Source organism: Patescibacteria group bacterium, from assembly GCA_016784145.1.
Lineage (GTDB): Bacteria > Patescibacteriota > Patescibacteriia > UBA2591 > UBA6264 > BS150m-G65.
The window spans coordinates 173,015-230,685 of record JADHVF010000001.1 but is presented as its reverse complement, the minus strand read 5'-3'; the positions used below and the strand labels follow the sequence as shown (position 1 = coordinate 230,685).

57 protein-coding genes, 1 tRNA gene, 1 other RNA gene and 1 other annotated feature (2 of these 60 running past the window's edge) are annotated in these 57,671 nt (G+C 30.1%); of the genes, 45 read left to right on the top strand and 14 right to left on the bottom strand.

Going from position 1 to position 57,671, the window contains the following annotated elements; all coding sequences use genetic code 11:
* The 16 genes from ISS06_01170 to ISS06_01095 all read left to right on the top strand — a co-directional run.
* A protein-coding gene (locus ISS06_01170) for a histidine--tRNA ligase (protein ID MBL7053799.1) crosses the window boundary here: on the top strand, window positions 1-390 show its 3' end. 1,260 nt of this gene lie to the left of the window's left edge; 390 of the gene's 1,650 nt are visible here — the last part of the coding sequence; its start codon lies off the left edge, out of view; its stop codon occupies window positions 388-390.
* Window positions 387-1,625, top strand: coding sequence for a tRNA (N(6)-L-threonylcarbamoyladenosine(37)-C(2))-methylthiotransferase MtaB (gene mtaB, locus ISS06_01165; GenBank protein ID MBL7053798.1), 1,239 nt, complete (start codon window positions 387-389; stop codon window positions 1,623-1,625). The genes ISS06_01170 and mtaB overlap by 4 nt, the downstream gene beginning before the upstream one ends.
* On the top strand, window positions 1,618-2,445 hold the full coding sequence (locus tag ISS06_01160; GenBank protein ID MBL7053797.1) for a nucleoside phosphorylase: 828 nt from the start codon (window positions 1,618-1,620) through the stop codon (window positions 2,443-2,445). Before mtaB ends, ISS06_01160 begins: the two co-directional genes overlap by 8 nt.
* A gap of 6 nt (window positions 2,446-2,451) precedes the next feature.
* The gene (locus ISS06_01155) at window positions 2,452-2,787 is read left to right on the top strand and encodes an HIT domain-containing protein (protein ID MBL7053796.1); all 336 of its coding nucleotides are present in this window, start codon (window positions 2,452-2,454) and stop codon (window positions 2,785-2,787) included.
* A gap of 17 nt (window positions 2,788-2,804) precedes the next feature.
* Window positions 2,805-3,056 (top strand): YtxH domain-containing protein, encoded by a 252-nt coding sequence (locus ISS06_01150; protein MBL7053795.1) that lies wholly within the window; start codon window positions 2,805-2,807, stop codon window positions 3,054-3,056.
* A 5-nt stretch (window positions 3,057-3,061) separates the two neighbouring features.
* Entirely contained in the window at window positions 3,062-3,268 is a 207-nt protein-coding gene (locus ISS06_01145; protein MBL7053794.1) for a ferredoxin, read from the top strand.
* 6 nt (window positions 3,269-3,274) lie between these two features.
* Window positions 3,275-3,706 carry an rRNA maturation RNase YbeY gene (gene ybeY / locus ISS06_01140; GenBank protein ID MBL7053793.1) on the top strand — a complete coding sequence of 144 codons (432 nt, stop codon included), beginning with the start codon at window positions 3,275-3,277 and terminating at the stop codon, window positions 3,704-3,706.
* Window positions 3,675-4,904, top strand: a complete 1,230-nt coding sequence (gene ftsA, locus ISS06_01135; GenBank protein ID MBL7053792.1) for a cell division protein FtsA — start codon at window positions 3,675-3,677, stop codon at window positions 4,902-4,904. Before ybeY ends, ftsA begins: the two co-directional genes overlap by 32 nt.
* A 4-nt stretch (window positions 4,905-4,908) precedes the next feature.
* Complete coding sequence (gene ftsZ / locus ISS06_01130) at window positions 4,909-6,054, top strand: cell division protein FtsZ (protein ID MBL7053791.1); 1,146 nt, start codon at window positions 4,909-4,911, stop codon at window positions 6,052-6,054.
* Between the two features lie 14 nt (window positions 6,055-6,068).
* Window positions 6,069-6,425 carry a hypothetical protein gene (locus ISS06_01125; protein ID MBL7053790.1) on the top strand — a complete coding sequence of 119 codons (357 nt, stop codon included), beginning with the start codon at window positions 6,069-6,071 and terminating at the stop codon, window positions 6,423-6,425.
* The gene (locus tag ISS06_01120; protein MBL7053789.1) at window positions 6,415-7,539 is read left to right on the top strand and encodes an amino acid permease; all 1,125 of its coding nucleotides are present in this window, start codon (window positions 6,415-6,417) and stop codon (window positions 7,537-7,539) included. Before ISS06_01125 ends, ISS06_01120 begins: the two co-directional genes overlap by 11 nt.
* A 79-nt stretch (window positions 7,540-7,618) precedes the next feature.
* On the top strand, window positions 7,619-8,116 hold the full coding sequence (gene greA / locus ISS06_01115; protein MBL7053788.1) for a transcription elongation factor GreA: 498 nt from the start codon (window positions 7,619-7,621) through the stop codon (window positions 8,114-8,116).
* A gap of 78 nt (window positions 8,117-8,194) precedes the next feature.
* A complete protein-coding gene (gene lysS / locus ISS06_01110; protein MBL7053787.1) occupies window positions 8,195-9,664 on the top strand; it encodes a lysine--tRNA ligase in 1,470 nt (489 codons plus the stop codon).
* 12 nt (window positions 9,665-9,676) lie between these two features.
* Window positions 9,677-10,996 (top strand): serine--tRNA ligase, encoded by a 1,320-nt coding sequence (serS, locus tag ISS06_01105; protein MBL7053786.1) that lies wholly within the window; start codon window positions 9,677-9,679, stop codon window positions 10,994-10,996.
* A 1-nt stretch (window position 10,997) separates the two neighbouring features.
* The gene (gene recJ / locus ISS06_01100; GenBank protein ID MBL7053785.1) at window positions 10,998-12,683 is read left to right on the top strand and encodes a single-stranded-DNA-specific exonuclease RecJ; all 1,686 of its coding nucleotides are present in this window, start codon (window positions 10,998-11,000) and stop codon (window positions 12,681-12,683) included.
* The gene (locus ISS06_01095) at window positions 12,680-13,078 is read left to right on the top strand and encodes a ribonuclease HI family protein (protein ID MBL7053784.1); all 399 of its coding nucleotides are present in this window, start codon (window positions 12,680-12,682) and stop codon (window positions 13,076-13,078) included. Before recJ ends, ISS06_01095 begins: the two co-directional genes overlap by 4 nt.
* Here ISS06_01095 and rnpB read toward each other — a convergent pair.
* Window positions 13,071-13,462: RNase P RNA component class A (rnpB, locus tag ISS06_01090), an RNA gene on the bottom strand. The genes ISS06_01095 and rnpB overlap by 8 nt on opposite strands.
* A gap of 67 nt (window positions 13,463-13,529) precedes the next feature.
* Here rnpB and ISS06_01085 point away from each other — a divergent pair.
* Together ISS06_01085 and gatB are read left to right on the top strand one after the other, a co-directional pair.
* Window positions 13,530-14,912, top strand: coding sequence for a sugar transferase (locus ISS06_01085; GenBank protein MBL7053783.1), 1,383 nt, complete (start codon window positions 13,530-13,532; stop codon window positions 14,910-14,912).
* Window positions 14,913-14,923: 11 nt separating this feature from the next.
* Window positions 14,924-16,435 carry an Asp-tRNA(Asn)/Glu-tRNA(Gln) amidotransferase subunit GatB gene (gene gatB, locus ISS06_01080; protein MBL7053782.1) on the top strand — a complete coding sequence of 504 codons (1,512 nt, stop codon included), beginning with the start codon at window positions 14,924-14,926 and terminating at the stop codon, window positions 16,433-16,435.
* A gap of 7 nt (window positions 16,436-16,442) precedes the next feature.
* Here the strand turns inward: gatB and miaA are convergent, their stop codons facing one another.
* Window positions 16,443-17,369, bottom strand: a complete 927-nt coding sequence (gene miaA / locus ISS06_01075; GenBank protein ID MBL7053781.1) for a tRNA (adenosine(37)-N6)-dimethylallyltransferase MiaA — start codon at window positions 17,367-17,369, stop codon at window positions 16,443-16,445.
* A gap of 8 nt (window positions 17,370-17,377) precedes the next feature.
* Here miaA and ISS06_01070 point away from each other — a divergent pair, with 8 nt between their 5' ends.
* Window positions 17,378-18,100, top strand: a complete 723-nt coding sequence (locus ISS06_01070) for a PrsW family intramembrane metalloprotease (protein MBL7053780.1) — start codon at window positions 17,378-17,380, stop codon at window positions 18,098-18,100.
* On the opposite strand, the gene miaB is transcribed toward ISS06_01070, so the two are convergent.
* The 6 genes from miaB to ISS06_01040 form a co-directional block, all read right to left on the bottom strand.
* A complete protein-coding gene (gene miaB, locus ISS06_01065) occupies window positions 18,097-19,350 on the bottom strand; it encodes a tRNA (N6-isopentenyl adenosine(37)-C2)-methylthiotransferase MiaB (GenBank protein ID MBL7053779.1) in 1,254 nt (417 codons plus the stop codon). The genes ISS06_01070 and miaB overlap by 4 nt on opposite strands.
* 245 nt (window positions 19,351-19,595) lie before the next feature.
* The gene (locus ISS06_01060; protein ID MBL7053778.1) at window positions 19,596-21,716 is read right to left on the bottom strand and encodes a hypothetical protein; all 2,121 of its coding nucleotides are present in this window, start codon (window positions 21,714-21,716) and stop codon (window positions 19,596-19,598) included.
* Window positions 21,713-23,503 (bottom strand): threonine--tRNA ligase, encoded by a 1,791-nt coding sequence (locus ISS06_01055; protein MBL7053777.1) that lies wholly within the window; start codon window positions 23,501-23,503, stop codon window positions 21,713-21,715. The genes ISS06_01060 and ISS06_01055 overlap by 4 nt, the downstream gene beginning before the upstream one ends.
* Window positions 23,496-24,641, bottom strand: coding sequence for a hypothetical protein (locus ISS06_01050; protein MBL7053776.1), 1,146 nt, complete (start codon window positions 24,639-24,641; stop codon window positions 23,496-23,498). The genes ISS06_01055 and ISS06_01050 overlap by 8 nt, the downstream gene beginning before the upstream one ends.
* Window positions 24,642-24,644: 3 nt before the next feature.
* On the bottom strand, window positions 24,645-27,848 hold the full coding sequence (locus ISS06_01045) for a DNA polymerase III subunit alpha (protein ID MBL7053775.1): 3,204 nt from the start codon (window positions 27,846-27,848) through the stop codon (window positions 24,645-24,647).
* A 15-nt stretch (window positions 27,849-27,863) separates the two neighbouring features.
* Window positions 27,864-28,130: a hypothetical protein gene (locus ISS06_01040; GenBank protein ID MBL7053774.1), complete on the bottom strand. Its 267-nt coding sequence runs from the start codon at window positions 28,128-28,130 to the stop codon at window positions 27,864-27,866.
* A gap of 127 nt (window positions 28,131-28,257) precedes the next feature.
* Here ISS06_01040 and ISS06_01035 point away from each other — a divergent pair, with 127 nt between their 5' ends.
* Genes ISS06_01035 through ISS06_01020 form a run of 4 tightly spaced genes read left to right on the top strand, consistent with a single transcriptional unit; the run spans window position 28,258 to window position 31,930 of the window.
* Window positions 28,258-29,097: a hypothetical protein gene (locus tag ISS06_01035; GenBank protein MBL7053773.1), complete on the top strand. Its 840-nt coding sequence runs from the start codon at window positions 28,258-28,260 to the stop codon at window positions 29,095-29,097.
* 8 nt (window positions 29,098-29,105) lie between these two features.
* Window positions 29,106-30,215, top strand: a complete 1,110-nt coding sequence (gene rodA, locus ISS06_01030) for a rod shape-determining protein RodA (protein ID MBL7053772.1) — start codon at window positions 29,106-29,108, stop codon at window positions 30,213-30,215.
* A 1-nt stretch (window position 30,216) separates the two neighbouring features.
* On the top strand, window positions 30,217-30,885 hold the full coding sequence (locus tag ISS06_01025) for a 50S ribosomal protein L25 (GenBank protein ID MBL7053771.1): 669 nt from the start codon (window positions 30,217-30,219) through the stop codon (window positions 30,883-30,885).
* A gap of 7 nt (window positions 30,886-30,892) precedes the next feature.
* On the top strand, window positions 30,893-31,930 hold the full coding sequence (locus tag ISS06_01020) for a DUF3048 domain-containing protein (GenBank protein MBL7053770.1): 1,038 nt from the start codon (window positions 30,893-30,895) through the stop codon (window positions 31,928-31,930).
* 3 nt (window positions 31,931-31,933) lie between these two features.
* On the opposite strand, the gene prfA is transcribed toward ISS06_01020, so the two are convergent.
* Together prfA and rpmE are read right to left on the bottom strand one after the other, a co-directional pair.
* The gene (gene prfA / locus ISS06_01015; GenBank protein ID MBL7053769.1) at window positions 31,934-32,971 is read right to left on the bottom strand and encodes a peptide chain release factor 1; all 1,038 of its coding nucleotides are present in this window, start codon (window positions 32,969-32,971) and stop codon (window positions 31,934-31,936) included.
* Between the two features lie 9 nt (window positions 32,972-32,980).
* Window positions 32,981-33,235, bottom strand: a complete 255-nt coding sequence (rpmE, locus tag ISS06_01010; protein ID MBL7053768.1) for a 50S ribosomal protein L31 — start codon at window positions 33,233-33,235, stop codon at window positions 32,981-32,983.
* A 115-nt stretch (window positions 33,236-33,350) separates the two neighbouring features.
* Between rpmE and rpsB the strand changes: the two genes are divergently transcribed.
* The 9 genes from rpsB (at window position 33,351) to rplL (ending at window position 40,800) form a co-directional block, all read left to right on the top strand.
* Window positions 33,351-34,037 carry a 30S ribosomal protein S2 gene (gene rpsB / locus ISS06_01005; GenBank protein ID MBL7053767.1) on the top strand — a complete coding sequence of 229 codons (687 nt, stop codon included), beginning with the start codon at window positions 33,351-33,353 and terminating at the stop codon, window positions 34,035-34,037.
* A 4-nt stretch (window positions 34,038-34,041) separates the two neighbouring features.
* Window positions 34,042-34,620, top strand: coding sequence for an elongation factor Ts (gene tsf / locus ISS06_01000; GenBank protein ID MBL7053766.1), 579 nt, complete (start codon window positions 34,042-34,044; stop codon window positions 34,618-34,620).
* 4 nt (window positions 34,621-34,624) lie between these two features.
* On the top strand, window positions 34,625-35,452 hold the full coding sequence (locus ISS06_00995; protein ID MBL7053765.1) for a hypothetical protein: 828 nt from the start codon (window positions 34,625-34,627) through the stop codon (window positions 35,450-35,452).
* Complete coding sequence (locus tag ISS06_00990) at window positions 35,439-36,083, top strand: DJ-1/PfpI family protein (protein ID MBL7053764.1); 645 nt, start codon at window positions 35,439-35,441, stop codon at window positions 36,081-36,083. Before ISS06_00995 ends, ISS06_00990 begins: the two co-directional genes overlap by 14 nt.
* Before the next feature lie 3 nt (window positions 36,084-36,086).
* A complete protein-coding gene (gene gap / locus ISS06_00985; GenBank protein MBL7053763.1) occupies window positions 36,087-37,094 on the top strand; it encodes a type I glyceraldehyde-3-phosphate dehydrogenase in 1,008 nt (335 codons plus the stop codon).
* A 15-nt stretch (window positions 37,095-37,109) separates the two neighbouring features.
* Window positions 37,110-38,849: an arginine--tRNA ligase gene (gene argS / locus ISS06_00980; protein MBL7053762.1), complete on the top strand. Its 1,740-nt coding sequence runs from the start codon at window positions 37,110-37,112 to the stop codon at window positions 38,847-38,849.
* A 93-nt stretch (window positions 38,850-38,942) separates the two neighbouring features.
* On the top strand, window positions 38,943-39,632 hold the full coding sequence (locus tag ISS06_00975) for a UMP kinase (protein MBL7053761.1): 690 nt from the start codon (window positions 38,943-38,945) through the stop codon (window positions 39,630-39,632).
* 34 nt (window positions 39,633-39,666) lie between these two features.
* Window positions 39,667-39,795 (top strand) — a sequence feature (ribosomal protein L10 leader region).
* Window positions 39,796-39,806: 11 nt separating this feature from the next.
* Window positions 39,807-40,319: a 50S ribosomal protein L10 gene (locus ISS06_00970; GenBank protein ID MBL7053760.1), complete on the top strand. Its 513-nt coding sequence runs from the start codon at window positions 39,807-39,809 to the stop codon at window positions 40,317-40,319.
* Between the two features lie 37 nt (window positions 40,320-40,356).
* Window positions 40,357-40,800, top strand: a complete 444-nt coding sequence (gene rplL / locus ISS06_00965; protein ID MBL7053759.1) for a 50S ribosomal protein L7/L12 — start codon at window positions 40,357-40,359, stop codon at window positions 40,798-40,800.
* Window positions 40,801-40,929: 129 nt separating this feature from the next.
* Here rplL and ISS06_00960 read toward each other — a convergent pair whose 3' ends face one another.
* The gene (locus ISS06_00960; protein ID MBL7053758.1) at window positions 40,930-42,915 is read right to left on the bottom strand and encodes a hypothetical protein; all 1,986 of its coding nucleotides are present in this window, start codon (window positions 42,913-42,915) and stop codon (window positions 40,930-40,932) included.
* An 82-nt stretch (window positions 42,916-42,997) separates the two neighbouring features.
* Here ISS06_00960 and ISS06_00955 point away from each other — a divergent pair, with 82 nt between their 5' ends.
* On the top strand, window positions 42,998-43,465 hold the full coding sequence (locus tag ISS06_00955) for a hypothetical protein (protein MBL7053757.1): 468 nt from the start codon (window positions 42,998-43,000) through the stop codon (window positions 43,463-43,465).
* 89 nt (window positions 43,466-43,554) lie between these two features.
* Here the strand turns inward: ISS06_00955 and ISS06_00950 are convergent, their stop codons facing one another.
* Window positions 43,555-44,742 carry an MFS transporter gene (locus ISS06_00950; GenBank protein MBL7053756.1) on the bottom strand — a complete coding sequence of 396 codons (1,188 nt, stop codon included), beginning with the start codon at window positions 44,740-44,742 and terminating at the stop codon, window positions 43,555-43,557.
* Window positions 44,743-45,173: 431 nt separating this feature from the next.
* Here ISS06_00950 and ISS06_00945 point away from each other — a divergent pair, with 431 nt between their 5' ends.
* From ISS06_00945 to ppsA, 8 genes are all read left to right on the top strand, one after another.
* Complete coding sequence (locus ISS06_00945; protein MBL7053755.1) at window positions 45,174-45,776, top strand: hypothetical protein; 603 nt, start codon at window positions 45,174-45,176, stop codon at window positions 45,774-45,776.
* A 54-nt stretch (window positions 45,777-45,830) separates the two neighbouring features.
* Window positions 45,831-46,643, top strand: coding sequence for a metallophosphoesterase (locus ISS06_00940; protein MBL7053754.1), 813 nt, complete (start codon window positions 45,831-45,833; stop codon window positions 46,641-46,643).
* On the top strand, window positions 46,633-47,199 hold the full coding sequence (locus ISS06_00935; GenBank protein MBL7053753.1) for an MBL fold metallo-hydrolase: 567 nt from the start codon (window positions 46,633-46,635) through the stop codon (window positions 47,197-47,199). Before ISS06_00940 ends, ISS06_00935 begins: the two co-directional genes overlap by 11 nt.
* Window positions 47,171-47,446 carry an acylphosphatase gene (locus tag ISS06_00930; protein ID MBL7053752.1) on the top strand — a complete coding sequence of 92 codons (276 nt, stop codon included), beginning with the start codon at window positions 47,171-47,173 and terminating at the stop codon, window positions 47,444-47,446. Before ISS06_00935 ends, ISS06_00930 begins: the two co-directional genes overlap by 29 nt.
* Window positions 47,447-47,457: 11 nt before the next feature.
* Window positions 47,458-47,736 (top strand): hypothetical protein, encoded by a 279-nt coding sequence (locus tag ISS06_00925; GenBank protein ID MBL7053751.1) that lies wholly within the window; start codon window positions 47,458-47,460, stop codon window positions 47,734-47,736.
* Window positions 47,737-48,129: 393 nt separating this feature from the next.
* Window positions 48,130-49,773 carry a ribonuclease J gene (locus tag ISS06_00920; protein ID MBL7053750.1) on the top strand — a complete coding sequence of 548 codons (1,644 nt, stop codon included), beginning with the start codon at window positions 48,130-48,132 and terminating at the stop codon, window positions 49,771-49,773.
* Window positions 49,774-49,830: 57 nt separating this feature from the next.
* Entirely contained in the window at window positions 49,831-50,190 is a 360-nt protein-coding gene (locus ISS06_00915; GenBank protein ID MBL7053749.1) for a hypothetical protein, read from the top strand.
* A 6-nt stretch (window positions 50,191-50,196) separates the two neighbouring features.
* The gene (gene ppsA, locus ISS06_00910) at window positions 50,197-52,635 is read left to right on the top strand and encodes a phosphoenolpyruvate synthase (GenBank protein MBL7053748.1); all 2,439 of its coding nucleotides are present in this window, start codon (window positions 50,197-50,199) and stop codon (window positions 52,633-52,635) included.
* A gap of 494 nt (window positions 52,636-53,129) precedes the next feature.
* Here the strand turns inward: ppsA and ISS06_00905 are convergent, their stop codons facing one another.
* Window positions 53,130-53,357, bottom strand: a complete 228-nt coding sequence (locus ISS06_00905; protein ID MBL7053747.1) for a hypothetical protein — start codon at window positions 53,355-53,357, stop codon at window positions 53,130-53,132.
* A gap of 238 nt (window positions 53,358-53,595) precedes the next feature.
* Between ISS06_00905 and ISS06_00900 the strand changes: the two genes are divergently transcribed.
* Both ISS06_00900 and ISS06_00895 read left to right on the top strand, forming a co-directional pair.
* Window positions 53,596-53,683 (top strand) — tRNA-Ser (locus ISS06_00900).
* A 136-nt stretch (window positions 53,684-53,819) separates the two neighbouring features.
* The gene (locus ISS06_00895; protein MBL7053746.1) at window positions 53,820-54,290 is read left to right on the top strand and encodes a hypothetical protein; all 471 of its coding nucleotides are present in this window, start codon (window positions 53,820-53,822) and stop codon (window positions 54,288-54,290) included.
* Window positions 54,291-54,386: 96 nt separating this feature from the next.
* Here ISS06_00895 and ISS06_00890 read toward each other — a convergent pair whose 3' ends face one another.
* Window positions 54,387-55,484 carry a Fic family protein gene (locus ISS06_00890; GenBank protein ID MBL7053745.1) on the bottom strand — a complete coding sequence of 366 codons (1,098 nt, stop codon included), beginning with the start codon at window positions 55,482-55,484 and terminating at the stop codon, window positions 54,387-54,389.
* A gap of 803 nt (window positions 55,485-56,287) precedes the next feature.
* On the opposite strand from ISS06_00890, the gene ISS06_00885 reads away from it, so the two are divergent.
* Window positions 56,288-57,058, top strand: coding sequence for an undecaprenyl-diphosphate phosphatase (locus tag ISS06_00885; GenBank protein ID MBL7053744.1), 771 nt, complete (start codon window positions 56,288-56,290; stop codon window positions 57,056-57,058).
* Window positions 57,046-57,671 carry the 5' portion of a DNA alkylation repair protein gene (locus ISS06_00880; protein MBL7053743.1) on the top strand. It continues 94 nt past the right edge of the window, so only the first 626 of its 720 coding nucleotides appear in the window; its start codon is at window positions 57,046-57,048; the stop codon falls past the right edge of the window. The genes ISS06_00885 and ISS06_00880 overlap by 13 nt, the downstream gene beginning before the upstream one ends.

The window sequence follows — 57,671 nt, the reverse complement described above, 5'->3', positions numbered from 1 at the left end:
TCTCTTGGAGGGAGGACAACGCCCGCTGTTGGCATGGCTTATGGGATTGAGAGGATAATGTCAGAAATTAAAGTTCAAAAAGTTAAAATTATCCCAGATCAATCTCCTAAGATTTTCTTGGCAAAAGTGGGGAAAATAGCTTCTGCTAAAGCATTAAAGTTATTCTCTGAATTAATTAAGCAGAGGATAAGGGTAAGCGAAAATTTCGCTAAAACAAGCTTAAAAGCACAGATGGAAAGAGCAAATAAATTAAAAGTTAAATTAACACTAATTATTGGGCATGAAGAAGTTCTTAATAATACCATTATTATCAGGGATATGAATACTGGTAGTCAAGAAATAGTTAGTCAAGATAAGTTGGTAAATGAATTGAAGAAAAGATTAAAATGAGTGTTTTTTTTCATACTTTTGGTTGCAAATTAAATCAGGCTGAATCACAAGAATTAAAAGAAAAGTTAATTGTCAAGCACGGGACGGGTATTTTATCGAATAATAAAAAGTTTGATTATTGTTTGATTAGTGCTTGTTGTGTAACAAATAAAGCAGCTAAAGAGACAAGACAATTAATTCGTCATATTAAAAAGAATCATCCATCTGCTAAAATTATTGTTACGGGTTGTTGGACAGAGGAAACATTTCAGGACAAGAGTATAAATAAACAAGTTGATGTTTGGTTTAAAAATAATGTCAAGCACAAAATAATTGAATTATTTGATAATTGTAAACCAAAAGTCCCCTTCGCAAAACAAGCAGAATTTGATAAAATTGAGAGAACTAGAGTTTTTGTTAAAATTCAGCATGGGTGTAATAATTATTGCTCTTATTGTGTTGTCCCTTTCTTAAGACCAGATATTTATAGTAAGAGAATAGAAGATATTTTAAAAGAAATAAATTTTAAAAACCAAGCAGGGGTTAAGGAAGTTGTTTTGGTTGGAACGAATATAGGCGAGTATAAATATGGGTTGGTTGAATTATTAAAACAAATTCTTGTCTTTACAAATATACCGAGGATTAGAATTTCTTCTTTGTGGCCAACATTATTAAGTGATGAATTAATTAATTTAATTAAGCAAAATAAAAGAATTTGTCCACATATTCATTTATCAGTTCAGTCAGCTTCTAATAGGATATTGTCATTAATGAAAAGAAATTATACTCAGACAGATTTAATTAAAGTTGTAAACAAAATTAAGCAAATATCAAACATAACTATTAGTGCTGATATTATTGTTGGTTTTCCTTCAGCCACGGATGAAGATTTTTTACAAACATATAATTTTGTTAAATTGGCAGAGTTTTCAAAAATTCATGTTTTCAGATATTCTCCTAAAAAAAATACAGCCAGCTGTACTTTTGATAAGCAGGTTGATTCGGTTATAAAAAAAACAAGAGCTCAAGCAATGAGAAATTTAGGAGATAAGTTGAATATCAAGAATAGGAAAAAATATATTGGAAAAGTTTTACCAGTTTTATTTGAAGAAAAAAAAGACAATTTTTATACAGGGTTTACTCCAAATTATATAAAAGTTTATTTAAAAACAAGCAATCAAATAAAAAATAAAATACTAAAGGTTGAATTAATAAAATTATATAAAAATGGATTAATAGCTAAAAAATATGATTAAATCAACAGCAAAAAATCCTAAAAGAAAAGATGGTAGTCAATATCATATTGCCTGTAAAAAAGGGGATTTGTCTGCTTATCTTTTATTAACAGGAGACCCTGGGAGGGTAAAAAAAATTACTCAATCATGGGAAAACAAACAAACAATTACTTGCAATAGAGAATTTTGTTCAACCACGGGTTATTTTAATGGTCACAAAATCTCTTGCTTATCTATTGGGATAGGAGCACCTTCCATGGCAATAGCAATTGAAGAAACTGCCAGAATCGACGTTAACACATTTATAAGAGTTGGTTCTACTGGCGCCCTTAAAAAAGGAATAAATCCAGGCGATTTAGTGATTAATTCAGGTAGCGTAAGAATGGAGGGGACATCAAAAGATTATGTTATGTCAGAATATCCAGCTCAGGCTAATTATGAGGTTGTGTTGGCGCTAATCCAAGCTTGCGAGGAATTAAATTTTGTTTATCATGTTGGCGTAGGGGCATCGACAGATTCTTTTTACATAGGAGAGGGGAGACTTGGTTTTGATGGATATATTCAATCATATAATAAAGATATTTTGTCTGATTTACAAGCAGCTGGTATTATAAATATTGAGATGGAAACATCAGCTTTATTTGCTTTAGGAGGTATTTACGGGCTTAGGACAGGTTCGGTTTGTGCTGTTTTTGACAATTTAGAAACCAATGAGTTTCTTGCCAAGGGAGAGAAACAAGCGGGCTTAGTAGCCTCAAGGGCTTTAGCACTACTTAATGAATGGGATAAAATTAAAAAAAATAAGAAAAAAAAGTATTTTTTTCCATCATTAATTAAGTAATGAATCATGGATTGTATTTTTTGTAAAATAATAACCAAGCAGATTCAAAGTGATATTGTTTTTGAAAACAAAAATATTATTATATTTAAAGATATTAATCCAAGCGCTCCAATTCATTTTTTGATTGTTCCAAAAGAACACATTAAATCATTGGCAACTGCCAAAGAAGAGCATAAGCAATTGATTCTCGAGATGATTTGGCAGGCAAAGCTTTTGTCAGCTAAATTAGAATTAGCTAAAGATGAATATCAATTGCTTTTAAATTGTGGTCAAAGCGCTGGTCAAATAGTAGGTCACATCCATCTTCATTTTAAAGCAGGATGGAATCAACTTAATAAATAATTTAATTATTAATTTTTATGAAAAATTTTAAAAAATTTTTAAGGATAGGAGCACTGGGCACGGTTTTAGGAGGCTTTTTGGGAACTTTATTTGCTAAAAAACCAGGCAAAGAAACAAGAGAGGAACTAAAAGATAAGATGGAAGATGTCAAAGAGGATGCAGTTGATGTTATTAAAAAAGTAACAGAAGGAGCTAAAGAATTTAAAGATGAAATTAAAGAAGACATTGAAGAAATTAAAGATGCTTATAAAGATAGTGATAAAAAATAAACAGTATGTTTAAAGTTAAAGTAGACAAAGAAAAATGTATTGGTTGTGGAAGTTGTGCAGCGATTTGCCCAACGGGGTTTGAAATGAAAGATGGCAAAGCAAGTCCGGTTAAAGATGAAATAGAATCTCTTGGTTGCAATAAAACAGCTGAAGAGAATTGCCCTGTAGAAGCAATTTCCATTGACCCAATCAAGTCAAGTCAGACAGAATAAAATAAAATGAATGTTCAAGTTAATAATTTGGCAAAAGCGCAGATATCTAAAAAGTTTATATCTGATTGGATGACAAATGCTTTTAGATTAACTAAAAGTAAACAGTTAATAAAAGATTTATCAGTTGCTTTTGTGTCAGAGCAAGAAATTAAAGCAATTAATAAAAAATATAGAAATATCAATAATATTACTGATGTTTTAAGCTTTGCAGACCCTGCTGAAATAATTATTTGCTGGGACAAATTAAAGCAACAAGCTAAACTAAAAAAATGTACTCAAAAACAGGAACTAAGGTTATTGCTAGTGCATGGATTATTACATATTCTTGGGTATAATCACCAGAATCAAAAACAAACAATCGAGATGGGTCAAATAACTAAAAATATATTAGCCAAATTAGATAATTATGAAAAGAAAAAAAATCATCACAGGAATTGATTTAGGTTCGGGCACAATAAGAGTGGCAGTTGGCGAAGTATCAGAAACAGGGAGACTAAACATTATTAAGCTAGCAGTCGGGCCTTCTGATGGTATTAAAAAGGGAATAATTAGTAGTGTTGAAGATACTGTTTCAAGTATTAGTGCTTGCATTGAGTCTGTTGAGAATAAAATTGGAGTAGAGATAGATAATGCTTATGTTGGTATTTCAGGAAATCATATAATTTCACAACCAGGGACAGGGGTTGTTGGAATTTCTCATCCAGATGGTAAAATAACCAAAGAAAACATAGAAGATGTATTAAGGCAGGCTGAAAAATCAAATATGCCAGCTAATTATAAAATTTTACACACCTTGCCAAGATCTTATTCAGTTGAAAATCAGGTCGGGATTTCAAATCCAATGGGAATGACAGGAGCTCGACTAGAGGTAGATACAGAAATTATATTAGGGCTTTCTAATCAAATTAAATATATATATGAGTGTTTTTTAAGAACAGGAATCAATGTTAATAAGTTGATTTTTTCTATTTTATCTACGTCTGATATTGCACTAACAAAAAAACAAAAGGATTTAGGGGTTTTATTAATTAATTTAGGACAATCAACTACTAGTATTTCTGTTTTTGAAGACGAGGAAATTTTAACTGCTAAGGTTATTCCGATAGGGTCACAACATATTACTAATGATATTGCTCTGGGAATGAGAGTTTCTCCAGAATTAGCAGAGAAGATTAAAGTTAATTATGGGAAAGCAAATGCTAACAAAGTTCGCAAAGGAGAGAAAGTTAATCTTCAGGAAATAGATATAAAAGAAGACCAATCTTTCTCAATGAAAGAGCTGTCTAAAATAATTGATGCTAGGTGTGAAGAGATTTTTGAATTAGTAAATAATGAATTAGAACAAATAGATAAAAAGGGGAAATTGCCAGCAGGGGCAGTATTAACAGGGGCTGGCATAAATCTAATTAATATTGCTGATATTGCTAAGTCAGTCCTTAAAATTCCAGTATCTTTTGGCAAACTTCATGGGTTTGAAGGGAAGATAGATGATAAATATAAACCAGGTTTTTCAACGGCAGTTGGGTTAGTTGCTTGGGGGTTTAAGCACAAAAGAAATGTAAAAAAAGCAAAATCTTGGATTAATTTTTCGTTATCAAGGATTAAAAATTTATATAAAGATTTATTTTTTTCTTAATAATATGCCTAAAAAATCAAAAAAATCATTTACAAAAATAAAAGTAGTTGGAGTTGGCGGAGCAGGATGTTCAGTTATTAAAAGAATGCTTAAGGCAAAAATTCCAGGGATAGAATATGTGGCAATTAATACAGATACTCAGTCTTTATCTAATCTAAGGTCAACTAATTTAAAGAAAATAAGAATAGGGAAAAGATTGACAAAGGGTTTTGGAACAGGGATGGATGTGTTAAAAGGAGAAGCAGCGGTTAGTGGTTATAACAAAAACATAAAAGATGCAGTCAAAGGAGCTGATATTATTTTTCTTATTATTGGCTTAGGCGGAGGAACTGGAACAGGAGCAGGGCCTGTTATTGCTGATATTTGTGCTTCATCAAAAGCATTAACAATATGCATTTTAACAAAACCATTTAAATTTGAAGGGAGAAAAAGAATAATTATATCTGATAAAGGATTAATTAAATTTGATAATGTTTGCGATGCTTTAATTGTTCTTTCAAATAATAGAATTTTAAATGCAATAAATAATTCAACTCCAATAGTTGAAGCATTTTTGGTTGTTGATGAAGTATTAAAACAGGGAGTTTTGTTAATGACAGATATTTTTAGAACAACAGGGTTGATAAATGTTGATTTTTCAGATGTTAAAAACGTTTTAAGGGGAGGTGGCAGAATGTTTCTTGGTTCTGGTAGTTCGGCTGGCGAAAAAAGAGCAGAGCAGGCAATTAGACGAGCAATGGAAAATTCATTAATCAAGGGTATTAAAATAAAGCAAGCAAAAAAAATTTTGTTTTTTATCACTGGTTCTAGTAATTTAAAAATGTCAGAAATAGATAATATAAGCAGGATTATCAATCAAGAAATAAAAGAAAACGCAGAAGTATTATTTGGGGCAGCTATAGACAAAGAATTAAAAGATGAAATAAAGGTTACTATATTAGCAACAGGGTTTGACAAAAGAGATGAGATAAGAAGTATGCTTGATAATGATTTTTTAGGAGATGAGAGGATTTCTCAAGAATCTGGGGAAGATATAGTTGTTTATGGAGAAGAAGATTATTTTACTAAAGAAAAAAAACATAAAGCAGAGCAAGAAATTGATGAAGAAGAGTTAGAAATTCCAGCTTTTTTAAGAAGGAAAAAGAAGTAATATAAAAATATTACATGTTTTTAAATCCACCTAAAAATAGTAGAGATATTGAGTGGACTAAGCATGTTTTTTATAAAATGAATCAATATCAACTTTCAGAAGCCATCCTAAGAAAATTATTAAGAGATTATGACAGAAAAGAGTCGGGCATTGCCATAAATACGATTGCAATCTGTAAGCAGATAAAATCTCAAGCAAGAATTACAGAGATTTGGATGATGTATCAAAAAATTAATAAACAAAAAACTAGAGTTATTACTGCTTGGCGTTATCCAGGAATTAGTAGAAGAAATAAACAAATACCAATTCCAGAAGATATAATGGATTTTGTAAATAATTATAAACAATCATCAAAAAGAAATGAAAAATAGAAGTTTTTTAAAAGCTTTTGCAGTTTTTGCTGGGACAATAATAGGAGTAGGGATTTTTGGATTACCTTATGTGGCCATGAAGGTCGGTTGGCTGGTTGTGGTTGGGTATTTTTTATTTATGGCTATTTTAGCTATAGTGATTCACACTATTTTAGGTGAGGTTGCTCATGACACTCAAGCAATAGCTAGAATACCAGGTTATGCAGGAGAATATTTAGGCAAAAAAGTAAAAAATTTTAGCTTTATAATATCTTCTTTAGGATTAATAGGATCTTGCTTAGCTTATCTTATTTTAGGGGGTCAATTTTTGCACTCTTTATTGTTTGGTATCTTCGGTGGGCCTCAATTTATTTATTTATTTATTTTTTTCTTTTTTAGTGCGCTTTTAATTTATAAAGGAGCAGACACAATTGCTAATTTACAGGTCATTGTTCAGTCAATTTTCTTTATGTTTTTACTTTTTTTTGTAATAAAGGGTTTTCCTCATATTGATTTAAAAAATTTTATTACATTTAATCATGCAAACATTGTCATGCCTTATGGAATTATTTTATTTTCTTTATGGGGGGTTGCATTGGTTCCAGAAATAAAAGAAATGGTTGATAGAAACAGGCAAAAAATGTTAGGGGTAATAACAAGAGGAATTATTTTTGCAACAATATGTTATCTTCTTTTCATTTCAGTTATTTTAGGGGTAAGTGGCCCTAACACAACTAAAGATGCTATTACTGGATTCGGAGCAGTAATAGGTAATGGAATAATTAGTATTGGTTTTATTTTTGGATTGATTATTGTTTTTACTTCTTTTATTACTCTAGGGATGACTTTAAAAAAAATTTTGTGGTATGATTTAAAATTAAGCCAGAACAAAGCTTGGGCTTTAAGCTGTTTCTTGCCTTTATTTTTATATTTAATTGGTCTGCGTAATTTTATTGATGTAATTGGAGTAACCGGTGCAGTATTTCTGGGCACAGAAGGGATAATTGTTTTGTTTATTTATCGTAGTTTTTTAAAAAAAAGGTTTCAAAGAAAGGCAGGCATATCTACATATGTTTTGGCTTTTCTTTTAGCAGGCGGAGCTTTAATAGAATTGTTTTATTTTTTAATAAAATAAAAAGATTTCCACAGGGGGGGTTGATTTTTTGGTAATTTTTTGTTATAATAATAATGTAAATAAAATATATTTTCAAATTATGTTCTTAGTAGAGCATTTTTTGGTTTTTTTAATTATGAAAGAATATTTAACGCCAAATGGCAAAGAAAAAATTGAACAAGATGTAGAAATCCTTAAATCAAGGCGCAAGGGGATTTCTGCGCGTATTAGTGATGCCATAGAACAGGGAGACCTTAAAGAAAATGGAGAATACGATACAGCTAAAAACGAGCAAGCATTGGTTGAATCAGAGATTATTAGATTGGAAGAGCTTATCAGGAATGCTGAAGTTGTAGACAAGCAAAAGGACAGTTTAGTTGTTGAAATTGGTTCAAGTATAGTTATAAGAAATATTGCGAATAAAGATTCTATGAAAACTTATGTTATTGTGGGGGCAGAAGAAAGTGACCCATCTAATGGAAAAATTACGATTCATTCACCAATTGGAGAAGCTGTAATAGGAAAAAAAATAAAGGAAAAAATAATAGTTAAAACACCTAAGCAAGACGTTGTTTTTGAAATTATTAAAATTGAATAAATATAATTATTTAATTTAAATGCAACAAGAATATATATTAGTTCTTGTTTTATTTTTGTGAATTGTTAAAATAAATATATGATTCAAGAAGAAAAAGATAGAATACAAAAATTTATTAAACTACAAGTTAAAGGAATTGACCCTTTTCCTTCAAAATCTAGTAGAACTCATAAAAACAAGGAAGTTTTTAAAAAGTTTAATGGATTATTAAAGGAGAAGTCGATTGTTTTAGCTGGGCGCTTGATATTGATTCGTTCACACGGGAAGATTTGTTTTGCTCAAATTAAGGACGATTCAGGTAAGTTCCAAATATGTTTTCAACAAGATGTTTTAGGAAAAGAAAAATATAAAAATTTTTTAAAACTAATTGATGTTGGTGATTTTATAGAAGTAAAAGGAAGCCTTTTTAAAACAAAAACAGGAGCCAAAACACTTAAAGTCTATTCGTGGAAATTATTAACAAAAACTTTCTTGCCCTTGCCGGAAAAATGGCACGGATTATCAGACATTGAAGAAAGATTTCGCAAAAGATATCTTGATTTGCTGGCAAATGACCAGGTCATGGATATTTTTATTTTTAGGAGTAAATTAGTTGAATTAATAAGAAATTTTTTTAATAAAAAAGATTTTTTAGAAGTTGAAACACCAATTTTACAGTCAATGGCTGGGGGAGCAACTGCGACTCCTTTTGTTACCCATCATAATTCTTTGGACATGGATATGTATTTGCGTGTTGCTCCAGAGCTTTATTTAAAGAGATTGATTATAGGTGGATTTGAAAAAGTGTATGAAATATCAAAATGTTTTAGAAATGAAGGAATTGACTGGTCTCATAATCCAGAATTTACTCAAATAGAGTTTTATTGGGCATATGCAAATTACAATGATTTAATGAAGTTAGTAGAGGAGTTTTTTGAATTTATTTTTAAAAAATTATTTACATCAAACAAAGATTTAAAAATCAAATATCAAGGTAAACAAATTAATTTTAAACCACCATATAAGAAAATAAAATTTAACAAGGCTTTTATAAAATGGGCTGGCATAGACCTAGACAAGCATAAAAGTTTATCAGCCCTTACCAAGCAAGCCGTTAGAATAGGTATTAAAGTAGATAAAACATGGGGAAAAGACAAACTAATAGATGAAATTTATAAAGAAAAAATAAGACCAATGATTATTAACCCATGTTTTTTAATTGACCACCCAATAGAACTTTCTCCTTTAGCAAAGAAGACAAAATATAGTGATAATTATGTTGAGAGGTTTCAATTAGTTGTTGGCAAAATGGAATTATGTAATGCTTTTTCAGAGTTAAATGACCCAGCTGACCAAGAACAAAGATTTAAATATCAGCAACAATTAAGAGATAAAGGAGATAAGGAAGCTCAACAGACGGATAATGATTTTATTTTAGCATTAAAGCATGGCATGCCACCAACAGCTGGCTTAGGAATGGGGATTGATAGATTAACATGTCTTTTGACAGATACTAAAAACATAAAAGAAGTTATTTTATTTCCAACCATGCGGAAAAAAAATAAATAATTAATTTTATATATGTTAGACATAAAATTAATTCGTAAAAATCCAACCAAAATTAAAAAAGCCTGTTTAGCAAAACAGGTTAAAGTTGATATTGATAAGCTTTTAGAAATAGATAAGCAGAGGGTCAAATTAATTCAACAGACAGAAAAAATAAAGGCAGTTCAAAACCAACTTTCAAAAAATGTAGCTAAAGCAAGTAAAGAGGAGAAAGAGGGCTTAATAAAGCAAGCACGGGCAAAGGTTATTGAATTCAATGAATTAAAAGTTAAGCTAAAGAATATTGAGCAAGGGTTTAATAAGTTAATGTTGCAGATTCCAAATCCTTCTCTAACTGATGTGAAAGTTGGTAAAGATGAATCAGATAACGAGATATTAGAGACATGGGGAGATATTAAAGATTTTAATTTTAAAGCAAGAGACCATTTAGAAATAGGCAAGCATTTGGATTTAATTGATATTGAACGGTCAGCTAAAGTGGCTGGCTCTAGATTTGCCTATCTTAAAAATCAAGCAGTAATACTTGAAAATGCTTTAATTAGGTTTGTGTTTGACTGGTTATCTAATAAAAAAAATATTAAAAATATAATAACCAGGCAAAATTTAAATATTAAAGATTCTTTATTTCAGCTAGTTATTCCGCCAATTATGGTAAAAAAACAGGCAATGCAAGCAATGGGTTATTTAGAAAGAGGATCAGAAGAAATTTACCAGACCATCAGAGACAACCTTTATTTAGTTGGGACAGCAGAACAATCAATTGGACCAATGCACATGGACGAGGTTTTTGATTTTGATTCTTTGCCCATTAGGTATGTTGCTTTTTCTACTTGCTTTAGAAGAGAAGCGGGTTCTTATGGAAAAATGGTTAGAGGAATATTTAGAGTTCATCAATTTAATAAAATAGAAATGTTTAGTTTTTGTAGTCCAGATAAATCAGTAGACGAACATAAATTTTTATTAGCAATTGAGAAAGAAATGGTCAGGCAATTAGGTATTCCATATCAGGTAATAGCAATGTGTACTGGCGATTTAGGGGACCCAGCTGCTGCTAAATATGATATTGAATGTTGGTTGCCCTCTCAAAATAAATATAGGGAAACCCATTCAACTTCTAATTGTACAGACTGGCAAGCAAGAAGATTAAATATTAGATGTAAAGACAAAAACAATCAAGTCAAGTTTATTCACACTTTGAATGGAACAGGTTTTGCTATTGGGAGAATTTTGATTGCTATTTTAGAAAATTATCAGCAAAAGGACAAAAGCGTTGTTGTGCCAAAAGTTTTAAGAAAGTATACGGGTTTTAAAAAAATAAAGTTAAATAGAGGTTAAAATGAATAAAGAATGGACAGTTGCTAAACAAATGCCAGCTAGTTTTAAAAAAAAATCAGATTATGCTCATCATATAATTTTACAATTACTTTATAATAGAGGGCTAAAAACCAATAAAGAAATTAATGATTTTTTAGTTCCAGATTATTATCGCGATCTTCATGATCCTTTTATTTTTAAACAAATGAAAAAGGTAGTTGGTCGTATTTTTTTATCTATAAAAAAAGATGAAAAAATTGTTATTGTTTCAGATTCAGACACAGATGGGATTACATCTGGGGTAGTGCTTTATGCTATTTTAAAAAAAATAGGAGTAAAAAATTTAGATATTTATATCTCAGGAAAAGAAGACGGGCATGGCATTACTAATAGTATTGTTGATGATATTTTGTTAGCCAAAGCAGATTTAATAATTACAACTGACTGCGGAATTTCAGATGTGGAAGAAGTTAAAAAATTAAATAAGCATAAAATTGATGTTATTATTACAGACCATCATAGAGAGCCAAAAAAATTGCCAGATGCATTGGCTATAATAAATCCGCAATTATCGTCAGAAAATTATCCGAATAAAGTGTTAGCCGGAGTGGGAGTTTGTTTTAAGGTGGCTCAAGCATTAATTAAAGATAGTCGGTGTGATTTTAAAAACAAAGAAGGGTTTGAAAAGTGGTTGTTAGATTTGGTCGCCATTGGTACAATTTCTGATTGCATGCCTTTAATAGGAGAAAATAGAGCAATTGTTAAATATGGACTGATAGTGCTTAATAAAACGTCTAATTTTGGCATTAAAGCATTGATAAATAGATTATTAATCAAGGATGAGCTTAAATCAAGGGACATTAGTTTTAGAATTGCCCCTAAAATTAATGCTTGTGGAAGAATGAATAGTGCTAAAATTGCCATGGATTTACTTTTGACAGATAATTTTGCCATGGCAAGTAGTATTTCAAATGAAATTGAAAAAATTGTTTATCAGCGCCAGAAAAAAGTAGGAGAGATTTTAAAAGAAATTTCTATTAAGCATAAAGCAGTTGATTTTGAAGAAATAGTGATAATCTTAGGCAATGATTGGCCGTTTGCCTTGTTGGGGATTATCTCAAATAGATTGATTGATAAATACAGAAAGCCGGTTATTATTTTAAGTAAGGCAAATGACAAAATTAAAGGATCTGCTAGAACAAGTGGTGATTTTGATTTATTTAATTTTTTTAGTAAATTAAAAAAATATTTTTCAGATTTTGGTGGACATTATTCAGCGGTTGGGTTTAATTTGAAAAATCCTGATTTATTTCCTGATTTTAAAAAACAAGCAATAAAGTTATTTAAAAAACAATTTAAAGATAAAAAAATAAAACACAAAACAATTGATGCTAAAATTCAGATAGAGGACATTGATTGGGAGCTTTATGATGGGATTTTATCTCTTGAGCCATTTGGCAAGGCAAACAAAGAACCTGTTTTTTTAATAACCAAGGTACAAATAGAAACCATTAGAGTCGTTGGAAAAAATAATAATCATTATCAAATTGTTATTCAGGACAGAAAGATGATTCATTTTAATGGCACTGATAAAATGGACAAAATTAAACAAGGTGATAAAGTAGATATAATTGTTCAAATTGGTGTTAATGAGTGGAATGGACAAAAAGAATTACAAATTAAAATTATAGATATAGCAAAATTATGAAATTAATAATTTACACAGACGGATGTTCAAAAGGAAATCCAGGGCGAGCAGGAGCAGGAGTTGTTATTTATAATGACAAAAAACAAGTTATAAAAGAAATAGCAAAGTTTTTAGGTGTTAAAACAAATAATCAGGCAGAATATGAAGCTCTTATAATTGGGCTTAACCAAGTTAGAAAAATGAAAGCAACACAAGTGGATTGTTATTTAGATAGCCAGTTAGTTGTTAATCATATTAATGGAAAATATAAAATAAAAAATCCTGAATTAGGATTTTTATTTATAAAAGTTTGGAACTTGTGTCAGGTTTTTGATAAAATTAATTTTTATCATATTCCTAGAGAAAAAAATTATCAGGCCGACAAAATGGCCAACCAAGCAATGAAAAGGACCTAAACAAGCTATAAGCCGAATTCTGTACTCAATAAATGAGCAGCGATTATTTATCTTGACTAAATTTTGCAATTTAGTTCTAGCGACCCACCTAATCAGTTATTAATATAACAGATTTTTTTTGGTCTTTCACCCGGGTAAAGATTTAGCCGTTTCATTCTCAATATTTCTATCGAGATTTACCCTAAAATATAGGGCAACTAAATTCTTTCGAATTTAAGTCGTCACTGTTCGCACCTCTATCTAGCCATAAAAATATGACTGACGACGGGTATTACCCGCTACCTTGCTCCCTTTTATTTTAAAACAAAGTTTTAATTAAAAAGGGGAGTGTTCGGACTTTCCTCATTCAACAAAATAGTTGAACGCAATCGCTCGCTTGTCTAAGTCTATAATAACTTTAGCATAAAAACTTGTGCTTGTCAACTTGCTTTTTATTGCTATAATATTATATATGATAAAAAAATTTGACCTTATTTTATCTGTTATTACAATTCCGGTTGATTATTTAATGTTAATTTTATCAGGCGTTTTTGTTTATTATTTAAGATTTAGTGCTTTGGTTGAATTAAGGCCAGTTATTTTTGAGATTCCCTTTATAAAGTATTTTTATAGTTTAATTATTTTATTTTTTGGCTGGATTATAATTTTTTCCATGACAGGACTTTATAATATGGGTAAGAGGCGTCATTTTTCTAAAGAATTTTCAAAAATATTTTTATCTTCTTCAATGGGAATAATGATGGTGGTTTTGTTTATTTTTTTTAAGCGTGAATATTTTTCTTCACGTTTTATTATTTTAGCTGGCTGGATTACGAGCATTTTTTTTGTAAGCATTGGCAGGATTTTATTGCATTGGATTAGACTTGGTTATTACAAAAAAGGGAAAGGGCTTGAACCAATTTTAATCCATGGCTCATCTGAATTATCTGATAAAATTTTAAATTTTATTAAAAAAAATCCAGGACATGGGTATAAAATTTTAGGGAAATATGATAATGTTGAAAAATTAATAAATCAATGGAAATCAAGTCCAAGGGCTATTACTCAAATTATTCAAACAGACCCTGATATTTCAAAAAAAGATGTTTTAAGATTAATAGGTTTTTGTCGGGCTAATCAAATACTTTTCAAGTATGCTGCTGATATTTTTGATGCTTTGTCTAGCAATATAAAAACAGAAACAATTGCTGGTATTCCGATTATTGTGGTCCAAAAAACATCTCTTGATGGCTGGGGGAGAGTGTCTAAGCGTTTTTTTGATTTAATTTTAGCATTGAGTGGAATTACATTTTGTTTACCATTGTTTTTAATTTTATCTATAATTATTAAAATTGATTCACCTGGCCCTGTTTTTGTAAAGCTAAAACGAATAGGACAAAGAGGAGAATTATTTGAATTATATAAGTTTAGGTCAATGGTGAAAAATGCTCATCAAAATAAGCAAGCATTAGCAAGATATAACGAAAGACAAACAGGTCCATTATTTAAGATGAGCGCAGACCCAAGAATTACTAAATTTGGTAAATTTTTAAGGAAATTTAGTATAGATGAACTGCCTCAACTATTTAATGTTATTCAAGGGAAAATGAGCTTGATCGGTCCTAGACCGCATGAGCCAGAAGAAGTTTCTAGGTATAAGAATTATCATAAGCAGTTATTAGCCATCAAGCCAGGTATTACTGGCATGGCTCAAATTTCAGGTCGAGCAGAGTTATCTTTTGATGAAGAAGCAAAACTAGATATATATTATATTGAAAACTGGTCATTATTATTTGATTTGCAAATATTTTTAAAAACCATCCCAGTAGTATTATCTCATAAAGGCGCCTGTTAATTTATTAATTTATGATTAAACTTAAACCAGTAATTGGATTAGAAATTCATTTAGAGCTCAATACAGTTAGTAAATTGTTTTGTGGTTGTGCTAATAATCCAATGGTATTAAAACCAAATTTTAATATTTGTGCGATTTGTACAGGCCAGCCAGGGGTTTTGCCTGTTTTGAATAAACAAGCAGTTAAAAAGGTCTTAGAATTAGGCATTGCTTTACAGGGAGATGTTTTTGATGAATGTTGGTTTGATAGAAAAAATTATTTTTATCCTGATCTGCCAAAAGGATATCAGATTAGTCAATATAAATTGCCTTTAATTGCTAACGGATTTTTAAAAATTAATGTAAACAATGAATTGGTTAAGATAAATTTTGAAAGAATACACTTAGAAGAAGATACAGCAAAATTTATACATTCAAAAAAAGATAAATCAAGTTGGTTAGATTTTAATCGTGCAGGCGTTCCTCTGCTAGAATTAGTAACCAGACCAGTTATAAATAGTCCAATTCATGCAAAAATTTTTTTACAAGAGTTGCAAAGAATAGTTAGATATTTGAATATTTCTTCTGCTGATATGGAGAAAGGACAAATGAGATGTGATGTAAACATATCTCTCAGGCCTTTGGATGAAGAAAAAAAACTATATACAAAAACGGAGATTAAAAATCTTAATTCTTTTAAAGCAGTTGAAAATGCGCTTGTTTATGAAATAAAAAGACAAACAGGGCTATGGGAGAAAAATAAACATTCCAAAAAGCAAACTACTCGTGGCTGGAATGACAAACAGGCGAAAACATTTGAACAGAGGAGCAAGGAAGGAGAAAAGGATTACAGATATTTTCCAGAGCCAGATCTGCCAATTTTATATTCAAACAAAAACTGGCCGATAGACCTGGAAAATATTAAAAAGTCTTTACCAGAACTTCCGCTGGATAAAATTAAGCGATTTATTGATGTTTATGGATTTGACAGCTATCAAGCAAAAATTTTATGCGAAAATGTTAATTTGTCAAACTGGACAGAAAGGGTTGTTAGTGAGTTGAGATCTTGGTTAATATCAACAGAAACAGTTGAAGGATCTGCTAAAGATATTTGGGAGCAGAATAAAACAAAATTAACTAAATTAATTGGAAATTGGATAATAAATGGGCTTTTAACCATAGATAAATCAAATAAGTTAAGTAATTTTAAAATTAGTCCAGACAATTTTGCTGAATTTATTATTTTAATTTTTGAAAAAAAGATTTCTAAAAATTTAGCACAAAGAGTATTAGCTAAAATGGTTAATACTGGTAAAGACGTGGACAGGGTTTTATCTGAAAATGATTTCAAGGAGATAAAAGACGAGCAACAGTTAAAAGATATAATTAAGCAAGTAATAGATGAAAATTCAGATGTAGTAGCTAAATATAAACAAGGGAACAAGAGCGTTCTTCAATATTTAATTGGCATGACAATGAAAAAAGCTCAGTCAAAGGCTGAGCCAAACATTGTTAAGACTATTTTAGAAACAGAATTAGGGTAATATTTTATTACTGTTTTAAAAATTTTTTTAATATATCTTCTGCTTGCTTGTAATTAATAATCCAATTTATATTTTGATCACGTTTAAACCAAGTGATTTGCCTGGATGAATAATGTTTTGTGTTTTTTATAATTAATTCAGTGATTTCATTTATAGCTGTTTCGCTTAATTTTTTACTGTTAGTTGTTAAATATGGAATTATTTCTTGATAGCCAATTGTTGAAGATAATATAGATTTATTTCCATATTTTTTAAATAATTTGCGGGTTTCTTGGACAAGTCCTTTATTTATCATTTGGCGAGTTCTTTTAGTGATTCTTTTATAAAGAATATCTGGAGAAGTTTTAATTCCTATTTTAAGAACATTAAACAATGGTTTTCCTTGTTTTCTTAATTGAGAAAATGGTTGCTTGGACTTAATGCATACTTCCATTGCTCTTATTATTCTTCTGGGATTAGTTGCTTGAATAAATTCTTTACTGCCAGGGTCTATTTTAATAAGTTTTTTGTAAACATATTCTAATCCTTTGTTTAATATTTGTTCTTCTAATTTTTTTCTTAATTTTTGATCAGGCAGTATTGGTGGAATTTCTAAGTTATTAACTATGGAATCAACATATAGGCCAGTTCCACCAACTAAAAAAGGTATTTTTTCTTGATTGAGAATATTATTAATAATTTTCAAAGATTGTTGTTTAAATTGAGCAACGGTAAATATTTCTTTAGGAGAGACAACATCAATCATATAATGTTTAACACCATCCTGCTCTTTGGTTGATGGTTTGGCAGTGCCAATATTTATTTCTTTATAAATTGCCCGACTATCAGCAGAAATTATTTCCCCTGAAAATTTTTTAGCCAATTTTATAGATATATCTGTTTTCCCTGAAGCAGTCGGACTAATAATTACAATTAATTTAGGAAGTTTTTCCATTGTTTTTTATGAATTTAATAAAATTTTTTATAGAACAAGTGAGTTATCAAGAATTTTTTCTTTATTTTGTTTTAAGCGCTGGGCCAACTTTATTGTGGCTATTGGTGTGTTTGTGGCTTGATAGAGATGCTCCAGAGCCAAAAATAGCCATTTTAAAAATATTTTTATGGGGAGTAATGATTACTTTCCCGTTAATCTATATTAGTGGTTACTTAACAAGAACAGTCAATAAAATTACACACATTAATACAATTATAAATATATTTATGCTTTCTTTTTTAATTGACGGTTTTATCGAAGAATCAGCCAAATATTTTATTTTGCGTTTTAGGAGTTATAAATCAAAATATTTTGATGAATTAAGAGATGGGTTTGTTTATGGAATGATTCTTGGACTAGGGTTTGCTTTTTCAGAGAATTTTTTATACGGGATTGTTGATACTTCTATTTCTTCGGGAATGAGCACTGTTCTAGTTAGGGGAGTTACAACAACATTTCTACATTTTTTAACAGGAGGGATAATTGGATATTATATTGCATTAGTAAAAATGAAATCAATCAGCAATTTAGCAGGGTTAAAAGGTCTTGGCTTGGCAATTTTGCTACACGGATTTTATAATGCGATTATAAGGTTTGAAGTGTGGTGGAGTATATTTCCATTAGCCTTTATTCTGATATTTGTTTATATTTTATGTTTTTTAAAAATTAAATCTTTAACAAACAAGTCTTAGTTATTTTTAATTAACAATCCTTCCAAGTTCCATGGAGTAACTGAAGTAACCTTGGCTTTTACAAATTTATTTTTTAAATTGGTTTTATCATTAATCAGGTTGTTTGACTTGATTTTTATATTTTTAAAATTACTTGTTTTCCCAAAATAATCTCCTTGCTTTTTATTATTAATCAATACATTAATAACCTTGTCTAAATATTTTTTATTATTTTCTAATGCTGTTTTGGCTATTATTTTATCTAAAATTTTTCGCCGAGCAGATTTAGTTACTTGAGGCACATTGTTTTTCATTTGTTTAGCAGGAGTATTGGGTCGAGGAGAGTATTCAGCAATATAAGCCATATCAAATTTTGCGCATTTCATTAATCTAGCTGTTTGTTCAAATTGTTGTTTGGTTTCTCCAGGAAAACCCACTATAATGTCAGTTGAAATACAGATATTGGTTACTTGATTGCGAGCGTGAGTTATTATTTTTTTATATTGCTCTATGGTATAGCCTCTGTTCATTTTGTCTAATATTTCATTATTACCTGATTGAACTGGTAAATGCAGGTATTCTGTAATTTTTTCGTTATTAGCCATGACATTAATTAGTTTATTAGAGATGTCTTTAGGGTGTGATGTTAGAAATCTTAGCCAAAATTTTTTCGGCAACTTTGAGATAAGTTTTAGTAATTTAGGAAAATCAATGTTTTTATCTTTATATGAATTCACATTTTGACCTAGTAATGTTATTTCTTTGGTGTCTGATTCAAGCAAATCTTTTATTTGTTTTATTATTGTTTTGTAATCCTTGCTTATTTCCCTGCCTCTAGTATATGGGACAACGCAATAAGTACAAAAATTATTACAACCAGTCATAATTGGAACATATTTTGATGCCTTAGAAGTTTTAGTGTGTTCACATATATTGTTAATGTTTTTGTTTGGTAATATTTCTTTAAGTTGTTCAAGTTTGTTAATATTTAAAATTAAGTTAAATTTTTGGCTTAACTTTTTTTTATCAGCTGGCAAAACACAGCCAAATAAAATTTTAATTTGATTCTTTTTTTGAAGTCCTTGTTTTTGAAGCAATCCAAAAACTCTATTAACAGCAGATTGTCGAACAGAGCACATATTCACTATGATTATATCAGATTGTTCAAGTGTCAAAGATGGTTTGAGGCCATGTTCTTGAAGCATTGCTTTTATTTTAATTGAGTCATTTTCATTCATTTGGCAGCCAAAGGTGATAATATGATATTTCATATGTTTGTTGATATTTGTTTGAAATAATTTAAAAAATAATTAATATCTCTTTTTGTATATTATTTATTAGAATTCAGTAAGAATAACAATAACCAAACATTTCTTGGTTTTTTTGTTTGGTTATTGATTATTGTTTACTTCATCTATTCTGCTTACTGGGTTTGTTGAGGAATTTATTTGTATCTTGTATCTTGTTTCGCGGTTGGCTTGCAAAGGATTTTTAGAAGAAAAAGATTTATGAGAGATTATTGGAGTTTGTTTTTAATTCTATCCCAAATCCCCCCTGTTGAACTTTTTGTTTTATTAAACTCTTTTTCAACCCTGTTATCATTAAACTCTTTTTCAACCCTGTTATCATCAAAATCCATTCTTTTTATATTCCTATATTCTTCCTCAAGCTTATTAATGGTTTTAGGTAAATTTTTGATTGGCACAAGTTTTTTAATCAAAGTATTTTTTTCTATTTTGGATGCTTGTTGTTTAATTTGTTGAATTTTTTCATTTGAAAGGTCAAGGTTTTTTAGAAATGGCATTAGTTCGTCTGTTGTTATTTGTTCCTTGTTTTTTAGTTTTTCCTTCCAAATTTTTTCTAATTCTTTAATTTCTTTAGCAGGTAGTATTTTCTGTTTTATTAATTTATTAGTTTCTATTTGAACTTGATTATTAATAATTTCATTGTTTTTCTCTTTAATCCTTTCAAAAATGGCAGGAGTTCTTTTTTCTATTTCCCTTTTGAGATCAACTTGATTAGTAATGCGCTCTTCCATTATTTGCAATCTGTTGGGATTATTTATTTCTTTTATTTTTCTATTTATTTTAACTGCCTGTTTATTCATTATATATTCTCTTGCTTCACCAGCAGGAATAAACTCTTTGATTAATTCAATTTGTTCAGGCCTATCTCCTGATATTCTTTCTAAAATCATTTCTCTCTGTTCTTTGTTTTTAACATTTTTAATTCTGGTTTCCATTTCATTGATTGATTTTTCTTTCATTTTTTTGAAAAATTCTTGTTTATCCTCTGGAATTATTTTTTCAATTTCTTTAAAAACTTCAAATTGTTTAACATCTTTTATTTCGCTCATTTCTTTAAAAATTTTTTCTTGTTTCTCAGGCGTTTTGGCATTGGCCATTTTTTCCTTAAATTTATTAAAAGTTTTATTTTTAATCTCAATAACTTTTTCAATAACTTCAGGAGATAAATTATTCTCTAACTCTTTTACAATACGAAGGTCTTCCATTCGCCCTTCCTCTAAATGACGGAAAAATTCTTGTTTATGTTCTTTTGTCTCGAGTTTTTTTATCTTTTCTTCGATTTGTTCAATGGCTTGTTCTTTTGCTTTAGCCATTTCTTGGCGAATATTCTCTGGAACTTCGAGGTGATTAATGTCATCAATAATTTTTAAGTGTTGAATTTTGTCTCCGCCAGTATATTTAATATATTGATTAAACCTCTCTCTTTGGCTTTGTTCCATTTTTTCTAAATCATTGCCTAATTTTTCAAGTGTTTTTTTCTGAATATTTTTAATGATTATTTTTCTTTCTTCAGGCATTTTATCTTCGATTGCTTTAAGGATTTCGAGGTTTTTAAAATTTTTAAATTCGCTAGCTGTTTGATTTTTAATCATTAGGTTTATTTTGCCTTCAATTTTTTCAGGCTCTACAGAGTTTTCAATTGTTTTGGCAAGGTGCTTAATGCCATTTTCTTTAAGTTTGATTATCCTTTCGGTCATAACAGGTTTTAATTTGTTGGCTATGCCTTCAATTAAGTTTTGGTGTTGAAAAGAATTCTTGATTATTTTATCTTCAAATTCTAAAACCTTATCAATGTCTTGCTTTGATGCTTTTTTAATCACATCAGAGGCATTGGCTATTTGTTCATTATATTTGGTTATGCTTTTGATTACTAATTCATGATTATCTTCTTTGTTAGCCATTTTTTTAGCTTCAATCAATTGCTCATTAGCATATCTTAATTGGAGGTTGGCTTTTTTAATAGGGTTAAAGGTGAAAGCAGTTCTTGTTCCTCTCCAAAAGTTTTTAAAAGTATATAATCTACTGGTTGGTAGTATCTTTTGCTTTTTAATGCCAAGGATATCAGCTGTTATGTTTTGGTCTTGAACAACTTCTACAGAGGATTGTTTGTCTGTTTTCAGTAGAGTTTCCTCAACCGCCTCTGTCAAAATTTTTTCTTCTATTGTTTTTACTTCTTGCTCAACTGGTTCTGTTAAAGTAGTTGGTGTTATGGCTGAATTTGGTTCAAGTGTTTCTGTTGCTTGAGCTTGTGCTATTGCATTTGGTAATAAAAATAATAGCAAAGCAAAGCCAATATTTAAAATAACTAGGATTTTGTTTGATTTGTTCATAAAGTTTTATTTTTAATTTGTTTTAATATTTTGCTAATAAATTGTTTTAGTGTTAATTTGATAATTTTTCCTCCTCTTGTTCTTATATTTAAAAATCGTCCTTTGGTTTCCTTGTCCCCAATAACAAGAATATATGGAATTTTTTGTTTGGTAGCTTTTCTGATTTTATATGAAATTGTTTCATTTAATGTGTCTATTTGCACTTTAATATCTTGTGCTTCTAACTCTTTTGCTAACGCACTAGCTGCTTTTTGATGTGTTTTTCCTACCGGGGCAATATATACTTGGATGGGGGATAGCCAGACAGGGAAAGCTCCTGTATAATGTTCGATTAAAATTCCTATAAATCTTTCCAATGACCCAAGCAAAGCTCTGTGTATCATAATTGGTTCTTGTTTCTTGCCCTTATCATCAATATAGCATATATTAAACTTTTGAGGAAGGTTAAAATCAACTTGAATAGTAGTGCATTGCCACTCCCTGCCAATAGAGTCTTTTATTTTAATATCAATTTTTGGTCCATAAAAAGAACCTCCTTGTTTGTCTATTTCAAATTTTATGTCCTGTTTTTTTAATGCTTTTTTAAGGGCTCTGATTGATTTGTTCCAGTTTGGTTGAGAGCCAACAAATTTTTTAGGTTGAGTTGAAAGGCAAATCTTATACTCTTTAAATCCAAAAATTTTTAATAATTTTAAGGCGAATGAAATTGTTTTAGATATTTCTTCGTCTAATTGATCTTTGGTGCAAAAAATATGGGCATCATCTTGTGTAAATCCTCTTACTCTTGTAATCCCATGTAAAACACCTGATTTTTCATAGCGATATACGGTCCCGAGTTCAGTGTAACGAACTGGCAAGTCACGATAACTTCTTATTTGATTTTGGAAAATAGCAATATGAAAAGGGCAATTCATTGGTTTTATTTGATAATCCTCTTTGGCTTCTTTGTCAGTTTCTTTTAAGTGCATAACAGGGAACATGTCTTCTCTATAAAAATCATTATGCCCTGATGTTTCCCAAAGATTTAATTTAGCAATATGAGGAGTACTTACTAGTTGGTATTTATTTTTCATATATTCCTTAAGAATATAATCTTCAATTGTTTTTTTTAAGATAGCTCCTTTTGGGTGCCATAAAACTAATCCAGGGCCAATATTTTCATTTATTTGAAATAAATCTAATGCCTGCCCTATTTTTCGGTGGTCTCTTTTGGCAGCTTGTTCTAATTTGGTAATATGTTTTTTAAGGTCATCTTTAGTTTTGAATCCAATTCCATATATTCTAGTAAGCATTTTATTTTTTTCACTACCCCTCCAATATGCTCCAGCTATTTTTGATATTTTAAAAGACCCTAAATCTTTGGTGGTTTTTACATGAGGGCCTTTACAAAGATCTATAAAATTACCTAATTTATAGATAGTAACAAATTCTTGTTTATCTGCTTTGCCTGTTATTTTTGTTGTTCCTCGTTTGCTTATGTCTTCTAATAACTCTATCTTGTATGGTTGTTTTGTTTGATTAAATAATTTTATAGCTTGAGGAATACTCAATTTCTTTTTTTCAAATGGTAATTTTTGTTTTATCATTTTTTTCATTGTGGTTGTGATTTGTTTGAGATCTTCAGATGTTATTTTTTCTTTAACATCAATATCATAATAAAACCCGTTTTCAATTGTAGGCCCAATGCCAAATTTTGCTGCTGGAAATAATTCCAAAATAGCAGCCGCCATTAAATGACTGGTTGAGTGCCTGATTGTATCTATTGAATATCTTATTTTTTTATTCATTATTTTTAATAGTAATTTTTATTTTGTTTATATTCTTTGGCATTTGTTTTGTAATTATGGGTGGCCATAATTTTATTTTTACTTCTTTAATTTTTTCCATTTCCTCAAGCATTGTTTTTATTTCATTTTTTGAAAGATTAGCAAAGTTTGTTGGTTGTAATTCTGGGTGGCTGGAATTGATTACAGTATATCCACGTATTTGTGTTTCTAGAATACCCCATCGTTCAGATGGGTCATAATCTATTAATCTATAAGACAGACTACTTGATTCATAGGCAGCTAATTTTTCTCCATAAGGCATGGCTTGTTTTAATAATAAAATTGCGAAATCAAGTAAATCAGCTTCGTCAAAGGCTACTGCTCCTATGCTCATTTTTATGATTGCATTGAATTCAGTTTTGTTCTCAAGGGCTTGAGCATCAACCTCTTCTTTTATTATTTTGTCTTTATGAATTATCGTAAAATTATTTTTCAACAATTGCTCTTGTATCTCGTTTAACCCTCTAGAATATGCTTTCTCTTTTAATTTATTTAAGGCGTCATCAATGTCTTTCTGAAATATTGTGCCAGTCTCTAAAAACCCCCCTTTCATTGCTTGGGTGCTCTTAGCAGAGATGTTTGTTTTCAAAAAAGAGTTGCGGAGATTTGGAATTGAAAAAGAAGCTGGCTCTATATCATATTCTCCCCCTATTTTGTCAGCTCGGACTAATATATTTGTTTTTCCTCTAGCAGGGATTCGGATTTTATTTACTGCTCTAAATATTAACCCGGCTGGTGAAGCAAATCTTGTGCTGGCAACAAAATTAATAGTATTCCATGTGTTATTACTTAATGTAATTTCTCCTTCACTAAATCCTTTTTCAGTTGATGTGCCAGTCACTTTTGTGTTAGATTTAACTTCTTGAATTGATTCAACTATTCTGCCTATTAGGGAAGTTTGGTCGCTTTTGGATAAGGATATGTCATTAATTTTTACTTCAAAATTTATATCAATTTCTGCTACTGTTGGAGTAATAATTATTTCAGCATATTGAGACATATTAAATAATCCCCAAAAGACACCAATACTAATTAAAATAGTTGAGAAAAGAAATGAATATCCAATTTTATTTTGAGGTGAAATATAAATGCGAGGCATGTTTTATGATTTTAATAATAAATCGTCTAAAATGTCTTTATTTACTTGTTTAATTTTGTCAGCAATTATTTTAATGCTACCATCTTTGGTTGAGAGGTGGCCAGAAATAGCCACTATCATATTTTCTTTTAAAGTGTCCTTATTTGCTTTTAAAAGATTTGGGAATATAATTGCTTCAATCTCTCCAGTAGTATCTTCTATTTTAGCAAAAAGCATATTTTCTTTAGAGTGTGTAACTATTTTTTTAATTTTTGTTATTATGCCAACTACTTTATGAGTATTTGAGTTAAAATTATTTTGAGTTTTTTTTGTTTCTTCAATTGTTTTTGAATATTTTTTAATAACTTTTTGATATTCTTTTAATGGATGAGACGAGAGAAATAATCCCAATAATTCTTTTTCCCATAAAAGTTTTTGTTGATGCTCAATAACAGGGTATTTTTTTAATTTTAAACTCATTTTAGAGCCAAAATTAATAATTTTAAATAAATTTTTTTGTCCGTTTATTTTTTCAGCCTGTTTTTTTCTAGCAAATTCTAATAATGTTTTTGTATTTTGAAAAAGTTGATTTCTTTCACCAAAACAATCCATGGCCCCACTCTTAATTAGACTTTCCAAGGATTTCTTATTTAGATTTCTTGTATTTACTCTGTCTAAGAAGTTTTCTAAATTTTGAAAAAGGCCATTTTCTTCTCTTTCATCTATTATTTCTTGAACAATTCCTTGACCAACATTTTTAATTGCTAGTAACCCAAATCGTATTTTATTATTTAGAACCGTAAAATTTTTGTAGCTTTCATTGATTTCTGGAGGCAAGACATTTATATCTATCTTCTTGGCTGATTCTATAATACTAGCCATTTCTTCGATGTTTTTTTGGTTTGATATTAACAAAGAAGCCATGAATTCAACCGGATAATTTGCTTTTAAGAAGGCAGTTTGATAAGCAATCATAGCATAACAAGCAGAATGACTCTTATTAAATGCATATTGAGCAAATGGCTCTATAAAAGAAAATATTTTTTCAGCTATGTTTTTGTCAATTTTATTTTTTATACACCCTTGAATGAATTTTATTTTCTGGTCTTTTAAAAGTTTTGGGATTTTTTTGCCAACGGCTTTTCTTAAAACATCTGCTTCTGAAAGAGTGAAGCTGGCAAGCTCTCTGACAATTTGTAATACTTGCTCTTGATAAACAGCAATGCCATATGTATTAGTCAGGATTGGCTTTAATTTTGGGTGGATGTATTCAATTTTTTTCCTACCATTTTTTCTGGCAATATATTCAGGAATTAATTCCATTGGACCGGGGCGATATAGGGCCACGATTGAAATAATGTCATCCAAACAATTTGGTTTTAATTGTTTTAAGTAACGCCTCATGCCATCGCTTTCTAGTTGAAACACTCCTTTTGTATTAGCTTTTTTCAAGATTGAAAATGCTTTTTTATTAGTGAGAGAGATTTTATTAATGTCAATGTTTATATTTTGTGTCTTTTTTAAAATTTTGATTGTATTTTCTATGATAGTTAGATTTTTTAATCCTAAAAAATCCATTTTAAGTAATCCAATATCTTCTACAGCATGCATTTCATATTGAGTTATTATTGTTTTTTCTTTTTTAACTGAAACATCATATTGGATTGGAGTATATTCGGTTAAAGCTTGTGGAGAAATAACTAGTCCGCAAGCATGTTTTGAAGCATGTCTTATAGTGCCTTCTAATCTTTTAGCAGAGTCAATGATTTCTTTTGCATCTGGGGTTGATTGATAAAAATTTCTAAGTTCATCAGATATTTTTAAAGAATTAGTTAAGGTTTCGCCCATTGGTATCATTTTGGCCAGTTTATCACAAAAAGAATACGGGAAATCAAGCACCCTGCCCACATCTCTTATGGCAGCTCTTGAGGCCATTGTTCCAAAAGTAATAATTTGAGCAACATGGTCTCGACCATATTTTTCTTCTACATATTGAATAACTTCATCTCTTCTAGTGTCAGCAAAATCAAGGTCAATATCAGGTGGAGAGATTCGGTCTTCAGTCATAAACCTTTCAAAAAGTAAGCCATATTCTAAGGGGTCAATACTTGTAATGCCTAATAAAAAAGAAATAATAGAGCCAGCCGCAGATCCTCTACCAGGGCCTATAACAATTTTATTTATTTTTGCCCAATTAACAAAATCTTGTACAATCAGAAAATAAGAAGAAAATCCTGTTTTACTGATTATTTCTAACTCATGGGACAATCTTTTTTTTATTTGTTTTAGAAATAAAGCAGTTGTTTTAGGATATTTTTTGGGAATATTTTTTTCACATAATTCTTTTAAAAATTCATCTTCTGTTTTTCCTTTTGGTAAAGAGAAGTAGGGGAGACGCGGTTTTCCAAGATCAATTTCAACATTGCACTGTTTGGCAATTTTCATAGTATTTTTTAATGCCTCAGGATATTTTTTCATTTTTTTGGCCATTTCTTCTGGAGAATGTAGGCAGTAGTTTTCCCCTAGCATGGATAGACGGTTTTTGTCGTTTATTTTTTTCTTGGTTTGAATACAAAGCAAGATGTCTTGTATTTTATCGTCTTCTTTTTTTATGTAATGAACATCGGCTGAAGCAACTAGTTCAAGTTTATGTTTGCTTGCTAATTTTTTAAGAGTTTTATTGACTATTTCTTGCTTTGATAGGGTTGGGTGATGCTGAATTTCTAGATAAAAATTTTTCTTACCAAAAATAGATATATATTTTTTGATGGCTTTATTTGCCTTGGCTAGTTGTTGGTTGATTATCATTTGAGGAACTTCTCCTTGTAAACATCCGCTTAGAGCAATTATTCCTTGTGAATGTTTTTTTAGAACCTGATGGTCAATTCTTGGTTTGTAGTAAAATCCTTCTAAGTGAGCGATTGAAGTTAGTTTTAAAAGATTTTTATATCCTTGATTATTTTTTGCTAGCAAAGTAATATGATATCTATTTTTTCTAGTTTTTGAATGCAATCCATCAGGCGCTAAATATGCTTCTAATCCAATGATTGGCTTAATGCCAGCTTGTTTTGCTTTTTGATAAAATTCAATAGACCCATACATTACTCCATGATCAGTTAGGGCAATGGATTTCATTTTAAATTTTTTTGCTTGAGCAATTAATTCATCTATTTTAGATAGTCCGTCTAAAAGAGAGTAATGGCTATGAACATGAAGATGAGTGAACATAATTTAAATTCTTGGTTATTTTTTTTTATTATTCTTTTGCTTGTTTGGTTTAAATAAATCTAGAATTGTTCTTAAAACCCCACTAATTATAGGAGAGATAAGCTTGTTCTTTGCTTTTATGCTTGTTTCTTTAATTATGGCTGACATTTGAGTCAAATTTTTTGAAAATTTAGCCATTCTAAAAACAATTAAAATAAGAGCAAATAGAAGAATAATTACTAAAATACCAATACTAATGAACATTATACTTCCTGATGCATAAAAAAAATTTTGAATAGTCATAAAATAATATTTTATATTTATTTATTTTTTATTTTACACAAAAAAATAGATTTAGCCAACCCTATTATGTTGTTGCATAAAATTATTAAATACATTAAAATAATAAAAGTATAAAATTAATATAAAGATGAGAAATTTAACAGACAAACAACTTGAATTTGCTAGGTGGTACTTAAAACAAAAAAATAAGTTTTATAAAATTATTATTATTGTTTTGGTTTTTATAAATTTAATTATCTGGGGAATTGCAATTTATCAAGTAGTATATTTTTTCAAGACAGAAGAGCTTAATAAGCAAAACCTAAAAGCATTAACCACGGATTTGATTGATTTTAGTAAAGTAAATGAATATATTGCCCCCAATGATTTGGTTATAAATAAAAAAACAATTATTACTAATGACAGAATTTTTTATGATTTTATTGCACTGATAAACAATCCTAATAAAAAATGGAGAGTGGCTTCCTATGAATATTATTTTTCTTTTAATGGGAAGCAAACAGATATTAAAAAAGATTTTATTTTGCCAAATCAAGAAAAATATATTTTTAGTTTTAATCAGCCGGGGGATTTAAACGGGCAAGATTTTGAAATTAATATTTCAAATATTAATTGGAAGAGGGTGAGACCAACTGAACTTAAATTATTAGAAATATTAGATAAAATAGAAATTAAAGATGTTGATTTAATTTATTCTATTCCAGAGGGTAGTACAAAAGCATTGCCTAGTGTTTTTTTTAATGTTAAAAATAATTCTATTTATGATTTTTACGAAATTGATTTTATAATTGCTTTGTATAGTGGAAAAAAAATAGTAGGGCTTAATGCCTTGCCAGTTAAAAAAATAATGACACAACAATCTAAATCAATGGACTTTGTCTGGAAAAATATTCCAACTTCTACTAGTATAGATGTTCGTCCAAGCATTAATCTTTTTGATGAGACAATTTTTGTCCCAGTAATATAAATTTTTTTATGATAAATTTATCAAAAATAAAACGATTTGATATCGTTTTGTTTGCTTCAATGATGATTATTATTATTATTAGTTTAACCATATTATATAGTTTATCGTTAGAAAATGATAATTCTATTCAATTAAGTTATTTTAATAGACAATTCATTTTTTTTCTTATTGGCCTGGCCTTGTTTTTAATAATTTCATTTACTGATTACAGGCTTATTAAATTAGTTTCTTTTTTTATTTACATTTTAGCCATTTTGTTGTTGATTTTTGTTTTTTTTGCTGGGCAAAATTTTAGTTGGATAAATTTAGGATTTGCTTATTTTCAGCCAGCTGAGTTAGCAAAAATAGCAGCCATTTTAATGTTGGCAAAATTTTGGCAGAAATCGAAAAAAGCAGTTAATACCATGGATATGGTTTTTAGTTTTGTAATAGTATTGCCATTAATATATTTAATTATTAAACAGCCAGATTTTGGCTCAGCCATGGTAATAGTATTTATTTGGTTGGGCATATTTCTTTTAAGAGAAGAAGATAAAAAGAGAATATTTGGACTATTTTTAATTATGATTCTTTTGGCTGCTTCTATTTGGCTCTTTTTTTTACAGGACTATCAAAAACAACGCATTTTAACTTTTGTTAACCCAGACAGTGATCCGCTTGGCAGTAGTTACCAAGTATCACAGTCAATAATAGCAGTTGGCTCTGGTAAGATTTTGGGAAGAGGGTTTGGACTTGGCCCTCAATCGCAATTAAATTTTCTGCCAGCTGGTCAGACAGATTTTATTTTTTCAGTAATTGCAGAAGAATTTGGTTTACTTGGTTCATTGATTTTAATATTATTTTATATTATTCTTTTGTATAAAATAATAAAAATTAGCACACAAGTATATGATAATTTTAGCATGATAATATGTTTGGGAACTGTTTTATATTTTTTTATACAAATAATTTTAGTGATTGGCATGAACATAGGTCTTGCTCCAGTAGTGGGGTTGCCATTGCCTTTAGTTAGTTATGGAGGTAGTTCTTTATTGGTAAGCATGTTATTAATAGGTATTATTGAGAGCATAGTGATTCATCAACCCTTTACAAAAAATAAAAATACTATAATATTATGATATGTTAAATTTAAAATTAAAAACAAGAAAAATCATCGGAAAAAAAGTAAAAGAATTAAGGAACAATGAGATTATTCCAGCTATAATATATGGTCATGGAATTGATTCAATTAATGTTCAGATGCCTTATCTTGATTTTATTAAAATCTATAAACAAGCAGGGCAAAGTAGCTTGTTAGACTTAGAAGTTGATTCAGGGGGCAAACAAATCAAAAAAATGAAGGCCTTGGTTTATGACATTCAGTATAATCCTGTGACGAGTAAAATAAGTCATGTAGATTTTTATAAAACCAAAGCAGGGGAGAAATTAAAAACAGAAATAGAATTAAAATTTATAGGAGAAGCCCCGGCAATCAAAAATTTAGGAGGAATTTTGGCAGTTGTGCTTGATAAAATTGAAGTAGAATGTTTGCCAGAAGATTTGATTCACGAAATAGAAGTAGACATGACAGGACTATCTACATTTGAAGATGTAATCAGGATAAAGGACTTAAGTATTCCAGAGAAATTAAAAACATTACAAGACGAAGAAAGCATGGTTGTTCAAATTGAAAGACCTAAAAAAGATAAACCCAAGGAAGATGAACCCAAAGAAGATGAACCAGTCGAAGGGGCTGACAAAAAAGAAACAGCAGATGACAAAGCAGAAGAATCAAAACAAAAAGAATAAAATAAATATGAATAAAATATTTAAGGGTTTAATTTTGTTTGTTTTACTTATTTTATTATCAGCTTGCCAATCAAATGACCAAGCAGTTGTTATTGCTCCAGAATCAATTGACATTATAACTAAAGAATCATCCAGTAAAGAGTTGGATGATTTTGTTTTACAAGAAAATCAAGGATTATCTGTAGCAATCATGGTTGACAACTTTAAGGATTCTAGGCCATTAAGTGGAATCAGTGATGCTAAGATTGTTTACGAGGCGCCAGTTGAAGGGGGTATTACGCGATTATTAATGCTTTTTCAGTTTAATTCTTTGCCTGACAAAATTGGTCCAGTTCGGTCTGCTAGGCCTTATTTTATTGATTGGGCTGACGAATACGAAGCATTGTTTATTCATGCAGGAGGAAGTCCAATAGCTTTAGCCAATATTAAGCAAGATATTTATTCAATTTATGATTTAAATGAGATTAGCAGTAATGGAAATTATTTTTGGCGTGACTGGCAAAGACAAGAGCCACATAATTTATACATTTCAGCAAATTCTATTGAGAATTTTGTTGTTAATGAAAATATTGACAAAGAAATCAAACAAGAATTTATGTCATGGAAGTTTAATGATAATTTACAACCAGATTCTGTTAATGAAGATTTTTTTTATGATTCTAATGATGCGACTTATGCATTGAGGATTGATTATAAAGAACCAGTTGTTTGGGAATTTAATAATGACATTGGAGGATATTTAAGATATCAGAATAATGATATTTTTTTAAGTGATAGCGATGAGCAGATAGTTGTCAAGAATATAGTTGTTCAAAAAACAGACATGGTTGTGTTTGATGAAATTGGCAGAAAGCGCATTAAGACAGTTGGTTCTGGTGATGCAGTTGTTTTTCAGCATAATAATATTATACAAGCTACTTGGAAGAAAGAAAAAGATTTAGACAGAACAAGATTTTATAATAAAAAAAGCCAGGAAGAAATAGAGTTTGCTCCTGGTCTTATTTGGATAGAGATTGTGTCAAATAATCACGAGTTAATGTATTAGTTATTAGTCGTTGGTCATGGCCTTTATTATGGGAGAGATTTCTCCATCTAAAATATTTTCAATGCCATGCCATGATTTTTTTATTCTATGGTCAGTAACTCTGTCTTGTGGAAAATTATATGTTCTAATTTTTTCAGACCTGTCTCCGCTTTTAACTTGAGACGATCTTTTTTCTTTTATTTTTGCTAATCTTTGTTCTTCTTTTAGTGCTAATAGTTTTGAGCATAACATTATCATTGCTTTTTCTTTGTTTTGTTTTTGAGACCTTTCGTCTTGGCAAGACACAATTATATTTGTGGGTATATGAGTTATTCTAACAGCTGTCTCATTTTTTTGAACATTTTGTCCGCCATGTCCTGATGCTTTAAATAAATCTGTTTTTAAGTCTTTGGGGTCTATTTTTACATCAATTTTGTTAGCTTTAGGGAGGACAGCTACAGAGGCGGCTGAAGTATGTAATCGATTGTTTTTTTCTGTGTCAGGCACTCTTTGAACTCGATGTATCCCGCTTTCATTTTTTAATAATGAAAAAACATTGGTTCCGTTGATTTCAAATATTACTTCTTTAAATCCTTTTATACTTGTTTTGTTTGATGAAATGATTTTAGTTTTCCAAGCCATTTTTTCAGCAAAGCGAGAATACATTCTAAATAAATTAGCAGCAAATAAAGCTGCTTCTCCTCCTCCTGTGCCAGCCCGAATTTCCATTATAATATTTTTGTTATCCATATCAGATTCTTCTTGTGATCCTTTGTTTATTTGTTTGGTTATTTTATTTTTTTCTTTTACTAATTCATCTATTTCAATTTTGGCTAGCTCAATCATGTCTTGTTCAAAATCACTAGATGACAAAATTTCTTCTGTTTTTTTTATTTTTTCATCTATATCTTTTATTTCTAATAGTTTTGTTAAAATTTTTTTTGATTGATTATATTCTTGTGATATGCTTTTTAGCTTTTCTTGATTATTATAAATTTGAGGATCTTGTAATTGATCCTCTAATTTTTTTACTAATTCTTTAATTTTTATTATTTTGTCCATTGATTGGGTTTAGTTTGTCTTTTCACGGACTTTTTTTGTCTTTTTTTTCTCAATAATTTTTTTAGATTTTTGAGCTATTTTTTCAAATCTTTCTAATCGGCCAGCAGTATCAATAAATTTTTGTTTGCCAGTAAAAACAGGATGGCAGGCAGAACATATTTCAACAGAAATAGTTGGTCTGGTAGAGCCAATAGAAAATTTGTTTCCACAACCACAAGTTACTTGGGCTTTTTTGTAATATTTTGGTTGAATATTTTTTTTCATAATAAAATTATTTTAACATATTAAAAAAAAATAGCAAGTGTTTATTTGCTTTTTTTAAAATCATGTGGTATAATAATTTTTACTTAAAACATTTTAATATTTAATATAATACTTTATGATAAAAATTCCTTCTGTTTCAGATTTACTAAAATCAGCCGTACATATTGGTCACAATACGGCCAAGTATCATCCTAAAATGTCTGATTATATTACTGGGACAAAAAACACAATTCATATTATTGATTTGGAAAAAACTGAAGAAAAATTAAAGCAAGCACTTGATTTTGTGGCTAAAGCAGCTAAACAGGGTAAAAATTTTTTATTTGTGGGCACCAAGCCCTTGGCTAGAGATATTATTGTTAAACATGCTAAAGAATTGAAAATTCCTTACATTGATCAGCGGTGGCTAGGAGGAACTTTTACTAATTTCCCAACTATTCATAAATTAATTAAAAAGTTTAATACAATGAAGCAAGACAAACAAGCAGGCAAGTGGGAGAAATATACGAAGAAAGAAAGATACGAAATGTTAAAAGGATTGGATAGAATGAAAGCAAAAATTGAAGGAATTAGTTCATTAGAACAAAGGCCAGATGTTATTTACATAGTAGATATTGTTAGAGAAAAAATAGCCCTAAAAGAAGCAACCAAGTTAAAAATACCAATAATAGCTATTGTTGATACAAATGCTAATCCAGAATTGGTTGATTTTCCTATACCAGCTAATGATGACGCTATAAAATCAGTTGAATTAATAACAGGATTAATTACAGAAACAATCAAGCAAAATAAAACAAAATAAAAACATGGATTTAAAAGATATAAAAAAATTACGAATTAAAAGCGGAGTTGGTATAGTGGAGTGTCAAAAAGCATTAATAAAATCCAAGGGTGACTTTGATAAAGCTTTTGAATTGCTTCGCAAGCAAGGAGAAAAAATTATTGCTAATAGACAGGCAAAATCTACTAATAATGGAATTATTGAGGCCTATATTCATTTAAATGGGAAAATAGGAGTGTTAATTGAATTGGCCTGTGAAACAGATTTCGTAGCTAAAAACAAAGAATTCAAAGATTTGGCTCATGATTTGGCAATGCAAGTAGCTGCTCTTAGTCCTCAATGGATTAATAAAGAAGATGTTCCAGAACAAGTAATTAAAAAAGAAAAAGAAATATACCTAGAAGAGATTGACAAAAGTAAATCAAAGCCAATTCAGGCTAAAATAATAGATAGTAAATTAGAGAGCTTTTATAAAGAGTCTTGTTTAATGGGGCAGGCATTTATTAAAAATAGTCAGATTAGTATTAATGATTTAATGCAAGACAAAATATCAAAACTTGGAGAGAATATTAAAGTCAAAAAATTTACAAGATTCGCAATCTAAATAAATGGTAATTATTTCAGCACAATTAGCTTCTTGGGACTCTAAGACAAGCAAGTTTAACAAGATAAGAGGGGATGATGATATTGATCCAGATTGGTTAGAAATCAATGATAAAATTATTGTCAAGCATAAATCAAATACAGATTTAATGACAGTAATAAAAATTGAGGAGTCAAAAGACAAAAACATAAAACCAGCAGAATATAATGGTTTTATTTTAAGAAAAGCTACTGAGGCAGATATGGCCAAGGATAATAGTAAAAACAAGAATAAACAGTCAGTAATTAAGCAAGCTCAATCCATGGCAGATAAAAGAAAATTATCAATAAGAATTGTTGATATTTTATTTTCTTTTGATGGTAGCCGAATTGTTTTTGCTTTTGTGTCAAAATCCAGGGTTGATTTTAGAAAATTGGTTCAAGATTTAAGTAAAAAATTTTTCAAATCAATTAGAATGCATCAGGTTGGTGCTAGACAAGAAGCACAAACAGAGGGGGATATTGGTTGTTGTGGGAGAACCCTTTGTTGCAAGGGTTTTTTGACGAAATTAGGGAATGTACCCATGTGCGCAATAGCAGACCAACAATTATCTCAAAGAGGAACAGCTAGGATGTCTGGAATTTGTGGCAGACTAAAATGTTGCCTTTCATACGAACAGGATGCTTATAAAGAATTGATGAAGAATATTCCCAAAATAGGAACAATAGTAAAGACAAAGGCAGGCAAGGGGAAGATTATTGAAAGAAGAATATTAAAAGGAACAGTTATTGTTGAAATAGATAATAAAAATGGTCAAAATAAAAGAATAGAGGTGTTAAATGAAAAAATTTAAATTTAAATTTGTGTTTATTTATGTTATACTAATATTAGTAATAATTTTTTCATATATTTATTTTCAAAATAATCAAGACAACAATCCCATGTCCATCAAACAAAATTTAAAAAAAGTTTTGCTAATCATCGCTGATAAAGGGTTCCAAGATATTGAATATCAAGATACTAGAGCAGCTCTTGAGCAAGGTAATGTTGATGTTTTTGTGGCTAGCCTTAATGGTGGTCAAGCAACTGGAAAATTTGGAACTGAGTTAGAAGTTGATGGAAAAATTGAAGATATTAACAATATAGATGAATTTAAAGCAATTATATTTATTGGTGGACCAGGAGCAGTAGATTATGTTGATAATTTATTAGTTAACAATTTAATAAATCAGGCTAACAATAAGCAGAAAATTATTGGAGCAATTTGTATTGCCCCTACAATTTTAGCTAAAGCAGGCATATTAAAAGGCAAGCAAGCGACTGTTTGGTCTGATGAATTAAACAAGGATGCTATTGAAATATTAGAACAAGCAGAGGCTGAATACATTGATGAGCCAATGGTTATTCATGGAAATATTATTACAGCTAACGGCCCAGCAGTTGCTTTTGATTTTGGTAAAAAAATAATTGAGAATTTAAAATAAAAAATTATGATTAAAATAGCTATAAATGGATTTGGGAGAATTGGCAGAGCTAGTTTTCGCATTGCCCTTAAATCAGACAAAGTAGAAGTGGTAGCAATTAATGATTTAGTTGATAACAAAACCTTGGCTCATCTTTTGAAATATGATTCTGTTTATGGGAAATTTGATGGTCAAGTAGATTTTAATGATGATAATCTTTATATTAATAATAAGCAAATTCCGGTTTCAAGTGTCAAAGATCCATCTGATTTGCCTTGGAAAAAGCTAGGCATTGATATTGTTTTAGAAAGCACAGGCAAATTTAACACAAAAGAATTGGCCAACAAACATATTAAAGCTGGAGCTAAAAGAGTTATTTTATCAGCTCCTCCTAAAGATGAATTCATCCCTATTTTTGTTTTAGGGGTAAATGAAGCTAAGCTTGATTTTAAAAATGATATTATTATTTCAAATGGTTCTTGTACTACTAATTGCATTGCTCCGGTTTTGAAGATTTTAAATAAAGAACTTGAAATTCTTAATTCATTTTTTACAACTATTCATGCTTATACAAGTAGTCAAAAAATAATAGATTTACCACATAAAGACTTGCGTAGAGCTAGAGCAGCTGATTTAAATATAATTCCAACCACTACTGGAGCTAGCAAGTCAGTAATTGCTGTTTTACCAGAATTAGCCACCAAACTGCACGGCCTGGCAGTTAGGGTGCCAGTGCCAATTGTTTCTTTAGTTGACATTGTTTGTCTGGTTAACCAATCAACCACAATTGATAATATTAATAATGTATTAAAAAATGCTAGTGAGCAAAAAATGAAAGGCATTATAGATGTTAGTTATGAACCACTTGTTTCTTCTGACTTTATAGCCAATCCATATTCGGTCATAATAGATGGATTGGCAACTAATGTAAATGACAATTTAATAAAATTAATTTTATGGTATGACAATGAATATGGTTATGCTAGTAGGTATGTTGAGATGGCAGAATATGTTGGTAGACACATTTCTTAATTTTTTGTTATTAAAATGAATGAAATCAAGCAAGACATTATTAGTATTATAAAAAAATCATTGGCCCTGCCAAGTAATTTTGAATATAAGTTTGAAATTCCCCCTGATATTAATTTGGGGGATATTTGTTTATCTTGTTTTGTTTTGGCAAAAATTATCAAGAAGTCACCAGCAAAATGTGCAGCAGATTTGTCATTAAAAATAAACAAGCAAATTAAAGCAAATAAAAAGACACTTTTAATTAGGACTGAAAACAAGGGGCCTTATTTGAATTTTTTTATTGATAAAGAAAAATGGTTTAAGTTGACTGTTCAGGCCATCAACAAGGCTAAGCAAAAATTTGGTAATGCCAAAGTAGGCAAAGACAGGAGGATTTTAATTGAGTATTCAGCCCCCAATACTAATAAACCGCAACACTTAGGGCATTTAAGGAATAATTTCATTGGCATGGCAATGGCTAATTTTTATTTTGCTACTGGTTATGATGTTGTTAAAATTAACTTGATTAATGACAGGGGGATACATATTTGTAAATCAATGCTTGCTTATGATAATTGGGGGGAAAACAAAACCCCTGAATCAACTAAAACAAAAGGCGATCATTTTGTGGGAAAATATTATGCTTTATTTGAAAAAATGGCTATTAAAAATCCAGAATTATTAGATCAGGCACAGGAAATACTTGAAAAATGGGAGGCAGGGGACCAGAGAATTATATTATTATGGCAAAAAATGAATAAATGGGCTTTGGATGGTATTAAAGAAACATATCAAAGAATTGGAGTAAGTTTTGATAAATGGTATTTTGAAAGTGATATTTATAAATTAGGAAGACAAACTATTTTAAAAGCATTAAAAAAAGGACTTTGTTATCAGCGAGAGGACAAGGCAATTGAAATAGACTTGATAAAAGATAATCTTGACAAAAAGGTCTTGATAAGACCGAACCAGACAACTGTTTATTTGACGCAAGACATTGCTTTGGCTCAAAAAAAATACAAGGATTTTACTCCTCATAAGTCAATTTATGTGGTTGCTTCAGAACAAGATTATTATTTTAAAGTTTTATTTAGAGTTTTAGAAATATTTGGATTTAAGTGGGCTCAAGATTGCGAGCATCTTTCTTATGGCATGGTTTTTTTGCCAGAAGGCAAAATGAAATCAAGGCAAGGGATTGTGATTGATGCTGATGATATTATTGATAAAATGAACCAACTGGCCAAGACAGAGGTTTTGAAAAGAAATCCTGATATCACGCCGATAGATGTTTCTAAAAGAGCAGACAAAATTGCTCTGGCAGCTTTAAAATTTTTCTTTCTTAAGTTTTCGCCCAAACATAGTGTTAATTTTAATCCAGTAGAATCAATTTCTTTTGAAGGTGACACCGGACCATATGTCTTATACACTTATGCTAGAATAAAATCAATAATCAGAAAAGATAAACCAGCTGATGAAGAAATAATGAAAAAAATTGATTATTCTTTATTAAAAAACAAACAAGAAATAGAATTATTAAAATTATTATCTTTATTTGAAGATACTATTGCTAAAGCAAGACAAGAACATAATACAGGCATTTTGGCAAATTATTTATTAAAAATATCACAAAAGTTTAACGAGTTTTATCATCAGCATAAAGTATTAAAAGCAGGATTTGAAGTAAAAAAAGCGCGGATAGAGTTAATCTTGGCCGTAGCACATGTTATTAAAAAAGGGTTAATTTTGCTGGGCATAGACACTTTAGAAAAAATGTAACCATCTCCCACCCATTTACCTCCTTATTAGTCCTTGTTAGGTCCACCCCCTAACAATCTTAATAAAAATTGTTAAGACAATTAATATATAATTATGGAAAATAAAAAAAGAATAATTTTGTCTTTAGGAGGGTCTTTGGTTGTGCCAGGAGATATTGATGTTAGTTTTTTGAAAAAATTTAGGAAATTCATTTTAGGATTATTAAGCCAGGGATATAAAATTGTCATCATTGTTGGAGGAGGGAATACTAGTAGAAAATATAATGCTGCGGCAAGAAAAATAACCAAACCAAAGAACATTGACTTGGATTGGTTGGGAATTGCTTCTACTAGAGTAAACGCAGAATTAGTCAGAGTTCTTTTGGCTAAACATGCTTATAAAGATGTTTTAAGCGACCCAAGTTCATTGCCATCCAGGATTTCAAAGCCATTAGTAATTGCTTGTGGCTGGAAACCAGGTTGTTCGACTGACAAAGATGCTGTTTTATGGGCAGATAGTTTCAAGGCAAAGGAGATTATTAATTTAAGTGATATTGACTTTGTTTATGATAAAGACCCAGATAAATATAAGCAGGCCAAGCCAATTAGAAATATTAACTGGACGGATTTTTTGAAAATTGTTGGGACAAAGTGGTCGCCAAGGAAATCAGCTCCATTTGGTCCGTTGGCTTCAAAAATTGCTCAGCAGCTCGGCTTAAGGGTTATTATTTTAAATGGCCAGAAAATCAATAATTTCAAAAATTATTTACAAGGCAATCAATTTAAAGGAACAATCATAGAATAGTTGTGGAGAAAATATTTGACAAATAAATTTAATTATTTTAAAATTATATTAGTCGTAGACAGTGGGCGCTTGTTAAAGCTTAATTAAATGCCTCCCTAGACAAACAAAAATATTTTATTTTATTTTTTGGGTCTGCGATTGCGCAGATTTTTTAAATTATTAATTATAATTTTTATGGCAAAAACAATACAACAAAAAGCAGGTATTATTAAAGAATTGGAAGACAAATTAAATAAGACAAAAAATTTTGTTTTAATTGATTATTATGGAATAAAGGCAAATGATATTAATAATTTGAGACAATTGTTAAAAAATAGTTCTTGTGAATATTTGGTAACAAAAAAAACACTTTTACAAAAAGCAATTAAGAGGATAGGGCTTGATGTTAACTTAAAAGAAATTAACGGTGGTTTTGGCATTATCTTGAACAATGAAGATGAAATAGAGCCGGCTAGAGCAGCTATTAATCTTTCTAAAAAGTATAAATCATTGAATATTCATGGAGGTGTATTTAACTCAGAGTTGGTTGATGTGGCTAAAATTAAAGAATTGGCCAGTATTCCGACCAAGGAAATTTTGTTATCACAATTAGCAAACATAATACAAGCCCCTGTTAGAGGGTTTGCTTCTGTATTAAATGGCAATATGAGAAATCTGGTTTATGTGCTATCATCTATAAAAAATTAAATATAATTAATATTAATTAAATAATAAAAAAAATATTATGGCAGACGAAAAAAAACAAGAAAAAAAAGAAGAATCAAAAGAAACTAAAAAAGTAAAAATTCCTAGTAAATTTAAAAGCATTGTTGAAGAAATTGAGAAAATGAGTGCAATTGATTTGTCAGAATTAGTAAAAATTTTGGAAGAAAAATTTAATGTTTCTGCTCAAGCTCCAGTAGCAATGGCAGGACCAGCAGTGGCTGCAGTAGGAGAAGAAGATGACAAAGAAGAGCAAACAAGTTTTAATGTTGAATTAATAGAAGTGGGAGAGAGTAAAATTTCAGTTATTAAGGCAATTAGAGAGTTTGTTTCAATTGGGTTAAAAGAAGCTAAAGATTTAACAGACAATGTTCCAGCAGTTGTGAAAGAAGGAGCCAACAAGGAAGATGCTGATAAAATGAAAGAAACTTTAGAAAAGGCTGGCGCCAAGGTTGCTTTAAAGTAGAATACAGTAAATAAACAATAACCAAGATGTAATAATCTTGGTTATTTTATTTGGAATTTATTTGTTGATATTTGTTTGTATCTTGTTTCTTGGAATTTGGTGGTAATTTCTAATTTTGACTATTAGTATTTATTCCAGATTTATTTCAAATATCTTGTTGGCGTTTAAAAGCCAAGCTTTTTGTTCATTTTTACTTATAATAAAATCTTTCAGATTATTAAACTGAGGGAAATAAAGTTGCTGCTTTGATTTTCCTTGTTTATCAAAAATAATCAGACGCTTTGTCTTTCCATCTAAAAGATATATGTTATCAATGTCAGCATCAGAATATAGCTTAATTTTGTCACCATTTTTATTCATTATACCAGGGTCAATAGAAGAAATTAATGGCTCTATTCTTGTTTGGTTAAATTGTGCTTCTTTGTTTCTGAAAAATTTAATAATTTCGCCATTTTTTAACAAGACATAAATATTGCCATCAATTGAAATATTTAGTCCATTAGATACGGATGATTCATCCTTTATCCATTTTTCTTCTTTATCAAAACCATCAATTGTTTTTGAATATTTATAGATTTGATTGTTTGAAGAATTTAATGCATAAAGACGATCATTATATATACAAATGTCGTTGAATTCCATTAGTTTCTTGTTTGATTTTAATTTTAATGATGTTATTTCTTTGTCTATTATATTAAAATTAATCAAGTCATTAGTTTGTGTAATTCCTATTAAATTATCACTATCAAATGATAGTATTTTTTTTATTCTACCTATATTAGAAGATGAATTATTTAATATTTCAGATTCATTTGATGATATGTTAAAAGTATAAATGTAATTATTTAATGAATTAAAAATATAAAAATCATCTCCAATGTTTGTCCACCCATCAGCTTGTATGTTTGTGTCTATTTCAGACAGGTCAAATAAAAGATTTGGTTCTGTGATTGTTTTTATTTTGTAGAATTTATTTCTTTTTTTAAAATATTCAGAGTTTAATAATTTATAGGTTTGAATCTGCTCGTTTGTTTGTTTAGGGAAAATGTTTAATATCTCTTTGATTTCGGAAAATATTTTAATTGTTTTGTTTTTATCTTTAAAGGCAATTGCCATGTCAAGAGCTTTTATTTTTTTATAAAAATTATCACTAGCTGTTTGATATTCTTTATTCTTGTTTTGGTCAATTTCTTGTTTGGTTAATTTTACAACACTGCTGATGAAGAGGATTGCTAAAATTATTAAAATCAGAAAGAGTATTTTGTGAATAATGCTTGATTTTGGTTTGCCTTTTTTAATTTCAAGTTTCATTTTAGTTGGTTGATTATCTTTTTCTTTTTTAAAATATTTATCTTTAGTTTCAGATTCGACTTGCATTATAGTAGTTTTTTTTGAGACCTTTGATTGAGGGAGAGCAGTTATCTTTTTTTGATTAGACAAGATTAGGCAGGCTAAATTATTTTTATAACTATCATTGTTTGCTAGTAATTTTTTTATAGCATTGCCAATTTTTTTCACGGGAGTTGTTTCTATTATTTGTATTATTTTTTCTTTTGAAAAATAATCAAATAAGTTTTTTGTATTAAATATCAAGACAGAATCCTTGTCTATTTCTCCACTAACAATATCTGAGAATTTGTTAGATTTATTTTTGCTGGCTGATATTTTTTGAATTGCTTGGTCTTGAATTATATGTGCTTGGATTTCTCCAACTTGACTGAAGTAAATATTTTTTTCAGTTAATAAAGCTATTTTAATATTGATATCATCTATGTATTCATCAAAAAACTTTCCATATTCTGATTTTTCTTCAATCATCCAATTATTTATTTTTTGTAGAAAATTTTCAAAATTTTCTTCTGTTTCTTTTTTAATTTTTTCTTTTTTATAAAAACTATCTTGAGCAAAAATAGTAAAATTCCCAATCCAATTTTTAAGGTTGTCAACTATTTTGTCATTCACTTCTTTCTTAAACCCAAAATCAAAGATTATCATCAATTGGCCAAATTCTTTTAAAAATTTTTCACCTGGCTTAACAGCATAAATTTTAGAATAAACATTTGATTCTTTCGGGTTTGAAAAACAAATTTTTTCAGTACTGATTTTATCAGTCATAAATTTTTATAATTAATTAAAAAGTTGCCAATATTATTCTTTATTATTATAATATAAAATAATAAATCTGTAAATAAAATTTATGTATTTGTTTATAAACAATCTAGCTAATCAAAAAACATTTATAGGGATTAAAGTCAAAGATGCTATTACTTGGTTATTTTCTAATAATCCTGGCAACAGAAATGAGAATATTTTAATTAATATAAATAAAATTTTGGAGAAAAATAATATAAAAATAAAATCTCTACAGGGGATTGTGGTTGTTAATGGCCCTGGTTCTTTTTCTGGAATTAGGGTTGCTTTAGCAATTGCGAATACTTTGTCATGGACATTGAATATCCCTGCCATTGGAGTCAGTTTGCCCCCGTATCCCCACTCATCTCACTTGGGGGCTCAACTGCCAAGTAATGAGATTAGGCAGATAAATGTTGATTTATTTGAAAAGGGGATTGCTAAGTTCTTAAAAACCAAACCTCTTAAACAGGTTTTGCCGTTTTATGGCAAAGAACCAAATATTACTAAACCAAAAAAAATAGCAGAGGATTGACAAGGAATTAAGAGCCCCTGTTTCTCAGTAGAAGGGGAAATAAAAATTGAATAAAAAAAGTCCGTCATTTTGCAGACGGACTTTTTCTATTAGTCATGGCCGTTTATTATCATGGCAACAGGCGTTAATACAATTATGATTATTCCAGATATCATCCAAGTGATGCTGATTCCATAAGCATTGGACAAGATTCCAGCTAAGAGTAGTCCAATTCCAGCCGCCCCAGTTCTCATCATTGAAATAAAGGAATCAATGGTGGCTCGATTGGCTGACGAGGTTATGTTCTCTTGAATCATTGTATTTGTGTATGGCTGTGATAACCCTCTTATTACTTCATGTAAGATAAAGGCTATTATTGATATTTTGAGAAAAGGTATGGCTGACAACATAATCATCGTGCCAACGCTTGTTCCGATAACAAGATACCCTATCTTAAAATTTGGAACTCTTTTTTCAAAATAACCAACCATTTCTATTCCAAGCATCTTACAGAAAATTATGCCAACCCAGATATAGCCAAGATATTGACTGCCTGAGATATGAGGGGTAAACCAAGGTTGCCAGTACATGTTTAATGCTTGAAATCCTAGAGTGAAAACAACTGTCACACTAACTATCAAGAACACGACTTGGTGTTTTAGCCCGTATTTTATGCTAGCGCTCGAGATTTGCCTGATATTATTCCAGAGATTTATATCTTTCCTTTTCTTGTGAACAAAGTATTCTTCTTTTACTAACGCAAAGGTAGTGATAGCTAAAATGAGAAAACCTGTTCCAGCAATTGCAAACGGCATTGCCAGGTTTTGCACGCCAAGATATGCTCCGATTAATCCACCAGCCATACTAGCGATGCTGCCAATTCTTCCTTCAAGCTTGAATACATTTATCAACTTGCCTTCCCATTGATAAAAATTGAGGGAATCCACCATCCAAGCCTTAAATGCTCCTGATGATAGCACCAATCCTAACGCTATGATGATTTCAGATGCAACAAATCCAGTGAAACTTTCAGATAGGCTATATACTAGAAAGCCTGCTCCACAGATAATATTTGAAAGAACAAAAGAAAATTTCCTTCCAAATATATCAGCAATCGCGCCGGTTGGTATTTCAAGAACAAAGACAGACAGCATGAAGAAAAAGTTGACTAAACTTACTTGTAATAAGCTCAAATCATTACTCATTAAGTAAGTGACATAGATTGCAGCATGCAATCCTATCAACAATTCTGATGCAGCTGTGATTAATAGGTATGTTTTGATAGTTTGATTAGCCATAATTGGCCTCCTTTTTTTTAGTTTATTATGTTATTTAAAACCCCTGAGTTTTTAGACTCAGGGGTGGTTTAATTTTATTTTTAAATTTTTACTAATAACGAGTTTTCAATTTCTTTAATTTTTTCCAAAAATTTAAAAATGCTCCTGAGTTTTGTTTTTTATCCATAACAAATAAAAATGGGTATGCATTATTGGATTTACCCATAATCATTGTATTCCTCCAAGAACATTTATAGTGTTTTTGATTGTTATTATTCATAATATTTTTTACTTATATCTATTTTGACGAAATTGATATCCTTTTGTTACATCATGATTGACTAACAAGCCCTTTTTTGCTATCATGGAAACAGTTCTTTTTAGAAAACAATTAAAAAAGGAGGCTAAAATTGCCAAAACAAGTATTACCAAATAGAAGTGATTTTGAGTTTATGCAACAGCAGTTTAGGTCATGGGGATTTAGACAAATAGGAGTTAAAGAGTTTCAACAGACATTTAGACGGTTGAGATTAAGGGCTCCACGTTCTAGGCCAGGCAGAGAAGTTGGTTTTGTATTTGCTAAAAATGGACTTGAAGTAACTGCTTGGACAACTTGGATGATGATAGAGCAAAAAGCTCGTGAGTCTGATGCTGCTTGGATAGTTATTTCAAAGCAAGATAATGCTCTTTATTTTTCACATCCAATCCATAGGACCAAGAATTTTGTGGTGACATTTTTAAGACAGGCCTGGATTGCAATGTACAAGATTAAACATAGACCTATTTGTTTGCAATGTAATAAATTTATGAACATTGCCAAATCAAAAGGAATAAAATCTCGTTATTGGTCTTGTTGCAATAAATCAGAACATAAAGATAATCAGCCAGTTTGGTTGAGCTGGGATTATGGGTTGCCACCAAAAGCATTGGCTTATGTGAAAAAAAATAGAAAGCAAAGAACAAAATACAGACAACAACTTGCAGAACAAGGCAAACCACAATATCAATCCTTGAAGAAACGCAAGCCATGGCAAAAACAAACAAACACCCTGTAGAAACTACAGGGTGTTTCTTGATAAAATAGTATATTTTTGTTAAACTAAACAAGTATGATACTATTCATATTGATTTTATTTTTTTTATTATATTATGTTCTTATATTTGAGCCATATAATTTTAAAAATAAAAAAATATCAATAACTATAAAAAATCTACCAGATTCATTTGCTAATACAAGACTTGTTCAAATTAGTGACTTACATTCTAAAAGATTTGGCAGAAAAGAAAAAAAATTATTAAAAAGATTAAAAAAGATATCTCCAGATTATATTTTTATTACAGGAGATATTATTGATTATAAAACAAGGCATTTGGAAGAAATTATTCCTTTTTGGCAGAGATTAGCAAAGCAACATCAATATAAAGTTTTTTGCGTACTAGGAAATCACTCTCATGCCAATACCTCAATTAATGTCCATTTATTTATACAGACATTAAAAAAAACAGGGATAGATGTTTTAATTAATAACAATAGGGAGTTAAAGCAAAAACATAAATCCATTTGGTTGATTGGGGTTGATGACCCACATACCAGGCATGACGATTTTCAATTGGCTAGCCAAGGCATTAGCAAGCAGGCAGTTAAAATACTTTTAGCACATTCTCCTGAAATACTTAGAGACATTAAATCTAAACAAGTGGATTTGATTTTGACAGGGCATACGCATGGTGGACAAGTGAGAATTCCATTTGTGCCCAGTTTTTGGATACCAAGCATATATCGAAGCAAATATGATAGGGGATTATTTATAGTCAAAAAAATGTTTCTATATGTTAATCAGGGTATTGGAGAGGCTGCCTTGCCTATTAGGTTTAATTGTTCGCCTGAAATAACTATAATTAAATTAAAAAATGAAAATTAAAACATTAGTCGTAGGGAGCTTTGAAGCAAATTGTTATTTATTTTCATCTGGCAATGAATTAATTGTTATTGACCCAGGGGATGAAACAAAGAGGATTTTGGATGAGATTAATAAAACTGGCAAATCATTGAAACAGATTATTCATACTCATTATCACTTTGATCACACTTTGAAAAGTGATGAAGTAAAACAAGCTACTGGAGCAGATGTTTTAATTCATCAACAAGAAAAAGATTTTATTGATTTTAATGTAGACAGGTTTTTAAAAAATGATGAAATCATCACAATTGGGAGTCAGTCTTTAAAAATAATCCATACTCCGGGTCATACTTTGGGAAGCATTTGCTTGTTAGGAGATGACTTTATTTTTACGGGTGATACTTTGTTTGAATATGGCTATGGCAGATTTGATTTGCCAGGTGGAGATGAACAATCCCTGAAAAAGTCGCTTAGATATTTGGAATTAATCTTAAGGCAAGATATGATGATTTATCCTGGCCATGGTGTGCCATTTAAGTATAAAAAAAATGAACAAACAATCAGTGATTATATTTAGAGGAATTGTGCAAGGAGTTTTTCTTCGCTTAAATATTCAAAAATTAGCTTTAAAGCTGGGGCTGGTTGGTTGGGTAAAAAATGAGTTAGATGGGTCGGTTAAAGTAAAAGTACAAGGACCAGAACAAAATATCAAGCAATTGATTCAATTAATTAATCAAGGGCTGGGGGCTGCTAAAATAGATAATTTTGAAGTTGATTGGGAGAATGAATTAGTTAATTTTAAAAATTTTAGTATTAAATATTAAAAATAAAAATTATGGAATGGCAAATTTTAATCGCAGGCTTTTGCGGAGGAGTAATCAGGGGATTAGTTGGTTTTATAAAACACCAATTTTCATATAAAAATGTAAAGTTTGATTTATTTTATTTTTTAACAATGACATTTTTGTCTGGATTTATTGGGATGTTTGCAGCTTATATATTCAAATCAACCGCCATGGTTTCTTTAATAGTTGGTTATGCTGGTGGAGATTTTATAGAGAATATTTATAAAATTGCTTTAAAAAAATCCACCATCTCTTTCAAAAAATCCTAGTCCTACTCTTAAAATTCTCCTGAATTACATCCCTTAGTGGCTTTTACCTCACTTAGGGGCCTTGCCCCTAAGTAGAGTAGTAATCAATAATCAGTAATCAATAATCAATAATCAGTAATCAATAATCAATAATTAGTAATCAATAATCAATAATCAATAATCAATAATTAGTAATCAATAATCAAGAATCAATAATCAATAATCAGTAATCAATAATCAGTAATCAATAATTAGTAATCAATAATCAATAATTAGTAATCAAGAATCTCACTTAGCGGCCTTGCCCCTAAGTAGAGTACAAATCAATCACTTAGGGGCCTTGCCCCTAAGTAAAATAAAATAGAGCAAACAATAGAGTAAACAGAGTAAATAAAATAAAAATGAGGATATGTTATGGAAAAATTAAGAATAATTCCAATCGGAGGATTGGAAGAAGTTGGCAAGAATTGTACTGTTTTTGAGCAGATAAAAGAAAACAATGTCCCTGGAGATATTGTTGTAGTTGACATGGGATTGGATTTTCCAGGCCCTGATATGCCAGGGGTGGATTATATTCTGCCAGATATAAGTTATTTAAGAAAAAACAAAAAACGAATTAAGGGGTTGGTAATAACCCATGGCCACTTGGATCACATTGGGGCAATTCATCACTTAATAAAAGAAATAGGCAATCCAAAAATATATGCTAGCAAATTAGCGATTGGCTTCATAAGATTTTATTTAAAAGAATTTAAAATAGATAATGTTAATTTGGTTGAGATTCTTGATGACCAATCATTCTCATTGGGGTCTTTTGAAATTACACCATTTCATGTTGTCCATAATATTCCAGATAGTTTTGCCTTGATTATAAAAACAAAATTTATTAGTATTTTTCATACAGGTGATTTTAAGCTAGATAAAAACCCAGCTGATCAAACACCAATGAATATGAAAAGATTAAAGCAAATTAGTAGGCAGGGAGTTGATTTATATATGGCAGATAGTACTAATGCAAATATAGATGGCACAACCACTCCTGAAAAAGAAGTTGGCAGAGTAATTGATTCAATTGTTCAACAGTCAAAATCAAGGATAATTTTTACAACTTTTTCAACTTTGATAAGTCGCATTTCTCAGGTAATTGAATCCTGTAAAAAATACAATAGAAAAATAGTTGTAGTTGGATTTTCAATTAAAAAAAGTATTGTCATTGCGGAAAGATTAGGGTTTTTAAAGATTCCCAATGGACTAATAAAAGAAGTTAAGGATATTAAAAGTATTCCTGATAAAAACTTGCTAATTCTAGCTACGGGAGCGCAAGGCGAAGAAAGGTCAGCCATGTCAAATATTGCCAGAGGAGAACACAGGTTAGTGCGAATAAAAAAAGGAGATACAGTTGTTTTCTCATCTTCAACCATTCCAGGCAATGAATTATCTGTTCACAGGGTTATCAACGGATTAGTTTCTCAGGGAGCAGAAATAATCTATAGAAGAATGTTAGGATTAGGTGTTCATAGTTCAGGACATGCTTTTGGTAAGGATTTATCAAAAATGTTGAAAATTATTAGGCCAAATTTTTTTATTCCAGTTCACGGAGAACCATATATGAGGTCAACTCATATTAAATTAGCTAAACAAAACAATATCAGGGAATCAAATTGTTTTATGCTTAAAAATGGCAGTATTTTTGAAATAGATGAAATTAAAAATGCCAGAATATTAAGCAAGGAAATTTCGTTAACATCTCCGGTTGTGGAAGGGAAAAACATTAAGATTATAAGTCCTGAAATAATAAAGCAACGCAAAATCATGGCAGAGGCAGGCATTTGTATTGTTTCAATCTCTTATGGAAAAAAGAAAAATTCGCGTAATGTTAAGGTTAACTTTCTTGGTTTGTCGGCAGACAAGCAAATAATAATGGAAACAAAACAAAAAGCTAATGCGCTCACAAAGAAACATGGCACAGACAAAAAGTCAAAAGAAAAAATAGCTTTAAGTTTAAGTGATTTTATATTAAACAAAACAGGCAAAAAACCACTTGTTATTATTGTTTAATATATTTTAATTGGTATAATAAAGTTAAATAATTATTTTTTTTAATAAAATAAAATTATGGAAACAGAAAAAATTGTAGAAAAAATAGAAGGAGTGGTTGAAGCAATTAAAAAACCAAAACATACTTCTAAAATTATAGCAGGGTTTTCTTATTTAGGTGTCTTGGCCATAGGTGTCTTGGCTATCAAACCAAAAAGTGAATATGTTCGCTTTCATCTGAGGCAAGGCGTGGTTTTATTTTTAGCAGAGATAGTCTTTACGCTGATTTGGATAATCCCATTTATTGGTTGGGTAATTGGTTTTTTGGGGTGGATATTATGTTTAGTGCTTTCTGTGGTTGCTTTTGCTCACGCCATTTCTGGTAAAAAATGGAAAATCCCAATAGTATATGGTTTCTCTAAAAAAGTAAACTTATAAAATATTATGTTAGTATTGTGGTTTAAGGATATTGTTATTAAAGATGTGCCTAGGGTTGGTGGTAAAAACGCATCTTTGGGGGAAATGTATAGAAAATTAAATTCAAAAGGAGTGAGAATTCCTAATGGTTTTGCGACTACTTCTGAGGCCTATTGGGATTTTTTAAAACAAGCAGGGCTAAAGCCAAAAATAAAAGCAATACTTGATAACTTAGACATAGCCAACATCAAGCAATTAGGAATAAAGGGGAAGGAAATTAGAGAATTAATTTTATCAGCCCAGCTTCCATTAAAGCTGGAAGATGAAATTGTTTCTTTTTATAAAAAATTATCAGCCCAGTATAATACTCAAGCAGTTGATGTAGCTGTTAGAAGTTCTGCTACAGCCGAAGACATGCCTAGTGCCTCCTTTGCCGGACAAATGGACACTCACCTTAATATAAAAGGAAAAAAGCAATTATTAGAGGCAGTTCAAAAATGTATGGCCTCTCTTTTTACTGACAGGGCAATTGTATATAGGCAAACGAAAGGATTTGATCATTTAAAAGTAGCCATATCAATTGGTATTCAAAAAATGGTTCGTTCAGACATTTCTTGTTCAGGGGTTATGTTTTCTTGTGATACTGAATCAGGCTTTGCTGATGTGACAGTTATTAATTCTTCTTGGGGCTTGGGAGAAAATATTGTTCAAGGCAAGGTTAGTCCAGATGAGTTTATGGTTTACGAGCCAAACCTAGATAAGTTTAAGCCTATTATTAGTAAAAAAATTGGCAGCAAAGAATGGAAGATGATTTATAGTACAGTAAAAGGCAAGTCAGTTAAAAATGTCAGACCAACTTTAAAAGAAAAACAAAGTTTTACATTAACAGATGATGAAATATTAGAATTAGCCAAATATTCAGTAATAATTGAAAAACACTATAGGCGAGCCATGGACATGGAATGGGCAAAAGATGGGCATGACAAAAAATTATATATCTTACAGGCCAGACCAGAGACAGTTCAATCTCAAAAATCGATTGATGTTTTAACAGAATATATTTTTGTTAATAAAAAAACCAGGCAGGTATTTCCTGGACAAAGAAAGTACAAAGACATGGAGTCGCAATTTACGCCAATTGTTAGCGGGACAGCCATTGGTTCAAAAATAGGAGCAGGACAGGCAAATGTGATTAAGAGTGTTAAAGATATTTCAAAATTTAAACCAGGACAAATTTTAATAACTCAAATGACTGATCCTGATTGGGTGCCAATAATGAAACAGGCCCAGGCAATTGTGACAAACTCAGGTGGAAGGACGTGTCATGCCTCTATTATTTCTCGTGAGTTGGGAATTCCGTGTATTGTGGGGACAAGAAACGCTACTAAAAAAATTAAACCAAATCAAGCTATTACGGTTTCATGTGCAGAAGGGGAGACAGGATATGTGTATAAAGGAATCAAAGAATATAAAATCAAACAAACTAAAATTAAAAATTTTAAAAAACCAAACACAAAAATAATGATGAATTTGGCAGAACCAGAACAAGCATTTGCGCTTTCATTTATTCCAAATGATGGAGTAGGTTTAGCCAGAGAAGAATTTATAATTAACAATTATATTAAAATTCATCCCTTAGCACTACTTAATTATTCAAAATTAACCAGTCAAACAGTCAAAAAGCAAATTGATAAAGTAACAGCTGGTTATCCTAGTAAACCCCAATTTTATGTTGATAAACTAGCAGAAGGAATTGGCAAGATTGCAGCTGCTTTTTATCCTAAAGAAGTAATAGTTAGATTTTCTGACTTTAAAACCAATGAATATGCTAATTTAATAGGCGGGAAAGAGTTTGAACCTCAAGAAACCAACCCAATGATTGGTTGGCGAGGGGCTAGTCGTTATTATAGTCCTGAATTTAAAAAAGCCTTTGACCTTGAATGTTTGGCAATTAAAAAAGTGAGACAAGTAATGGGACTAGATAATGTTATTGTCATGGTTCCGTTTTGCAGGACTATTGAAGAAGGGAAAAAAGTATTAGCCATTATTGACAAGCATGGCTTGCGTAAAAAGCAAACAAAATTAAAACCATTACAGGTTTATGTAATGGCTGAAATTCCGTCTAATGTTATTTTAGGAGATGAGTTTGCTAAAATTTTTGATGGTTTTTCAATTGGCACTAATGATTTAACCCAGCTAACATTAGGGCTTGATAGGGATTCTGGCTTGGTGTCTCATCTTTTTGATGAAAGAAACAAAGCAGTTAAAAGAATAGTCACTCAAATGATAACCACGGCTCATAAATATAATAGAAAAATCGGAATTTGTGGTCAAGGACCAAGTGATTTTCCAGAATTCGCTGAATTTTTAGTAGAACAGGGGATTGATTCAATTTCATTGACCCCAGACACAGTTGTAAAAACAAGTTTACAAGTTTTGAAAAAAGAAAAAAAATTAAAGAAATAAGTATTGACAAATCTCATTTTTTTGTTTATCTTGATTATATAGAAAGAGGCAATAAGATGAGATTTTTTATTGCCTAATAATAATTCATTAAAACCTAATTACGGAGAATATAGATGATGACAAATTACAGTTTGAGAAGCCTTACTTTATCAGAAAGTCGCGGGAAAAGAAATCTTAAATGGCTTAGAGAGAATAGCGATGTAAAGATAGATTATAGGGATGATGGAATATGCATCCATAACATTTGCGCAATGAAGGTAAGTGCAAGAAAAAATGGTGAAATAAAAGAGATTCCAATGAGCATTTGTTCAGACGTTATTAAAAATGGAGGAGTAATAATTATAGATGGTAGAACATTTATAGTTGAGTTTTCACATTAACTCAAAAACCAAGCCCGGGCAAAAAAATGCCCGGGCGCTTTATTTTAAGTAGTTTTTTCTTAAAAAGAAAAAAGGGGGCCGATTTTTCAGCCCCCTTGTTTTTAGAACCAGGGATTATTTCTTCATCCAGGGTGGTAATAGACTATCAATTTTGTCATTGAAGTTATTGTAGTTTCCAATAATTTCATTGCTACGTTGATCTTTGACATGGCCTATGCCAACATCATTATAGTCATGATTATGGGTTACTCCACCACGGATTCCAGTAATTGATCCATCGCCACATGGTGTTCTGTATACTGGTCCTGGTCCATTGTCATTGGGATTGTTTATTCCGCTCATGATGAGTTTCTTCTTATCTTGTTATTAAGTAATTGCGCTGAAAACCATTTTTAGTTATACTATTACTCCTTTCTTGCGTTAGGTGTCAATGTATTTTTAAATGATTTTCCTTTACAAAAGGTCAGTATCAATAACAAGTATGACAATAATTATAATTTAGCATATTATGTAAATCTTGTCAATATATATTTTAAATATTGCTTATCACTTAAATATTTGCTATTATGAATTAAATCATGGAGAGGTCGCATAGAGGCCGATTGCGCTGCCTTGGAAAGGCAGTATACCGCAAGGTATCAAGGGTTCGAATCCCTTCCTCTCCGCCAAGTTTCACTTTTACTTTGCCAAAGCTTTTTGTAGCGATAGTGGGGTTGTTATCTCAAGCTTCATAAATCAATCTCTGTTTGACTTTTTGTTTTATATGTGTTATTATATATACATAATAAATTAACTTTAATTATTATGAATTTTGAAAAGAATTCAAATGAAGAAGTATTGGAAGAAAATAAAGGCAAAGACCCTGAGCATGGTCGAACGGAAGAAAAACTAGAAGAAAATAAAGAAGAAGAAATAAAAGATGATTTTGAGACTTCAGAAGAAAGCAAAAAACTAGTAGAAGAAGATATCAAAAAAACAGATGGTTTATTAAAAAAGCTTCGTGCGTTTATTAGTGGCAAAAAAGAACCGCTACTTCCTTCTAGAAAAATTGATATTTCTAAGGAAATTAGAGACCTTCCTTCTCAAAGAGGTTCGGAAATGTGGCATGTAGAGCAAAAATTAGGGAGAAAGCTTAATCCAGGAGAACATAATAATTTCATTAGAAATAAGGAAGAATTTTATATGTGGCTCAAGCAACAGGAGACTGAGAAAGATCCATCCAAAATTGATTCAAGGCTAAGACTTGATCCTAATTTTTACGAAAAAGAGAAATAAGTATTTATTGTATATTAAAAAAGACGGAAGATTACTTCCGTCTTTTTTGTTTGTTTATTATATTTATTTTATTTTTTATTTTCTTTTTGCATATATTTATTTTAGTTTTCGGTATCTCGCGCTTCTACCAAGACCAATGCGTTCGATTTTCTTAAACTGTAATAATCTATCGAGTGCTTGTTTTACAGTAGCTCGAGAAATTTTTGTTTTTTTAACAAGCTTTCCAGTGCTGACTTCTTCTACTTCCTGTAAATACTGCCAAACAGCCAGCTGTTTTTCAGACAAAAGTTTTTCTATGTTTTCTTTTGACAAAAGCTCTTCTGCCATTTCTGCTTGTTGAATTAACATAGTGAAAAAGAATTTAAGCCATGGAGTAATATCCTCTTTTTTTGAACCCATTGTTTTTTGACTTTTACGTAAAGCAATATAGTATTCTGGCTTGTTATCCTCAACCAATTTCTCATGAGATACATAGGGCATGTATTCGTAGCCCTCTTTAAGAAGCAATAGATTTGTCAGAACACGAGAAAACCGGCCATTACCATCTTGGAATGGATGAATCTTTAAAAACTCTACTAAGAGATTAGCGACAATAAGAAGTGAGTGATATTTTTTCTCGGTCAAAGCATTGTTAGTCCACTCAATTAATTCCTGCATTTCTTTGGGAGTAAGATAGGCGGCGGTGGTATCAAAAAGAACACCCACAGACTCGCCAGCTTTATTTACCATGTGGACTTTATTTTCCTGCTTTTTATAATCACCTCGATGTCTTTGGTCTTTATCAACATACTTGAGCAATTCACCGTGGAAATGCTTTATAGTGCCTTCGTTAAGTTTAAGTATTTTCCAAGAATTAAAAACATTTTCTAAAAGTTCATAATAACCTTGAACTTCCTGTTTATCTCGGTCAGTAAATTTCTGGATAGTAATACCTCTCATCATTTTCTCAACATCCTTATCAGATAGTTTTGCACCTTCAATACGAGTAGAAGCACCAGTAGATGTAATCAAAACAGACCGTTTGAGACGACCTAAAACTTGAGGACTTAATTTTGCCCCTGCAATCCATCTTCCTTTTAATTCATCGATCTGTCCTATTTTCGAGATGATGCTGGCTGGGACGTGTTCAAGCCGTTTATCGAATTTATCCAGACCCAGACCCTTTTTAGTGGTATTTTTTTGCTTTTTTATCATAAGATTAATTGGTTATATTAACTATGCCCAATTATAGCCAATTAATAAATATAAGTCAAATTATTTAAACTGTGAGTAACTATTTCTAGCATTTTTTATAAATTATGAATATAGAATTATTTTTGATTTTGTAGATAAAAAGAAAAATGCAGTTAGATTTTATTCTATTGGCAAACACGATATTTATTAATAGATTAATAAAGTTTTAAGTTCAAATTATCACGCATTTCAACTAAAAGGTACTGCCAGATTGAGCTATCACGAAGAGCTTTATTTTACGAGGTCTTAGAGTTAGCACAAGGATATTAAAAAAACACTTAATAAATAAGTGCTTTTTTTGTTTGTTTATTATATTTATTTTATTTTTTATTTTCTTTTTGCATTAAAAATAATAAAAATATAGCCCATTTTTCTAAGGCGGAATCTACTTTTTTCTTGCTTTTTTTATTAGTTATTTTTATTACAGTCATTTTTAATATTTATTATTTTTTTTATCCCTCTCATTATAATATGACGAGTAAAAATATAATTTGTTACAATATTTGTAATTTTTACTAAAAAATTGGATTTTGGAAAATAAAAAAATGGTTGTTAAAATTATTTTTTTTGGTTATTCTTAATATAAATATTACACAATTTTTTATTTTACTTAGGGGCAAGGCCCCTAAGTAGGGCAAGGCCTCTAAGTAGGGGTTTCCACTAAGTTAATAGGGTTATCAGAGCTCACTTAAATAGGACTGACCATTGTGCCTGATCCATGTATAGACAAGCATATAAATAGTAAATATAGCAAAACAAGATAAATGGGATATATACATAGTTTAATTTTAGGAATAGTAGAGGGCTTGAGCGAGTTTTTGCCGATTTCTTCAACCGCTCACTTAATTCTTTCTTCAAAACTGCTGGGATTATCTCAAACTGACTTTGTAAAAACTTTTGAGATTTCAATTCAATTAGGCGCAATTTTGGCAGTGGTTTGGCTTTATTGGAAAAAGTTTTTAATAAAGTACGAGGTGTTGAAAAGAATTGTTATTGCTTTTTTGCCAACAGCTGTTTTGGGTCTTTTGGCTTACAAGATCGTAAAAAATTATTTATTAGAAAGTTATCAGATAATAATTGGCGCTTTATTTTTGGGCGGTATTTTTTTAATTGTTTTTGATTTATTACACAAAGAAAAAGAAAAAGATACTCAGGCAATCAGCAAAATACCTTTTTCAAAATGTTTTTTAATTGGTATTTTCCAATCAATTGCCATGATTCCAGGGGTTTCTAGGGCCGGAGCAACTATTGTTGGCGGACTAATTTTAGGACTGAGTCGCAAAACCATTGTAGAATTTTCTTTTTTGCTGGCAATTCCGACTATGTTGGCAGCCACTGGTTATGATTTATTAAAATCAGGCCTGTCATTTTCAGGAGAAAATTTTATTGCTCTGGGAATTGGTTTTGTTGTTGCTTTTCTAGTGGCTTTAATTACTATTAAGTTTTTTATAAAATATGTTCAAAATAATAATTTTATTTTATTTGGCATTTATAGAATAATAATTAGTATAATTTTCTTTTTATGGGTAATTTAATATCCTTAAAAAAAGAATTAAAAGTATTAAAAAATCCAGACAAAGCAATCATTTTGTCTCGTTTTTTTAAAACAGGGCCAGGCCAATATGGTGCAGGGGATATTTTTCTGGGCATTACTGTGCCAGAACAAAGAAAAGTAGCCCAAAAATACACAAATTTAAAATTAAAAGATTTACAAATATTATTAAAAAGCAAAATTCATGAACAAAGATTAACCTGTTTAGTGATTTTAACTAATCAATTTAAGCAGGCTGATGTTGGGCGACAAAAACAAATAGTTAATTTTTATTTGAAAAATGCCAGAAATGTGAATAACTGGGACTTGGTTGATATTACAGCCTCAAATATATTAGGAGTTTGGCTGATGGGGAAAAAAGATAAAAGTATTCTTTATAAGCTGGCTAAATCAAAAAATTTGTGGGAACGACGCATAGCCATGGTTTCCACTTTTCAATTTATTAAAAACAATCAATTTAATGATACTTTAAAACTGGCTCAGATATTTTTAAAAGACAAACATGATTTAATTCATAAAGCTAGTGGTTGGATGCTTAGAGAGGTTGGCAAACGAGATAAAAAGACATTAGAGGAATTTTTAAAAAAACAGGCACA

What these genes read in the sequence shown, in the direction of transcription:
- mtaB (MBL7053798.1), top strand. Translation starts at nt 387, where the DNA reads ATGAGTGTTTTTTTTCATACTTTTGGTTGCAAATTAAATCAGGCTGAA.
- ISS06_01160 (MBL7053797.1), top strand. Translation starts at nt 1,618, where the DNA reads ATGATTAAATCAACAGCAAAAAATCCTAAAAGAAAAGATGGTAGTCAA.
- ISS06_01155 (MBL7053796.1), top strand. Translation starts at nt 2,452, where the DNA reads ATGGATTGTATTTTTTGTAAAATAATAACCAAGCAGATTCAAAGTGAT.
- ISS06_01150 (MBL7053795.1), top strand. Translation starts at nt 2,805, where the DNA reads ATGAAAAATTTTAAAAAATTTTTAAGGATAGGAGCACTGGGCACGGTT.
- ISS06_01145 (MBL7053794.1), top strand. Translation starts at nt 3,062, where the DNA reads ATGTTTAAAGTTAAAGTAGACAAAGAAAAATGTATTGGTTGTGGAAGT.
- ybeY (MBL7053793.1), top strand. Translation starts at nt 3,275, where the DNA reads ATGAATGTTCAAGTTAATAATTTGGCAAAAGCGCAGATATCTAAAAAG.
- ftsA (MBL7053792.1), top strand. Translation starts at nt 3,675, where the DNA reads ATGAAAAGAAAAAAAATCATCACAGGAATTGATTTAGGTTCGGGCACA.
- ftsZ (MBL7053791.1), top strand. Translation starts at nt 4,909, where the DNA reads ATGCCTAAAAAATCAAAAAAATCATTTACAAAAATAAAAGTAGTTGGA.
- ISS06_01125 (MBL7053790.1), top strand. Translation starts at nt 6,069, where the DNA reads ATGTTTTTAAATCCACCTAAAAATAGTAGAGATATTGAGTGGACTAAG.
- ISS06_01120 (MBL7053789.1), top strand. Translation starts at nt 6,415, where the DNA reads ATGAAAAATAGAAGTTTTTTAAAAGCTTTTGCAGTTTTTGCTGGGACA.
- greA (MBL7053788.1), top strand. Translation starts at nt 7,619, where the DNA reads ATGTTCTTAGTAGAGCATTTTTTGGTTTTTTTAATTATGAAAGAATAT.
- lysS (MBL7053787.1), top strand. Translation starts at nt 8,195, where the DNA reads ATGATTCAAGAAGAAAAAGATAGAATACAAAAATTTATTAAACTACAA.
- serS (MBL7053786.1), top strand. Translation starts at nt 9,677, where the DNA reads ATGTTAGACATAAAATTAATTCGTAAAAATCCAACCAAAATTAAAAAA.
- recJ (MBL7053785.1), top strand. Translation starts at nt 10,998, where the DNA reads ATGAATAAAGAATGGACAGTTGCTAAACAAATGCCAGCTAGTTTTAAA.
- ISS06_01095 (MBL7053784.1), top strand. Translation starts at nt 12,680, where the DNA reads ATGAAATTAATAATTTACACAGACGGATGTTCAAAAGGAAATCCAGGG.
- ISS06_01085 (MBL7053783.1), top strand. Translation starts at nt 13,530, where the DNA reads ATGATAAAAAAATTTGACCTTATTTTATCTGTTATTACAATTCCGGTT.
- gatB (MBL7053782.1), top strand. Translation starts at nt 14,924, where the DNA reads ATGATTAAACTTAAACCAGTAATTGGATTAGAAATTCATTTAGAGCTC.
- miaA (MBL7053781.1), bottom strand. Translation starts at nt 17,369, where the DNA reads ATGGAAAAACTTCCTAAATTAATTGTAATTATTAGTCCGACTGCTTCA.
- ISS06_01070 (MBL7053780.1), top strand. Translation starts at nt 17,378, where the DNA reads ATGAATTTAATAAAATTTTTTATAGAACAAGTGAGTTATCAAGAATTT.
- miaB (MBL7053779.1), bottom strand. Translation starts at nt 19,350, where the DNA reads ATGAAATATCATATTATCACCTTTGGCTGCCAAATGAATGAAAATGAC.
- ISS06_01060 (MBL7053778.1), bottom strand. Translation starts at nt 21,716, where the DNA reads ATGAACAAATCAAACAAAATCCTAGTTATTTTAAATATTGGCTTTGCT.
- ISS06_01055 (MBL7053777.1), bottom strand. Translation starts at nt 23,503, where the DNA reads ATGAATAAAAAAATAAGATATTCAATAGATACAATCAGGCACTCAACC.
- ISS06_01050 (MBL7053776.1), bottom strand. Translation starts at nt 24,641, where the DNA reads ATGCCTCGCATTTATATTTCACCTCAAAATAAAATTGGATATTCATTT.
- ISS06_01045 (MBL7053775.1), bottom strand. Translation starts at nt 27,848, where the DNA reads ATGTTCACTCATCTTCATGTTCATAGCCATTACTCTCTTTTAGACGGA.
- ISS06_01040 (MBL7053774.1), bottom strand. Translation starts at nt 28,130, where the DNA reads ATGACTATTCAAAATTTTTTTTATGCATCAGGAAGTATAATGTTCATT.
- ISS06_01035 (MBL7053773.1), top strand. Translation starts at nt 28,258, where the DNA reads ATGAGAAATTTAACAGACAAACAACTTGAATTTGCTAGGTGGTACTTA.
- rodA (MBL7053772.1), top strand. Translation starts at nt 29,106, where the DNA reads ATGATAAATTTATCAAAAATAAAACGATTTGATATCGTTTTGTTTGCT.
- ISS06_01025 (MBL7053771.1), top strand. Translation starts at nt 30,217, where the DNA reads ATGTTAAATTTAAAATTAAAAACAAGAAAAATCATCGGAAAAAAAGTA.
- ISS06_01020 (MBL7053770.1), top strand. Translation starts at nt 30,893, where the DNA reads ATGAATAAAATATTTAAGGGTTTAATTTTGTTTGTTTTACTTATTTTA.
- prfA (MBL7053769.1), bottom strand. Translation starts at nt 32,971, where the DNA reads ATGGACAAAATAATAAAAATTAAAGAATTAGTAAAAAAATTAGAGGAT.
- rpmE (MBL7053768.1), bottom strand. Translation starts at nt 33,235, where the DNA reads ATGAAAAAAAATATTCAACCAAAATATTACAAAAAAGCCCAAGTAACT.
- rpsB (MBL7053767.1), top strand. Translation starts at nt 33,351, where the DNA reads ATGATAAAAATTCCTTCTGTTTCAGATTTACTAAAATCAGCCGTACAT.
- tsf (MBL7053766.1), top strand. Translation starts at nt 34,042, where the DNA reads ATGGATTTAAAAGATATAAAAAAATTACGAATTAAAAGCGGAGTTGGT.
- ISS06_00995 (MBL7053765.1), top strand. Translation starts at nt 34,625, where the DNA reads ATGGTAATTATTTCAGCACAATTAGCTTCTTGGGACTCTAAGACAAGC.
- ISS06_00990 (MBL7053764.1), top strand. Translation starts at nt 35,439, where the DNA reads ATGAAAAAATTTAAATTTAAATTTGTGTTTATTTATGTTATACTAATA.
- argS (MBL7053762.1), top strand. Translation starts at nt 37,110, where the DNA reads ATGAATGAAATCAAGCAAGACATTATTAGTATTATAAAAAAATCATTG.
- ISS06_00975 (MBL7053761.1), top strand. Translation starts at nt 38,943, where the DNA reads ATGGAAAATAAAAAAAGAATAATTTTGTCTTTAGGAGGGTCTTTGGTT.
- ISS06_00970 (MBL7053760.1), top strand. Translation starts at nt 39,807, where the DNA reads ATGGCAAAAACAATACAACAAAAAGCAGGTATTATTAAAGAATTGGAA.
- rplL (MBL7053759.1), top strand. Translation starts at nt 40,357, where the DNA reads ATGGCAGACGAAAAAAAACAAGAAAAAAAAGAAGAATCAAAAGAAACT.
- ISS06_00960 (MBL7053758.1), bottom strand. Translation starts at nt 42,915, where the DNA reads ATGACTGATAAAATCAGTACTGAAAAAATTTGTTTTTCAAACCCGAAA.
- ISS06_00955 (MBL7053757.1), top strand. Translation starts at nt 42,998, where the DNA reads ATGTATTTGTTTATAAACAATCTAGCTAATCAAAAAACATTTATAGGG.
- ISS06_00950 (MBL7053756.1), bottom strand. Translation starts at nt 44,742, where the DNA reads ATGGCTAATCAAACTATCAAAACATACCTATTAATCACAGCTGCATCA.
- ISS06_00945 (MBL7053755.1), top strand. Translation starts at nt 45,174, where the DNA reads ATGCAACAGCAGTTTAGGTCATGGGGATTTAGACAAATAGGAGTTAAA.
- ISS06_00940 (MBL7053754.1), top strand. Translation starts at nt 45,831, where the DNA reads ATGATACTATTCATATTGATTTTATTTTTTTTATTATATTATGTTCTT.
- ISS06_00935 (MBL7053753.1), top strand. Translation starts at nt 46,633, where the DNA reads ATGAAAATTAAAACATTAGTCGTAGGGAGCTTTGAAGCAAATTGTTAT.
- ISS06_00930 (MBL7053752.1), top strand. Translation starts at nt 47,171, where the DNA reads ATGAACAAACAATCAGTGATTATATTTAGAGGAATTGTGCAAGGAGTT.
- ISS06_00925 (MBL7053751.1), top strand. Translation starts at nt 47,458, where the DNA reads ATGGAATGGCAAATTTTAATCGCAGGCTTTTGCGGAGGAGTAATCAGG.
- ISS06_00920 (MBL7053750.1), top strand. Translation starts at nt 48,130, where the DNA reads ATGGAAAAATTAAGAATAATTCCAATCGGAGGATTGGAAGAAGTTGGC.
- ISS06_00915 (MBL7053749.1), top strand. Translation starts at nt 49,831, where the DNA reads ATGGAAACAGAAAAAATTGTAGAAAAAATAGAAGGAGTGGTTGAAGCA.
- ppsA (MBL7053748.1), top strand. Translation starts at nt 50,197, where the DNA reads ATGTTAGTATTGTGGTTTAAGGATATTGTTATTAAAGATGTGCCTAGG.
- ISS06_00905 (MBL7053747.1), bottom strand. Translation starts at nt 53,357, where the DNA reads ATGAGCGGAATAAACAATCCCAATGACAATGGACCAGGACCAGTATAC.
- ISS06_00895 (MBL7053746.1), top strand. Translation starts at nt 53,820, where the DNA reads ATGAATTTTGAAAAGAATTCAAATGAAGAAGTATTGGAAGAAAATAAA.
- ISS06_00890 (MBL7053745.1), bottom strand. Translation starts at nt 55,484, where the DNA reads ATGATAAAAAAGCAAAAAAATACCACTAAAAAGGGTCTGGGTCTGGAT.
- ISS06_00885 (MBL7053744.1), top strand. Translation starts at nt 56,288, where the DNA reads ATGGGATATATACATAGTTTAATTTTAGGAATAGTAGAGGGCTTGAGC.